The sequence below is a fragment of the Micromonospora andamanensis genome, assembly GCF_016863495.1.
Classification (GTDB): Bacteria; Actinomycetota; Actinomycetes; order Mycobacteriales; family Micromonosporaceae; genus Micromonospora; species Micromonospora andamanensis.
The window spans coordinates 172,512-227,146 of record NZ_BOOZ01000014.1 but is presented as its reverse complement, the minus strand read 5'-3'; the positions used below and the strand labels follow the sequence as shown (position 1 = coordinate 227,146).

57 protein-coding genes and 1 pseudogene (2 of these 58 cut by a window edge) are annotated in these 54,635 nt (G+C 69.8%); 31 read left to right on the top strand and 27 right to left on the bottom strand.

Annotation, left to right across the window (positions count from 1 at the left end):
• Positions 1-779 carry the 3' portion of a serine hydrolase domain-containing protein gene (locus tag Van01_RS14800; RefSeq protein ID WP_204007140.1) on the top strand. It extends 355 nt beyond the left edge of the window, so 779 of the gene's 1,134 nt are visible here — the last part of the coding sequence; the start codon falls outside the window, past its left edge; the stop codon is at positions 777-779.
• A 90-nt stretch (positions 780-869) separates the two neighbouring features.
• Positions 870-1,628, top strand: coding sequence for a class I SAM-dependent methyltransferase (locus Van01_RS14795; RefSeq protein WP_239099086.1), 759 nt, complete (start codon positions 870-872; stop codon positions 1,626-1,628).
• A 178-nt stretch (positions 1,629-1,806) separates the two neighbouring features.
• Here the strand turns inward: Van01_RS14795 and Van01_RS14790 are convergent, their stop codons facing one another.
• From Van01_RS14790 to Van01_RS14780, 3 genes are all read right to left on the bottom strand, one after another.
• Positions 1,807-2,502, bottom strand: a complete 696-nt coding sequence (locus Van01_RS14790; RefSeq protein ID WP_204007139.1) for a proteasome protein — start codon at positions 2,500-2,502, stop codon at positions 1,807-1,809.
• A gap of 82 nt (positions 2,503-2,584) precedes the next feature.
• Positions 2,585-2,980 carry a hypothetical protein gene (locus tag Van01_RS14785; RefSeq protein WP_204007137.1) on the bottom strand — a complete coding sequence of 132 codons (396 nt, stop codon included), beginning with the start codon at positions 2,978-2,980 and terminating at the stop codon, positions 2,585-2,587.
• Between the two features lie 30 nt (positions 2,981-3,010).
• A complete protein-coding gene (locus tag Van01_RS14780) occupies positions 3,011-5,020 on the bottom strand; it encodes a DUF8224 domain-containing phage-derived protein (protein WP_204007235.1) in 2,010 nt (669 codons plus the stop codon).
• A gap of 126 nt (positions 5,021-5,146) precedes the next feature.
• On the opposite strand from Van01_RS14780, the gene Van01_RS14775 reads away from it, so the two are divergent.
• Entirely contained in the window at positions 5,147-5,530 is a 384-nt protein-coding gene (locus tag Van01_RS14775; RefSeq protein WP_204007135.1) for a PadR family transcriptional regulator, read from the top strand.
• Entirely contained in the window at positions 5,527-6,423 is an 897-nt protein-coding gene (locus Van01_RS14770) for a hypothetical protein (RefSeq protein WP_204007133.1), read from the top strand. The genes Van01_RS14775 and Van01_RS14770 overlap by 4 nt, the downstream gene beginning before the upstream one ends.
• Before the next feature lie 120 nt (positions 6,424-6,543).
• Here the strand turns inward: Van01_RS14770 and Van01_RS14765 are convergent, their stop codons facing one another.
• The 4 genes from Van01_RS14765 to Van01_RS14750 all read right to left on the bottom strand — a co-directional run bounded on the left by Van01_RS14765 (position 6,544) and on the right by Van01_RS14750 (position 9,554).
• Positions 6,544-7,170 carry a class I SAM-dependent methyltransferase gene (locus Van01_RS14765; RefSeq protein ID WP_204007131.1) on the bottom strand — a complete coding sequence of 209 codons (627 nt, stop codon included), beginning with the start codon at positions 7,168-7,170 and terminating at the stop codon, positions 6,544-6,546.
• A 44-nt stretch (positions 7,171-7,214) separates the two neighbouring features.
• Positions 7,215-7,742: a hypothetical protein gene (locus Van01_RS14760; protein ID WP_204007129.1), complete on the bottom strand. Its 528-nt coding sequence runs from the start codon at positions 7,740-7,742 to the stop codon at positions 7,215-7,217.
• 397 nt (positions 7,743-8,139) lie between these two features.
• Positions 8,140-8,859 carry a hypothetical protein gene (locus Van01_RS14755; protein ID WP_204007127.1) on the bottom strand — a complete coding sequence of 240 codons (720 nt, stop codon included), beginning with the start codon at positions 8,857-8,859 and terminating at the stop codon, positions 8,140-8,142.
• A gap of 29 nt (positions 8,860-8,888) precedes the next feature.
• Positions 8,889-9,554 carry a TetR/AcrR family transcriptional regulator gene (locus Van01_RS14750; protein ID WP_204007125.1) on the bottom strand — a complete coding sequence of 222 codons (666 nt, stop codon included), beginning with the start codon at positions 9,552-9,554 and terminating at the stop codon, positions 8,889-8,891.
• A gap of 104 nt (positions 9,555-9,658) precedes the next feature.
• Between Van01_RS14750 and Van01_RS14745 the strand changes: the two genes are divergently transcribed.
• Positions 9,659-10,606 (top strand): SDR family NAD(P)-dependent oxidoreductase, encoded by a 948-nt coding sequence (locus Van01_RS14745; RefSeq protein WP_204007123.1) that lies wholly within the window; start codon positions 9,659-9,661, stop codon positions 10,604-10,606.
• A gap of 131 nt (positions 10,607-10,737) precedes the next feature.
• Here the strand turns inward: Van01_RS14745 and Van01_RS14740 are convergent, their stop codons facing one another.
• The 4 genes and pseudogenes from Van01_RS14740 to Van01_RS33050 all read right to left on the bottom strand — a co-directional run.
• The gene (locus tag Van01_RS14740; RefSeq protein WP_204007121.1) at positions 10,738-11,874 is read right to left on the bottom strand and encodes a GDSL-type esterase/lipase family protein; all 1,137 of its coding nucleotides are present in this window, start codon (positions 11,872-11,874) and stop codon (positions 10,738-10,740) included.
• The gene (locus Van01_RS14735) at positions 11,874-12,452 is read right to left on the bottom strand and encodes a TetR/AcrR family transcriptional regulator (protein ID WP_204007119.1); all 579 of its coding nucleotides are present in this window, start codon (positions 12,450-12,452) and stop codon (positions 11,874-11,876) included. The genes Van01_RS14740 and Van01_RS14735 overlap by 1 nt, the downstream gene beginning before the upstream one ends.
• A gap of 39 nt (positions 12,453-12,491) precedes the next feature.
• Complete coding sequence (locus tag Van01_RS33055; RefSeq protein ID WP_239099091.1) at positions 12,492-12,722, bottom strand: type 2 periplasmic-binding domain-containing protein; 231 nt, start codon at positions 12,720-12,722, stop codon at positions 12,492-12,494.
• A 152-nt stretch (positions 12,723-12,874) separates the two neighbouring features.
• Positions 12,875-13,405 (bottom strand): annotated as a pseudogene (locus Van01_RS33050) (LysR family transcriptional regulator); the annotation flags it as partial.
• A gap of 156 nt (positions 13,406-13,561) precedes the next feature.
• Here Van01_RS33050 and Van01_RS14725 point away from each other — a divergent pair.
• Entirely contained in the window at positions 13,562-13,924 is a 363-nt protein-coding gene (locus tag Van01_RS14725; protein WP_204007116.1) for a DUF1801 domain-containing protein, read from the top strand.
• Positions 13,921-14,334 (top strand): VOC family protein, encoded by a 414-nt coding sequence (locus Van01_RS14720; protein WP_239099085.1) that lies wholly within the window; start codon positions 13,921-13,923, stop codon positions 14,332-14,334. Before Van01_RS14725 ends, Van01_RS14720 begins: the two co-directional genes overlap by 4 nt.
• Positions 14,335-14,350: 16 nt before the next feature.
• Here the strand turns inward: Van01_RS14720 and Van01_RS14715 are convergent, their stop codons facing one another.
• Positions 14,351-14,581 carry a hypothetical protein gene (locus tag Van01_RS14715; protein ID WP_204007114.1) on the bottom strand — a complete coding sequence of 77 codons (231 nt, stop codon included), beginning with the start codon at positions 14,579-14,581 and terminating at the stop codon, positions 14,351-14,353.
• A gap of 95 nt (positions 14,582-14,676) precedes the next feature.
• Here Van01_RS14715 and Van01_RS14710 point away from each other — a divergent pair, with 95 nt between their 5' ends.
• Complete coding sequence (locus Van01_RS14710; RefSeq protein WP_204007112.1) at positions 14,677-15,402, top strand: TetR/AcrR family transcriptional regulator; 726 nt, start codon at positions 14,677-14,679, stop codon at positions 15,400-15,402.
• The gene (locus tag Van01_RS14705; RefSeq protein ID WP_204007110.1) at positions 15,399-15,896 is read left to right on the top strand and encodes a GNAT family N-acetyltransferase; all 498 of its coding nucleotides are present in this window, start codon (positions 15,399-15,401) and stop codon (positions 15,894-15,896) included. The genes Van01_RS14710 and Van01_RS14705 overlap by 4 nt, the downstream gene beginning before the upstream one ends.
• Positions 15,897-15,941: 45 nt before the next feature.
• On the opposite strand, the gene Van01_RS14700 is transcribed toward Van01_RS14705, so the two are convergent.
• A complete protein-coding gene (locus Van01_RS14700; protein ID WP_204007108.1) occupies positions 15,942-17,495 on the bottom strand; it encodes a serine hydrolase domain-containing protein in 1,554 nt (517 codons plus the stop codon).
• Between the two features lie 36 nt (positions 17,496-17,531).
• Here Van01_RS14700 and Van01_RS14695 point away from each other — a divergent pair, with 36 nt between their 5' ends.
• Entirely contained in the window at positions 17,532-18,173 is a 642-nt protein-coding gene (locus tag Van01_RS14695) for a TetR/AcrR family transcriptional regulator (RefSeq protein ID WP_204007105.1), read from the top strand.
• A 389-nt stretch (positions 18,174-18,562) separates the two neighbouring features.
• Positions 18,563-20,137, top strand: a complete 1,575-nt coding sequence (locus Van01_RS14690) for an alpha/beta hydrolase (protein WP_204007103.1) — start codon at positions 18,563-18,565, stop codon at positions 20,135-20,137.
• Positions 20,138-20,200: 63 nt separating this feature from the next.
• Here Van01_RS14690 and Van01_RS14685 read toward each other — a convergent pair whose 3' ends face one another.
• The 3 genes from Van01_RS14685 to Van01_RS14675 form a co-directional block, all read right to left on the bottom strand.
• A complete protein-coding gene (locus Van01_RS14685) occupies positions 20,201-21,589 on the bottom strand; it encodes a TolB family protein (RefSeq protein ID WP_204007101.1) in 1,389 nt (462 codons plus the stop codon).
• Positions 21,586-22,095, bottom strand: a complete 510-nt coding sequence (locus Van01_RS14680) for a SigE family RNA polymerase sigma factor (RefSeq protein WP_204007099.1) — start codon at positions 22,093-22,095, stop codon at positions 21,586-21,588. The genes Van01_RS14685 and Van01_RS14680 overlap by 4 nt, the downstream gene beginning before the upstream one ends.
• Before the next feature lie 93 nt (positions 22,096-22,188).
• On the bottom strand, positions 22,189-22,848 hold the full coding sequence (locus tag Van01_RS14675; protein ID WP_239099084.1) for an FMN-dependent NADH-azoreductase: 660 nt from the start codon (positions 22,846-22,848) through the stop codon (positions 22,189-22,191).
• Between the two features lie 108 nt (positions 22,849-22,956).
• Between Van01_RS14675 and Van01_RS14670 the strand changes: the two genes are divergently transcribed.
• Positions 22,957-23,439, top strand: coding sequence for a MarR family winged helix-turn-helix transcriptional regulator (locus Van01_RS14670; RefSeq protein ID WP_204007097.1), 483 nt, complete (start codon positions 22,957-22,959; stop codon positions 23,437-23,439).
• Here Van01_RS14670 and Van01_RS14665 read toward each other — a convergent pair.
• Positions 23,436-25,403, bottom strand: coding sequence for an acyl-CoA dehydrogenase family protein (locus Van01_RS14665; protein WP_204007095.1), 1,968 nt, complete (start codon positions 25,401-25,403; stop codon positions 23,436-23,438). The two genes, Van01_RS14670 and Van01_RS14665, sit on opposite strands and share 4 nt — an antisense overlap.
• Before the next feature lie 73 nt (positions 25,404-25,476).
• Here Van01_RS14665 and Van01_RS14660 point away from each other — a divergent pair, with 73 nt between their 5' ends.
• Positions 25,477-26,076, top strand: a complete 600-nt coding sequence (locus Van01_RS14660; RefSeq protein ID WP_204007093.1) for a TetR/AcrR family transcriptional regulator — start codon at positions 25,477-25,479, stop codon at positions 26,074-26,076.
• On the opposite strand, the gene Van01_RS14655 is transcribed toward Van01_RS14660, so the two are convergent.
• Together Van01_RS14655 and Van01_RS14650 are read right to left on the bottom strand one after the other, a co-directional pair.
• The gene (locus Van01_RS14655) at positions 26,066-28,135 is read right to left on the bottom strand and encodes a HelD family protein (protein ID WP_204007091.1); all 2,070 of its coding nucleotides are present in this window, start codon (positions 28,133-28,135) and stop codon (positions 26,066-26,068) included. The two genes, Van01_RS14660 and Van01_RS14655, sit on opposite strands and share 11 nt — an antisense overlap.
• 134 nt (positions 28,136-28,269) lie before the next feature.
• Entirely contained in the window at positions 28,270-28,479 is a 210-nt protein-coding gene (locus Van01_RS14650; protein ID WP_204007089.1) for a DUF3072 domain-containing protein, read from the bottom strand.
• Positions 28,480-28,653: 174 nt separating this feature from the next.
• On the opposite strand from Van01_RS14650, the gene Van01_RS14645 reads away from it, so the two are divergent.
• Genes Van01_RS14645 through Van01_RS14635 form a run of 4 tightly spaced genes read left to right on the top strand, consistent with a single transcriptional unit; the run spans position 28,654 to position 32,625 of the window.
• Positions 28,654-29,967: a glycosyltransferase 87 family protein gene (locus Van01_RS14645; RefSeq protein WP_204007087.1), complete on the top strand. Its 1,314-nt coding sequence runs from the start codon at positions 28,654-28,656 to the stop codon at positions 29,965-29,967.
• Complete coding sequence (locus tag Van01_RS33045; RefSeq protein ID WP_239099083.1) at positions 29,964-31,001, top strand: glycosyltransferase family 2 protein; 1,038 nt, start codon at positions 29,964-29,966, stop codon at positions 30,999-31,001. Before Van01_RS14645 ends, Van01_RS33045 begins: the two co-directional genes overlap by 4 nt.
• The gene (locus Van01_RS33040; RefSeq protein ID WP_239099082.1) at positions 30,998-31,963 is read left to right on the top strand and encodes a lysylphosphatidylglycerol synthase domain-containing protein; all 966 of its coding nucleotides are present in this window, start codon (positions 30,998-31,000) and stop codon (positions 31,961-31,963) included. Before Van01_RS33045 ends, Van01_RS33040 begins: the two co-directional genes overlap by 4 nt.
• 32 nt (positions 31,964-31,995) lie before the next feature.
• A complete protein-coding gene (locus Van01_RS14635; RefSeq protein ID WP_204007079.1) occupies positions 31,996-32,625 on the top strand; it encodes a class I SAM-dependent methyltransferase in 630 nt (209 codons plus the stop codon).
• A 24-nt stretch (positions 32,626-32,649) separates the two neighbouring features.
• Here the strand turns inward: Van01_RS14635 and Van01_RS14630 are convergent, their stop codons facing one another.
• From Van01_RS14630 to Van01_RS14620, 3 genes are all read right to left on the bottom strand, one after another.
• On the bottom strand, positions 32,650-33,456 hold the full coding sequence (locus Van01_RS14630; RefSeq protein WP_204007077.1) for an AfsR/SARP family transcriptional regulator: 807 nt from the start codon (positions 33,454-33,456) through the stop codon (positions 32,650-32,652).
• An 87-nt stretch (positions 33,457-33,543) separates the two neighbouring features.
• Entirely contained in the window at positions 33,544-34,260 is a 717-nt protein-coding gene (locus Van01_RS14625; protein WP_204007075.1) for a polysaccharide deacetylase family protein, read from the bottom strand.
• A complete protein-coding gene (locus Van01_RS14620; protein WP_204007230.1) occupies positions 34,257-35,267 on the bottom strand; it encodes a glycosyltransferase family 2 protein in 1,011 nt (336 codons plus the stop codon). The genes Van01_RS14625 and Van01_RS14620 overlap by 4 nt, the downstream gene beginning before the upstream one ends.
• Before the next feature lie 265 nt (positions 35,268-35,532).
• Between Van01_RS14620 and Van01_RS14615 the strand changes: the two genes are divergently transcribed.
• The 6 genes from Van01_RS14615 to Van01_RS14590 are packed head-to-tail and all read left to right on the top strand — an operon-like array spanning position 35,533 to position 41,995.
• The gene (locus Van01_RS14615; protein WP_239093034.1) at positions 35,533-36,843 is read left to right on the top strand and encodes an aspartate aminotransferase family protein; all 1,311 of its coding nucleotides are present in this window, start codon (positions 35,533-35,535) and stop codon (positions 36,841-36,843) included.
• Entirely contained in the window at positions 36,837-37,856 is a 1,020-nt protein-coding gene (locus tag Van01_RS14610; RefSeq protein WP_204007071.1) for an NAD-dependent epimerase/dehydratase family protein, read from the top strand. Before Van01_RS14615 ends, Van01_RS14610 begins: the two co-directional genes overlap by 7 nt.
• A gap of 11 nt (positions 37,857-37,867) precedes the next feature.
• Positions 37,868-38,836, top strand: a complete 969-nt coding sequence (locus tag Van01_RS14605) for a UbiA prenyltransferase family protein (protein WP_204007069.1) — start codon at positions 37,868-37,870, stop codon at positions 38,834-38,836.
• Positions 38,836-39,849, top strand: a complete 1,014-nt coding sequence (locus Van01_RS14600; protein ID WP_204007066.1) for a glycosyltransferase family 2 protein — start codon at positions 38,836-38,838, stop codon at positions 39,847-39,849. The genes Van01_RS14605 and Van01_RS14600 overlap by 1 nt, the downstream gene beginning before the upstream one ends.
• Entirely contained in the window at positions 39,846-40,883 is a 1,038-nt protein-coding gene (locus tag Van01_RS14595; protein WP_204007064.1) for a glycosyltransferase family 2 protein, read from the top strand. The genes Van01_RS14600 and Van01_RS14595 overlap by 4 nt, the downstream gene beginning before the upstream one ends.
• Complete coding sequence (locus Van01_RS14590; RefSeq protein ID WP_204007062.1) at positions 40,880-41,995, top strand: endonuclease/exonuclease/phosphatase family protein; 1,116 nt, start codon at positions 40,880-40,882, stop codon at positions 41,993-41,995. Before Van01_RS14595 ends, Van01_RS14590 begins: the two co-directional genes overlap by 4 nt.
• A 56-nt stretch (positions 41,996-42,051) precedes the next feature.
• On the opposite strand, the gene Van01_RS14585 is transcribed toward Van01_RS14590, so the two are convergent.
• The 4 genes from Van01_RS14585 to Van01_RS14570 form a co-directional block, all read right to left on the bottom strand.
• Positions 42,052-42,960, bottom strand: coding sequence for an SMP-30/gluconolactonase/LRE family protein (locus tag Van01_RS14585; protein ID WP_239099080.1), 909 nt, complete (start codon positions 42,958-42,960; stop codon positions 42,052-42,054).
• Positions 42,957-43,391, bottom strand: coding sequence for an SRPBCC family protein (locus tag Van01_RS14580; protein WP_204007060.1), 435 nt, complete (start codon positions 43,389-43,391; stop codon positions 42,957-42,959). The genes Van01_RS14585 and Van01_RS14580 overlap by 4 nt, the downstream gene beginning before the upstream one ends.
• 99 nt (positions 43,392-43,490) lie before the next feature.
• Positions 43,491-44,717, bottom strand: a complete 1,227-nt coding sequence (locus Van01_RS14575; protein ID WP_204007058.1) for a trypsin-like serine peptidase — start codon at positions 44,715-44,717, stop codon at positions 43,491-43,493.
• A 115-nt stretch (positions 44,718-44,832) separates the two neighbouring features.
• On the bottom strand, positions 44,833-45,123 hold the full coding sequence (locus Van01_RS14570) for a DUF1905 domain-containing protein (protein WP_204007056.1): 291 nt from the start codon (positions 45,121-45,123) through the stop codon (positions 44,833-44,835).
• Positions 45,124-45,347: 224 nt separating this feature from the next.
• Between Van01_RS14570 and Van01_RS14565 the strand changes: the two genes are divergently transcribed.
• Together Van01_RS14565 and Van01_RS14560 are read left to right on the top strand one after the other, a co-directional pair.
• The gene (locus Van01_RS14565) at positions 45,348-46,451 is read left to right on the top strand and encodes a glycoside hydrolase family 53 protein (RefSeq protein ID WP_204007055.1); all 1,104 of its coding nucleotides are present in this window, start codon (positions 45,348-45,350) and stop codon (positions 46,449-46,451) included.
• A gap of 361 nt (positions 46,452-46,812) precedes the next feature.
• Positions 46,813-48,210, top strand: coding sequence for an RICIN domain-containing protein (locus Van01_RS14560; protein WP_204007053.1), 1,398 nt, complete (start codon positions 46,813-46,815; stop codon positions 48,208-48,210).
• 85 nt (positions 48,211-48,295) lie between these two features.
• Here the strand turns inward: Van01_RS14560 and Van01_RS14555 are convergent, their stop codons facing one another.
• A complete protein-coding gene (locus Van01_RS14555) occupies positions 48,296-49,066 on the bottom strand; it encodes a FadR/GntR family transcriptional regulator (protein ID WP_204007051.1) in 771 nt (256 codons plus the stop codon).
• A 142-nt stretch (positions 49,067-49,208) separates the two neighbouring features.
• Here Van01_RS14555 and Van01_RS14550 point away from each other — a divergent pair, with 142 nt between their 5' ends.
• The 6 genes from Van01_RS14550 to Van01_RS14525 all read left to right on the top strand — a co-directional run.
• A complete protein-coding gene (locus Van01_RS14550) occupies positions 49,209-50,477 on the top strand; it encodes an ABC transporter substrate-binding protein (protein WP_204007049.1) in 1,269 nt (422 codons plus the stop codon).
• Positions 50,478-50,658: 181 nt separating this feature from the next.
• Positions 50,659-51,462: a carbohydrate ABC transporter permease gene (locus Van01_RS14545; protein WP_239099079.1), complete on the top strand. Its 804-nt coding sequence runs from the start codon at positions 50,659-50,661 to the stop codon at positions 51,460-51,462.
• Positions 51,462-52,289: a carbohydrate ABC transporter permease gene (locus Van01_RS14540; RefSeq protein ID WP_204007045.1), complete on the top strand. Its 828-nt coding sequence runs from the start codon at positions 51,462-51,464 to the stop codon at positions 52,287-52,289. Before Van01_RS14545 ends, Van01_RS14540 begins: the two co-directional genes overlap by 1 nt.
• Before the next feature lies 1 nt (position 52,290).
• Positions 52,291-53,529 carry a mandelate racemase/muconate lactonizing enzyme family protein gene (locus Van01_RS14535; protein WP_204007043.1) on the top strand — a complete coding sequence of 413 codons (1,239 nt, stop codon included), beginning with the start codon at positions 52,291-52,293 and terminating at the stop codon, positions 53,527-53,529.
• Between the two features lie 56 nt (positions 53,530-53,585).
• Positions 53,586-54,611, top strand: a complete 1,026-nt coding sequence (locus Van01_RS14530; protein ID WP_204007041.1) for a zinc-dependent alcohol dehydrogenase — start codon at positions 53,586-53,588, stop codon at positions 54,609-54,611.
• Positions 54,608-54,635, top strand: partial view of an SDR family NAD(P)-dependent oxidoreductase gene (locus Van01_RS14525; protein WP_204007039.1) — the 5' end (the start) only. Its footprint extends 734 nt past the window's final position; only the first 28 of its 762 coding nucleotides appear in the window; its start codon is at positions 54,608-54,610; the stop codon falls past the right edge of the window. The genes Van01_RS14530 and Van01_RS14525 overlap by 4 nt, the downstream gene beginning before the upstream one ends.

Genomic DNA, 54,635 nt, shown 5'->3' with positions numbered 1-54,635 from the left:
CACCTCAGATCACCGTACGCCACCTGGCCAGCCACACCTCGGGGTTGCCGGACTTCTTCGAACGCCGCCGCGGCGGGCCGAGCCTGTACCGGCAGTTGCGTGCCGGGCACGACACGTCCTGGACCTTCGAGAACGTCATCGGCATTACCCGCGAGCAGCAGCACCCCCATTTCGACCCACAAGACCTGACTGCGGGAACGCAACGCGCACGCTACTCCGACACAGGCTTCCAATTGCTGATCCGGATCCTGGAGAACGTCACCTCGACCGCCTTCCCTGACCTTCTCAGCCAACGCATCGCCGTACCGCTCGGTCTCACCCGCACCTGGCACCCCGCCGCCGAGCCCGCCGAGCCGGATCTGCCCGCGCCCCTTCCCCTGTACGCCAGACGACGGCGGGTGGACGTGAATGGAGTCATCGCATCGAGCAACGACCTGTTCAGCACCACCGAGGACCTGCTCGCCTTCGAGCGGGCGCTCACGGCCGGTGAGCCCTTCCGCGACGCGAACACGCGGCACCTGCTTACCGAACGCCGCAACCGGCTACGCAACGCCCCGGTCCTCCGCTACGGACTGGGCACCATGATCTTCAAGGTCAACCGACTCATGTCGCCACTGGGCGGGCCAGTAACCCTGGTCGGGCACTCAGGGTCGACCGGCACCTGGCTGTTCACCTGCCCGGAACTCGACCTGCACCTGGCCGGCACCGTCAACCAGACCGAAGCTCGGGGCCTCCCGTTCCGCATCATGGCCGCGTGCCTGCGAATCTGGGCCCGCTGAGCGAACAGCGGAACCGCAGCCCCAAACAACCCAGACCGTACGCCAACTCGGTTGGGGGCTCGCAGCCAGCGGGATGGCCATGTCGAAGGTGTGGCCGACAGCGTCGATGAGCGACTCGCGGCAGAACAGGACGTTGACGGGCCGGGCCAAGGCCTTCCTGCGGGCATAATCCTCTCGGTGATCTTCTCTCCACCGGATCCGCTCGACTTCCGCGGGGTCCAACGGGCCTACGACACCGTGGCGGAGGACTACGCCGCCTACCTGCCGGACACCCGCTGGGAGGCACCCCTCGACCTCGCCATGGTCGACGCCTTCGCCATGGCGGTGACGGCGGGCAACGACGTGCAGGTCCTTGATGCAGGATGTGGCACTGGCCGGATGAGTCAGTACCTCACCGAACGCGGTTGTGCGGTGGTGGGTGTCGACCTGTCGCCGGGCATGGTCGCCATGGCCCGACGCAACCATCCTGACCTGGTGTTCACTGTGGGCTCGTTGACCGAGCTGCCGTACCCGGACGGCCAGTTCGCCGGCGTGATGCTGTGGTACTCGATCATCCACACGCCTCCCGCCGGCCAAGCGCGCATCTTCGCCGAGGCCGCCCGGGTTCTCCACCCGGGCGGCCATCTGCTCGTAGGATTCCAGTCCGGCAAAGGCACGCGCGACGATTCCAAGGCATACCGTCAATTCGGCCATGAGATCGAGCTCGAGCTCGAGCGCCATCTCTACACGGCAGACGACGTCGGTCTCCAGATCGAGTCTGCCGGCCTACGGGAGGTGTGCCGCCTGGTGCGACGTGCCCAGGGCAAGGAGCGGGACGATCAGGCGATCCTGCTGGCCAGTGCCCAATGAGCGACACGCACATCGGCAGGCCCGCTGCCGGCCCGCCGCTAGCTGTGACTATGCGTAGCGAGCGCCTCGCGGCAGAAGCGGATGTCGTGGCCAGTCTCCGCCGGAAACTCGCCCTCATGTCGCGGTGGGCACCGCCACGGACCGCCACCTGCCAGTCGTCGCCGATCATCCTCCGGCGTCAGTCGAACAGCTTGTCGAGCGCTTCCTGTTCGAGGTCGCGCCAGCGCTGGGCATCCTTGAGCGCCTTGGCTATCTCCTTCTCGTCGAGGTGGTGGGCGCCCTCCTCGCGGATGCACGCGATGCTGAACGGCCCGCCGACCGACGGCGAGGTCCGCTCCAGCGCCTCCAGCACCCGTATCACGCCTACCACGCCGTACTCGACGGTGCGCGTGGTCATCCGGAAGTGGGACAGCAGCGCGCCGGCCTGCTGGGCCATGGGGGCGCCGGAGCCGATGGCGTGGAAGCCCACGTCCTCGTAGCGGCCGATGAGTCCGTTGGGGTTGATTTCCACGATCCACGGACCGCCCTGGCTGTAGCCGGCCGCGAGCAGGTACGCCGACACTCCGCCGCCGTCGCCCTCGCCGGGCACGTCCGGGATGTAGTTCTCGTAGTGCTTCTTGAAGACGGGCAGGATGCGCTCCTGCATCTCGCCGCCGATGTCGGGTGCTTCGAGGATGGCGGTGGCCGAGTCCTGCAGGAGGGGGCGCAGGTCGTTGAGTACTCCCCGCGCCCCGCTGCCACCCCAGGCGGCGCAGGAGCCCAGCGGGTGCAGCTTCTGGGCGGGGAAGCTCAGACCGCGGTCACTCTCGGTGATCTGGGAATCCGCGCCGATCACCACCCCGTCCTTGCAGACAACGGCGAGTACGACGGTCATGGGGTCCTCCTGGGCAGGGGTGAGGGGGTAGGGCGCCAGGTACCCGGCATCCCGGCTGCCTACACCCCGACAGGTGTCGGCCCTACAGGTTGTTGATCCGGGCCAACAGCTCTGCCTCGGTCAGGTTCTCCAGGACCGCATCCTGCTTGCGGCCCAGGACTGCCAGCAGCTTCTCCTTCTCCAGCTTCTTGGCTGCCGCTGCCTTCGCCGCCTGGTCCTCCGCGATACGGATGGCGATGACGTGCTTGACGACCTCCAACTTGGTTTCCAAAGTTGCCTTGGCCGGATTTGTCTCGGTGGCCACGAACGACTCGGTGTCGACGGCCTTGAGCTCGGCGTTGACGGCCTTGGCCACGTCATCGAGGCTGAAGCCGGACTTGGCGGTCAGCGGAAGCTCCCACAGCTGTTCCGTGGTCAGCAGTCCCTTGGTCGACGGGTAGCGGAACTTCTCCCGCGTGGCCTTCTCGAAAATGGTCACGGTGGCCTTCCTCGGATGTCGGGGTACGAATCAGAACTGGATGCTGATGAGGTGGCGCCGTCCGCTGGCCATGGTCACCTTGGCGATCACAGAGCTGCGGATCGTGGAGCTGAAGCCGAGGCCGGACAGCTGATCCGGGGACGGCTCGCACTTGGTGCGGTCGCCGAGAACCTCGAACACCTTGCGGTGGGGTTGCAGGTCGCCGCGGAGGAACTCGTTGTAGATCCCCCGGGTCGGCTGGTCGTTCACGCAACCCTTCAGGATGAAGAAATAGTGACGGTTGCCGACCTCGCTGTCGTCGAAGTAGTTCGGCGAGTACATGATCGTGGACACCGGCACGAACTGTTCGGTGGTGATGCCCCACAGCTCCTTGCTGGCGCTGCCCGGCTGCATGTCCCTACCTGGCCGGAAAGCGGTGATCACCTCGTCGACGACAGTCATCCGGCCCACCTCGACGGTGTCCTTGTGGCCGACCGCGCGCTCGTGGCGGTAGTTCTCGATTCTTCCGTCGCTCTCGGTCTCGATCACGAAGCCGACGTCTGTGCTCTCCCGCTTGTTGAACTGGTTCACCTCGATCCGGTACTCCCCGTCGGGGATGTGTTTGGTCCAGGTGACGTTCTCTACCGGCTCGCGCGAGAACGCCCCGCCAGCGTTCATGTCGACGTCCAGTTTGTTGCGCTTGTCCTGGTACCAGATGTGGTCGCCGTTGGGTTCGAACACGTGCAGGTCGAGGTCGTCGTGGTTGAACCAGGACAGGCTCACCCGCAGCTTGCCGGTGACGTTGCCGCCGGCCCGCTTGACCTTCTCCTTGATCGAGTCGGCGACGTTGCCGCAGTAGGACCAGGCGAAATCGTTGTCCCAGGTGAATAGCCGCGGCGCGGCCGGGTGCTGGCCGGTGGTGAGACTGACGAGGTGCGGTTCGTGGCTGTTGGCGACCCACAGCTCGATGGTCGCGGCACCGGGCAGGATGTCTTTCATGAAGGAGACCACCGGAATCTCCTCAGGCTTCGCGTCACGAAGGCCCGCACCTGACGACCTGGTGGTGGCGGCCTGCATCAGCAGCCCTTCGATGCCGTCCTTCATCCGCGGCTGTGTGTCGTTGTCGACCCACAGCACGTTGGTGACCGACACGTCGGACAGCCGGGCGAACCGTCGCTGCAACGACTCCTCGATGCCCAGCTCGTCGATGGTCTTCATGGCGGCCTTCACCATGGCCGGGGTGATCAACGCCCTGGGGCGCTGGTAGTTCTGCGGTGCCACCTTCGTCTCGAACGACCGGACCGCCTGCTCCAGGTCGACGCCCGCGGAGAGGTCCTGGACGAGGGTGCCGATCACCGTGTTGCGGAACCGGGCCGCCGGGTTCATGGCGTTGGCGAAGACGAAGGCCTGTCCGTCGGTCGCCTGCGTCCACCGGTTCCGCAGCGACCGGAACTCGGTCACCGCCTGACGGTGCTCCGCGCCGCGGTAGAGGGCGTTGTCGTCGATGAGGTCGACGACGGTGTCCAGAGCCTGCTGGGTCAACTCGGCCAGACCACGCTGGAACACCTGCACCGCGGCGTCGAAGCTGCCCCGTGCCGCGCCGATGTCGCTGGTGCGATGCCGCTTGTCCACCCGGCCGTGCAGGTGGTGCCACACGTCGACCTGGCCGTCGCGCAGCGTTCGGGTGATCTTCGTCCCGTACTGCGCCTCGGTGGACCGGAAGATGCTGGACAACGGCAGCGTGCCGACGAATTCGTCCATCGCGGCGGCGACGACGGAGAAGACCGGGTCGGACGCAGCCACCCCGGACCAGACGGTGCGGATCTGTCCGTTGTGGATCTCGACGACGTTGCCGAAGTTCTTGACGAACCCGCGGCAGGTCGAGCAGTCGTACTCGGACCGCTCACGGAACCGGAGGTTGGTGCCGGCGGGGAAGGAGTCGAGGTAGGTGAGCCAGAGCGAGTCCCGGTCGAGACGGTCGCCGACGACGTACAACTCGCCCTTGGACATCGACGACAGACGTACCGTTACATCCGTTACGAACTGCTGGAAATCGTCCACCGTGTCATCTCCCTTGATCATCGGAGATCTTAGGGAGCACACGCAATCGGAGAAACGGCGAGAGGTTTCGACCACAGCGCACGGTCATCTTGGCAGGATACTCGCCTTACTTGTATATTCAGCGGCATGCGATCGACTTCGCGTCCCGCGCTGCGGGAACCGTCGTACTTCGTCCTCGCGGCTCTGCTCGGTGGCCCGCTCCACGGCTATGCCGTGATCAAGCGGGTGAGTGAGCTGTCCGATGAGCGGGTGACGCTCGCTGCCGGCTCGCTGTACTCGGTGATCGACAGGCTGCTCGGCGAAGGACTCATCACCGCCGACGGCGAAGAGATCGTCAACGGGCGGGCCCGTCGCTACTACCGGCTCACCGACGAGGGCTACCGCGTACTCGCCGAGGAAGCCGACCGGCTCGCCCGGGCCGCCCGGGTGGTCATGGATCGCCTGCCGAATCGGGTCCTCCCGCAGGGAAGCACCCGTCAACCGTCTACCGCGAGGATCAGACCAGCATGAGTTCCGATGTTCTGGAGAAGCGCTACCGGATGCTGCTGCGGGCCTATCCGGCGGGTTACCGCCGCGAACGTGCCGACGAACTTGTCGACACGTTGATCGGCGACGAACCGACAGACCGCCGCTGGCCCAGCCTCCGGGAGGCGGCCTCGTTGATCCGGGGCGCCCTACGGGTGCATGGTGGCAGCACTGCGGCCCGGCCCACCGCAGTGCTGCTCTGGCAGGGCATCCACCTGGGTGCCATGGCGGTGCTGGCGCTGGGCGTGCTCATCGGCCTGGACGACCTCGTCGAGGCGTTCCAGTTCGGCGGATTCTCAGATCCCCTCACCGTCCTGCGGAATCAGGGCGTTCACGAGGTCATGGTGATTGCGGCGCTGGCGGCGCTCGTCGCGGGCCGTACCCGCACCGCTGCCGTCCTGGCGGTGGCTGCGGCGGTGGTGCCGACCGTCATCTCCCCGTACCTGTTCCTCAACGGCCTGCCGCAGTGGTGGGCACCGGTTGTCGCCACGCCCTTGATCCTGGTGGGCCTGTGGCGCCCGGCGGACGTGCCGCCGACGCCCCGGGCGAACGCCGTGCTGGTTACCGCAGGCATCCTCGCCCTGCATCTGATCCCTGCGGGAGGCTTCCGTAGGGTCGACATGAGTTCGCAGGTCGTTGCCGCCACCATGGTGATTGTCGGCATCGTCGCCTTCCTGTGGGTGGCGACGGCCGACCAGCGACTGCTGATCGCCGTCGCACCGACCCTCTTGCTCGGCACGCTGCACCAACTGGGCAACGACATGTCGACGGGGGAGCTGCTGCGCCGGCCGGACGCTCTGCCGTCCCTCGCCGTCGCGGTCCTGATCGCAGGCGGTGCGGTCGTCTCGACCCGGCTGCGGCAGCGCACCCGCGCCTGACCAATCGACTGGCGGTCCGGTCACCGCCGGACCGCCCAGGCGAGTGTGGAACGGCTTGCTTACGGCTGCCTCTTCAGGAGCTCGAACAGCCTGGAGAAGCTGTCCGCGCTGTGGCCGTCTTCAGCTGAGTGGTCGCTGCGCCCAGAAGAGGGCGTGTCCGCTGGTACCCTCTGGCACGAAGTCCTCGGAGGTGATGCTGAGTCCCGCCTGTCGCAGCCAGTTCCGATAGGTGGGGGCGTCGGCGTGGCTCCACCACATGGTGGCGGGGCCGTCGAGCCAGTTGTCCTCGGTGCCGGTCCAGGCATTGTGGCCGGTGGTGGCAAGTAGCAAGCCTCCTGGGCGTAGCCAGGAAGCGATTCGGCCGATGAGCCGCGGTTGGTCGGCCAACGGCATGTGGATGAGCGCGTAGAGGCAGACCACGGCGTCGAGCGACATCGGCGGCAGCTCCAGGTGAACAGCGTCAGCGCGGAGGAACGTGCCGGTCGGCACCAGGCGGCGGGCTCGGTCGATCTGCACGTCGCTGATGTCGACCCCGGTGACGTGGTGCCCGGCATCCGCTAGGAAACGCGCGACCGGCACGCCGCAGCCGCAGCCGAGGTCGAGGACCGAGGCCGCAGCCGGTAGACGCCGATCCAGGTCTGCCAACCAGGGTGCGTACTGGCCGGCGACGGCGTCGTCGGCGCGGTAGCGGTAGGACAGGGCGTCGTACCCTCGCCGGACCAGGTCACGCTCGTCACTGTTGCCCATACCGTTCACGTTACGAGTCGCGGCGTCGGTGCTGCGCGTCAGATCTAGCGGAATGCGGTGACCCAGAGCAGGACGGCGGCGAGGGCGAGCAGTTCGCAGGCCCCCACCGCGAGCAGCGGCATCGCTGCCGTCGGCAGCCGGGCCGACGAGGAGTAGCGGGGCCGTTCCCAACTGTGGTGCGCCGGGTCGCCGCTGATCGTGCCGCCCACCACCAGTGCGAGGATCGCCGCGACAGCTCCGACGTGGAGCGGTACGAAGTCGGGGTAGCTGCCGTGGAGCTTGTCGAATCCCGCCCACACCATCGTGAAGCCGACGACACCCAGGCCCGCACACGCCAGCATCGCGTACCGGGCTGTGGCGCTCGGCGTCGAGATCAGAATGATCAGGCCGGCGAGCAGGAACGGCCCGCCCACGATGGCCCAGCCGCTGAAGGCGAGGCCGACCGCCGGGCAGGTTGACTCGGTACACAACAGATCGAGCAACGCGGCCAGCATCTCGCTGCTGCGGAACACACTAACGACGACAGCGGTGATGAGTACCGCCGAGACGACGATGACTCCCGCCGTGCTCATTCGCGAACCCCTGCGCCCGAACACCCGTGGCCTCCCTACTGTCGACACGCCGCCGCGTGGAGTTCAGCTAACGTAGTGCCCGCCGGTAGAGGTTCGGGAGACGAGAGCATGCCTACGCCTACCACGCGACTGGTCAACAGGATCAGAAGGGATTTCCCGACCCCCGGCAGCTCCGACGAGGTGATCGCGCGGCTCACCGAGCTACCGCCTGATGCGTACGGTCGGCAAGACGCGGAACGCGTACAGGCCGCCCTGGTGCTCGCGGCTCGCGGGCAGTGGAGTCGATTCGCCGCTGGGATGGAGCTGCTGCGCGAGGACTGGCGGGACGTTCTCGTCGCGGGTGGTCTCGCCGAGGGTGACTGGCCGGAGCGTCTTGATGCCGAACTCCCGGATCAGGCTACTCCACCGGCTGCGGAACGGGCTGGAACGCTACGTCCGTCACGTCGGCGGCCAGCTCGGTGAAGTCGGTGCCGTACGCGGCCGGCTCGATGATTCGCAGCACCAGCGCGAACGGCCGGTCGGCGCCGAACCTGCGGTGCAGCGCGGCGTGGTGTGTGGCCAGGTAGCGGGCGCCGGCGAGGTTGCTGCCCGCGGTCAGACCGCCGAGGAAGAACACTGGCCGTCCACCGACCGGCCCCCAGAACCGGGCGAGCAGGACGTAGCTTGTCTCCGGGCTGAAGACGTACTCGGTGTCGCCGACTGTGAACGACAGCCGACGTTTCTCCTCGTCGAAGACCTCGTACGTCACGCCACGGAGGATGGCGCGCACGTGCGTTGCGCTGCGGGGGCTCGCGCCGCCCGGACCGCCGACGCAGAATTCGGTGAGCCGGCCGATCTCCCCGGTCGGTTGGTCCTCGCCGACCCGGTCCGCGCGGGCGCCGCATTCCCGGGCGATGGTCGCCAACTCCACGAGCGCGGCGACGTCGCGGCGGTGGACGCTGGATTCGCGGGGCGACGAGGCGTGCCGGGCCGCCACAAGCAGGCAGCTCGCTCCGGCGGTGAGGCCGAAGAAGGCGCGGGCCCGGTTCAGCTTGTGTCGCCGCAGCAGGAACCCCGTGAGCCAGACGGCCGTGCCGGCGATGACACTCGCCAGCAGATTGATCAGTAGGTCGCCCATGTGGTGATGATGTCCGATCCCGTCTCGGGTCAGCCGCGGGGTAGTACGCCCAGCAGGGTCGCGGTCAGGGCCAGCTGCAAGGAGTCCTTCAGCTCCATGCGGAAGCGGGCCAGGGGAGGTTCGGCCTGGTAGGCCGCCTCCAGGCTGGGTGGGGGAGTGGCGTACGCCGACAGCGCGCCGGCCATGACCATTGTTTGCAGGCTGAACAGTTCGGCATTCTCGCCCAGCTCCGGCAGGTGCTGCTGGATCAGGTGGGCCATGGTGGCCAGGTGGCCCAGGGAGGCCCGCTTGTGGCGTATGGCGACCGCCACGGAGACGTTGTGTTCCAGGACGCTGCCCTGTGCGCCGAAGAGGTCGCACAGGACCACCCGGCGGGCGAGTGAGCGGCTGACGATGTCGGCCATCGCTGCCGCTCGCGCGGCCATGGGTAGCTTCGCGTCGATGCCGTCGGCCAACTCGGCGGCCAGTTCGGCCAGCCACTCCTGGAGGAAGTGGTCCAGCAGTTCCAGCAGGACCGCCTCGCGGGACTCGAAGTAGCGCAGCACGTTCGGCTTCGCCAGGCCCACCCGGCGGCTGAGTTCGTTGAGGGTGACCGCGGCCACCGGCATTTCGTCGAGCATCGCCGACGCCGCGTCGAGGATCGTCCGTCGGCGGATCTCCCGCTGCTCCTCGGTTCGCGCCCGCTGGAAAGTCACGATCGCCAGCCTAGCTTAGGTACCGTCGGTACGTTGACAACGTACCGAAAGTACTTTAGCGTTGTGGAGACAAGATACCTTCGGTACTTTAATGGGAGACTGGTATGGGCGAGAAGTGGACGACGGCGAACGTCCCGGACCAGCGCGGGCGGGTGGCGGTGGTGACCGGGGCCAACACCGGACTGGGGTACGAAACCGCCAGGGCGCTCGCCGAGCGTGGGGCGTCCGTGGTGCTCGCCGTACGCAACGTCGAGAAGGGCGAGCGGGCCGCGGCCCGGATGTCCGGCGACGTGAGCGTGCAGGCGCTGGACCTGACCTCGCTCGACTCCGTCCGGACCGCGGCGGCCGCGCTGCGCTCCCGGTTCGGCCGGCTCGATCTGCTGATCAACAACGCCGGCGTGATGTACACCCCGCAGCAGACCACCCGGGACGGCTTCGAGATGCAGTTCGGCACCAACCACCTCGGCCACTTCGCGCTCACCGGGCTGCTGCTGGACCTGATGCTGCCGGTGCCCGGCTCTCGGGTGGTCACGGTCAGCAGTGTCGGTCACCGCATCCGGGCCGCGATCCACTTCGACGACCTGCACTGGGAGCGGTCGTACCGCCGGGTCGCAGCCTACGGTCAGTCCAAGCTGGCAAACCTGATGTTCACCTACGAGTTGCAGCGCCGACTCGCCCCGCACGGCAGCACAGTCGCGGTGGCCGCGCACCCCGGCGTGTCCAGCACTGAACTCGCCCGGAACACCCCGGCGGCCCTCCGGCTTCCGCTCACCTGGCTCGCGCCGCTGATCACCCAGACACCGGCGATGGGTGCGCTGCCGACCCTGCGTGCCGCCACCGACCCCGCCGTGCTCGGCGGCCAGTACTACGGTCCCGGCGGACGCCACGAGGCCATGGGCCATCCTCGGCTGGTCACCTCCAGCCCGGAGTCGTACGAGGTGGCCGTCCAGCAGCGGTTGTGGACCGTCTCCGAAGACCTCACCGGAGTGACGTTCCCCGTCGTCCGGTCCCGGCAGAACCCGTTCGCCTCCGGAGCGGCCACCACGAGGTAGTCCGCGCGGCGGATGCTCACAAGAGGCCGACAGCGGTACCGATGGTGCCGCCAAGATCCGTCATGGTTGGGCAGCCTAGACCCGCCGGCAGCTGAGACGGCCTGTCTGACGAATGCCTCGGCCGGCGACGGCTACGAGAACGGGCCGGTGCCGGTGAAGGCGTATTCGGCGAAACGGGTACCGATCCGCTTGTGGGCCTCGGCGCTCGGGTGCAGGCCGTCCGGTAGCGGAAGCTCGGCGGTGTCGGCCGGGCCGTACAGGGCGGTGCCGTCGAGGTAGTGCAGGTTCTTGTCGGCGGCGCGGCGGTCGGCCAGCGAGCGCAACTCGCGCCTGATGACCTGGAGGGTCAGGCGTCCCAGCGTGACGTCCCCGGGTGTGCCGGTCGCGGTGAAGCGCACCTGGTCGGTGCCGATCGACTCGGGGTCGATCGCGCCCGGGCCGGGGGTGTCCTCGTGGATGCCGCAGAACAGTGGCGAGATCAGCAGCAGGGGGACATCCGGGTGGCCGTCGCGGATCGTGTCGAGGAAGCCGTGGACGGCGGGGACGAAGGCGCGGAGTCGCATCGCGTCGAGGTTCACCACATTGATGCCGAGCTTGACGCTTATGTGGTCGGCTGGGGCGTCGCGGATCACGCGGGCCAGGAACGGGTCGACGATCGCGCTGCCGCCCAGACCGAGGTTGCGCAGCTCGACACCCGCCCGGCGGGCGGCGACCGCGGGCCAGGTCTCGCTGGGGGCGAGGGCGTTCGAGCCGTGACTGATGGAGCTGCCGTGGTGCACCCACAGTGGCAGCACGGCGTCGTCCGGTTCGAGCGGGGCGTCGGCTCGCAGGTCGACCAGGTCGATTGTCTCGTTGTGCGGCAACCAGACCTCGATCCGGTGACGGCCGGCGGCCAGCCCGGAAACGGTGGTCGTGTGGGCCGGTCCGGGTTGGAAGAGGGTCTTGCCGCTGGTGAGGTCGATCTCGATCCGGTCGCCGCCGCCCAGGGTGTCGCGGACGGCGAGCACGCCGTCGACGTAGACGTCGATACGGCCACGCGGTCGCTCGGCGCCCGGGTAGGTGATCCGGGTCGGGTGGGTCACCAGTTCGAGAGTGCTGGCCGTCGTCTGGCACACGATTTGTACGCCGGACGGCTGGCTCTCCATCGTGAGCAGTTGGCCGTCCGGGAACTGCTCCCGTACCCAGAACGGCAGCCGGTGCGGCCGGATGCCGCGCGGGGTGACCTCGACGTCGGCGACGCCACGGAGAAGCTCGGACGGGACGGGCATCAGGGGTTCCCTTCGGTGGGCCAGGAGCGGAACGCGATGTCGAGCGCGCTCAGCGCTCGCTGCCAGGAGATGTCGGCGGTGGGCTCGCGGTGCCCGAAGTTGCCGCTCACCTCAAGTGCCAGGAAGCCGTTGATCGTCGCGCCGAGCAGCCGGGTGGCGTGGACGAGTTCGGTTTCCGGCAACTGGTAGCCGCGGAGCATCGCCAGGGTGAGCGTGACCAGCCGACCAGCCGCGTCCGAGTGGACCGTCGACGCCGCCGCCGGACGTTGCAGGGCGGCCCACCGGCCAGGGAACTGGCGGGCATAGTCGCGGTGCGCGTCGGCGAGGGCGGTGAGCGCGTCGCGCTGGGCGCGGCCACCGATGGCGACTGCTGTCCGGTCGGCCAGCTCGCCGAGGGCCAGTTCGTGCACGCTGTCGAGCAGCGCGGAGCGGTCACGGACATGGGAGTAGAGACTCGCGGTCTGCACCCCGAAGTGGCGGGCCAGCGCCGACAGGGTGATCGCGTCGAATCCTTCCCGGTCGGCCAGCTCGGCCGCTGCGGCGACGACGACCGCCGGAGTCAGGTTGGCTCGTCCCATACCCCCAACCTACACCCTGTAGGGGAAAACCTAATAGCTTTAGGTTGGGGTGGGGTGGGGTCGGTGTGGGCGTGGGGCGTTGGCGTCCGTGGCGGCTCGGACGAACTCCTGCACCCGCGTGGTGGTGTTGGCCTCCAGCCAGATCGGTCCGCGCTCGATCGGTGGCGCGTCGTGGATCGGCACGTACGCGATGTCGGGGCGCGGATGGTAGTGCTCGGTCTGCTCACCCACCGGCAGCACCCCCCGGCCCATTGCGACGAGGGACAGCATCTCGGAGAACGTGTTGCCGTGCGGGCCCTTGGGGATCGGCCGGCCGGTCGGCGTCCGCTCGGGTGTGCGGTCCCGCTGAACGCCACGGACGTGATCGGCGGGTACTGGATGACCTGATGGTCGGCGAGCGCCTCCAGCGAAACCGACTCCGCCCCGGCCAACGGGTGCGTGGCGGCCACGGCCAGCACGCGCCGTTCCACCATGAGCGCGGGACCGCAGGCCATGCCGTCGAACGGGTACGACGCGACGAGCACGTCGATCGACCCGTCCAGCAGGCTGGCGCGCGAGGTGGCGAGCTGCACCTCACGTACGTCCACCGCACAGTCGGGGTGTCGGGCGGTGAACAGCCTGACCGCCTTGAGCAGCACCGGAGCGAGATACTCACCGAGGAACGCCACCCGGAGTTGGCCGCTCACGCCACGGCCGGCCTCGACCGCGCGGCGCAGGGCCGCGTCCATCTGCTCCACGAGCGGGGTCAGGTCGTCTGCCAGCCGCCGGCCGATGGCTGTGATGCGGACGACCCGACTGGTGCGCTCGAACAGCGGCGCGCCGACACGCCGCTCCAATTTCCTGATGACGTGACTGATCCGGCCGGTGGTCACGCCCAGGCGTTCGGCGGTACGGCCGAAGTGCAGCTCGTCGGCGAGCGTCAGGAAGGTCTCGATTTCGTGTCGCTCCAGCATCCCGCCGCGCTTTCGTTGAACTCGGTTCAACGATCGTAGTCCGATCATGGCTTGGTCGGCGTCGCCGTCAAGTGAATCGTTAAGGGCGTCACCGCAGGCGGGGCAGTGTCCGCCCCACCTGCCGAGCGGTTGCCCGGACGATCGAGGAGAAAGATCATGAAAGCGGCAAGCATCAACGACTACCTGGCCGGGCTCGACGGCTCGCTGAGGGAGACGGCCGAGGCGCTGCGCCCGGCCATCGACGGGGCGCTGGCGGACGCCACCGGAGTGATGTGGCACGGACATCCGGTGTGGGGCCTCGGCGAGGCTCCGGGACGGCGGCCGATCTGCCTGCTCAAGGCGTACCCCTCGTACCTCACGTTCGGGCTGTGGCGTGGCCAGGAGATCAGCGACCGGTCCGATCGGCTGATCCCGGGCGCCCGGCAGATGGCCTCGGTGCGGCTTTCCGCCCTCACGGACATAGACGAACCGCTCGTCGTCGACTGGCTGCGTCAGGCGCGTGCCCTGGAGGAGAAGTGAGCATTGTGCAGGTCAGGGCCTTCGATCACCTGGTTCTCAACGTCGAGGACGTCGAGCGATCGCTCGCCTTCTACTCGACAATGTTCGGCCTGGAAACCATCCGCGCCGACGAGTGGCGGGCCGGGCGCGCCGGCTTCCCCTCCGTCCGGATCAGCCCGGACACCATCATCGACCTGGTGCAGCGCCGCCGGGGAGAGTCGAACGTCGACCACATCTGCCTGGTCGTCGAGCCGTTGGACTGGCAGGACGTCATCGCGGCCGGGGTGTTCACAGTCCTCGAAGGGCCGGTGCGTCGCTCCGGTGCCAGGGGTGAGGGCATCTCGCTCTACATCCAGGACCCGGACCGCAACACTGTCGAACTCCGTTGGTACCCGGCGGACGCGGCACCGACGACGCTTCACGCCCGGTGACCGTCCCGGGAGGGCTTCATCCGGCGGCGCCGGAGTAGACCTCGACGTCGTAGAGCAACTGCACGTTACGGCGGCCGTTCGTGATGCCGATGAAGACCGGGTCACCGGCCGGGGTGTGTCCCTGGCGCCACACCTGTGCCCGGGCCGCCTCGCGTGACTCGTGATGGGTCCTGCCCGCCTGGTGCAGTTGGAGAACGCGGCGGGCGGTGGTCCGGTCGCTGTCGAGGTGGATTCGCAGCAGCGGCATGACCCGACCTCCCTACCGACCCCGACTGCCGGTATTCGTACGTTCAATCAATTTACCAATGTTAAGTCGCCTGTCCATCGTATTAGAGTGGGGCCATGACCACCGCGGACCCAGGCGTGCCGGCGGCAGGGCGACGGGACAGCCGCACCCGGTCGCCGGTATGGCTGCGCGCGGAGCCGACCCGGACGCGACGGAAGCCGCCGCTGACCCGTGAGCGGATCGTGGGCGCGGCGGTGGACCTGCTGGACGAGCACGGCACCGAGGGCCTGACGATGCGTAGCCTCGCCCAGCGACTCGACGTGACGGCGACCGCGCTGTACTGGCATGTGAAGACCAAGGAGGACGTCCTGGACCTGGCCGTCGACGAGATCTTCGGCGACGTGCCGGTCCCGGACGTGAGCGACGACTGGCAGGAGGACGTCCGCGTCCTCGTCCGGGCCTGGCGCGGCACCATGCTGCGGCACCCGTGGGCGCCAGGGCTGGTCGGGCGGCCGATGCTCGGGCCCAACGTGCTGGCCCGTACCGAGTTTCTCCAGTCGGCGTTGGTGCGCGGGGGCTGTCACGGGCTCCCGCTCGCGGTGGCCACGCGAATGCTCGCCAACTACGTCATCGGCGCCTCGCTCACCGAAGCCACCTGGCGTCGGACCGCCGACCCTCGGGCGCGAGCCGCGGCCCGCGACCATATTGCCGTGAACGCGACCACCTACCCGACCCTCGACGCCTCGGGGCATCTCGACGACACCCGGTGGGACGACGACGTGCTGTTCGAGAGGGGCCTCGACGGCATTCTCCGCGCGGGGCGGGAAGCGTCGCCGGAATGAGTCCGCCCGACGACGTGCTGGTCCGGGCGGCGCAACGCGTGGACCTGGACAGTCTGGGCGAGCTGGCGGGGTCGAGGGACCGTGCCGAGGTGCGGTTCCGGGCCGCCGGACGGGGCGAGGAGGAGATGCTCGTCGCGGTGGCCGCCGGCCACGTCGTGGGCGTGGTCAGTGTCCTGTGGCGGGACGGCTGCGACACACCCAACCCATGGCTGTACGGGCTGGCGGTGGCCGCCTCGGCCCGCCGCCGAGGGATCGGAAGGGCCCTCGTCGAAGCCGGCGAAGCGGCAGGCGCGGCTCGCGGTGCCGACGCCATGAGCCTCGACGTGGACGTCGATGACGAGCCGGCCGCCTCGTTCTACGCGAGGTTGGGCTACGTGATCGTCCGACCTCATCAGCACCACTGGCGGGCGATCGACCCGCGTACCGGCGCGGTGACCGGCGACGGCACGGTGGCGACGTGGATCATGCGCCGCCAGCTTCGGAGTGCCGACTGAGCTGGCGCGGCCACCCAGCCTCTCCTCCACTCGAACGGTGATCGGCTACCCGGTCGAACCGTGCGGCACGTGCACCGTCGGCCGCGCCTCATCGCCGCTGGTCCTCTCCTTGTGGCGGCCTGAGCCGACCGCACGCGAGCCTGTCGTCCGGCGCCAGGTACGCGCGGTCACGGCTGCGCGGGACAACATCAGCACCGCGACGAGCAGCAGCGCGGCACCGAGCAGCGCGGCCACGTCGGGCGCCCACAGGGCGACCTGCCCCAGCGTCACACCGAAGGACGACGGCAGGGAGAGCAGGCCGGTAGCGAGGAGCAGCAGGACCACCAGCCAGGCGACGAGACCCAGCAGGCGTTGACGGGACCAGGCGGAGACCGGCCGCGCCACCCGCCACAGCGAGCCGGCCACCGCCGTGAGCAGCACCAGGCACAGCAGGCCCAGGCCGGAGAGGAGCGCGACGTAGGACGGCTCGTTCTCGTGGGTCTCGGGAACTGCTCCGGAGAGGAGGGCAGCTAGACCCCACGAGGTGTCGAGGAGTTGGTTCTTCTGGAAGCTGCCGTAGACGTTCTGCAGGACCACGACGGCCCTGTCCTGCTCGGGCAGCAGCACGATCCCGGCCTGGTAGCCGGGTGCGGCACCGGAGTGCCAGACCATCGGCTGGTCGCCACCGAACACCGGCCAGGTGCGCCAGCCGAGCCCGTAGCTCCGGCCGTCACCGGTGATGACCTCCGGCCGGACCAGAGTGGCGCGTTGCGCGGGCGACAGGACGTCGCCGCCGTCGAGGTTCGCCCGAGCGAACGCGACGGCATCCCGAAGTGAGCCACCGAGATACCCGTAGCTGACCCCTGCGGGGTCGAACCGGCTGCGGAACGCTGTCGGCTCCCCGAACACGTACCGGTGGCCCGGCGGGAGCCGGTCCGCCGCATCGTCGGCGGCGGTGACCGCGGTGTCCATCCCCATGGGCCTGAGCAGCCGCTCGCTCAGCACGTCGGCGAAGTCGCGCCCGGTGACCTCCTCGACGACGGCACCGAGCAGCAGGTAGTTGACACTGGAGTAGAGGTGTTTCTCGCCGACACCGGCGGCAAGGTGCATGGTGCCGAGGGCGTCGACCACATCGCCTGGACGACGATCGGCGTCGTAGCGGTCGGTGAGGTCCATCCGCTCCGGTATTCCGCCGGTCTGGCTCAGCAGGTGGCGCAGCGTGATCGTCCGGGCTTCCTCGTCGGCCATGCTGAAGTCCGGCAGGTAGGTCGTCACGCGCGCGTCGAGATCCAGATCCCCGGCCGTCGCCATCGTCACCACCAGGCTCGCGGTCACCGGCTTGGCCACCGATCCCCACAGGAACGGCGTCGCGTCGGTGATCGGCGCGCCGTCGCCGTCCGCGCCGAACGTCGCCTGGTGCTCCACCCCACCGGAGCCCACGATCGCGTACGCCACGCCCGGGATCCCGGCCCGCTCCATCTGTTCGGTGACGAAGGCGTCCAGCCGGCCCGGTTCGACGGCGGTGCTTCCCGCCGGCGCCGCCTCGACCGCGCCGACAGCGACGCCGACGCCGGGCAGCGCGAGCAGCAACACGACAATCCCCCGTTGCAATACGCTCATATGGCAACCGTAACCATATGGCGGTACGGTTATCAAATGCCCCGCGTTGCCGACCACGACGAGCGACGCGCGCTCATCGCCCGGACGTTCCGGCGTCACCTGGTGGAACGCGGTCTCCAGGCCACCACGTTCGCCCGCGTCGCCGCCGCTGCCGGCGTCTCGGTCGGCCTCATCCAGCACTACTTCGGCAGCCGCGACGAACTGCTCCGATTCGTGTACGTCGAGGCGCTCGGCCGCCGGGACGACCGGATCGCGGCACACATCGCCGAGGGCGAGGTCGCCGAACGGCCCATCCGCGAGATCATCACGACCGCTGTGGTCGAACTGCTTCCGCTCGACGAGATCCGGGTCGAGGAGTTCCACGTCACCCAGAATCTGACGACCCAGGCCCTGCACGATCGCGCGATTGCCGAGATGGCGGCGCGCGCCCAGGCCGACCTGCACCTGCGCGCGTCGATCGCGGTACGCAACGGGAAGCGGTGCGGCGAGGTCGACGCCGGCGTTGACGTCGACACGGCGGCCGCCCGCATCCTCGCCACCACCTACGGTCTGGCGGCCAGTCTCATCCTGGTCGGACCCGACGACCCGGCCCGCCGCCGGGAGCACGTCGATGCGGTCATCGAGCCGGTCCTGGCGGGTACGTTCACAGGTCGCTGCCGCCACTACGCCCGGCCGTGATCCGGCCGGCGGCGGCGACGCTGTCGGGCCGGCCCCGGCTGTTGAATACGTGAATCCGGGGTTTCCAATTCGTCACACAATTTGACCGTAGTTTGCGATGGAGTGCCTTCCAGGTTAGCGCCGACGCTGGCGTCACCTGTGACGTCCGCCATGTTGACAATCGACGTGCAGACGTCAATTCGGATGCCGGGTTCCGTGCGGTATTGCCGGTGACCTCGCCATTCGCAGGCGAGGCGTGGGAGCGCTCCCGGTGTTTGTCGATCCGGTCGATCAAGTCGCGTTCCGAACGGTATTGCCAGCGACATTTGTTGGTAACCCCGGACCGTGGCGCATTGGCTACGTTCAGCACCGGCCGGCGGAAAGCCGGGAAACGATCTGGAAGAGGGAGCATGCGCAGAAAACTGATCCGGCGATTGCTCGCCGGGGTCACTGTGGGGGTGGTGCTGGCACCGCTCGCCCCGTCGTCCGCGTCCGCGTCACCGAACGGGGACGTGCAGTGGACGCCGTGCGAGCAGGACGCGAGCGCCCTGTGCGGCACCCTGGAGGTACCCGTCGACTGGGCCGATCCGGATGGCCCGACCATCGAGTTGGCGCTGGCCAAGCGGCTGGCGACGGACCCGGCGGCGCGCCGCGGGTCGCTCATCGTGAATCCGGGTGGGCCGGGCGGCTCCGGCGTCGACTCGGCGCTGTGGGCACGCTACGGCGACGAATTGCGTCGCCATTTTGACATCGTCGGATTCGATCCGCGCGGGGTGGGTCGCAGTTCACCGATCATGTGCACGTTGGACAAGATCAATGAGTTGCCGGTCGAGCCGATCAAAACGTCGAGCGCATTCGCCCGGATGGTGTCCGCGAGCCGGGCGTTGGCCGACGACTGCCGCGCCAACAGCGGACAGGTATTCGATCACGTGGACACGCTCCAGGTGATTCGGGACATCGACGCGATACGCGCGGCGGTAGGTGACACCCAGCTGAACTTCCTCGGTATGTCGTACGGCACGCTGATGGCCCAGCAGTACGCGGAAATGTTCCCGACCCGCGTACGCGCCATCGTGGCCGACAGCGTGATGGATCACAGCCGGGACGCGCGCGGATTCGCCGTCACCCAGGCGGCCACCGGGCAGGACTCGTTCGACGAGTTCGTGGCCGGCTGTTCCCGGTTGCCGCAGTGCGCCCTGTACGGCCGGAACATCCGCCAGTTCTGGCAGCGCCTGCTCGACCGCGCCGCCCGGGGTGAGCTGCCGGACCCGGACGACCACAGCTACAAGATTACCCAGCGGGATCTGGTCAACTTCGTGCTGAACAATCTCAACTACCAGCCGTACTGGCTGGAGATCGCGGCCGAGTTGGACCGGGTCGACGCCGGGCGACCGTGGGGGACGTCGGCGGCGGCGACGCGGCAGTCGGCCGACGAGCCGCCGACGGTCGTGCCCTTCGCGTACCAGGCGGTGCTCTGCCAGGACTGGAACCTGAAGACCCGTGACGTCACCCAGTGGCGGTCCATCCTCGCCGACGCCCAACGTGCCGCGCCGGACCTACCGGACCTGCCCCGGGCGGCGGTAGGCGCGATCTGCCTGGGCTGGCCGACCCCGGCGGACAACCCGCAGCGGCGGATCAACCCGACAAACGAGACGAAGCTGCTGCTCACCAACTCGCTGCACGACCCGGCGACTGGTTACAACTGGGCGCTCGGTGCCGCCGACCAGTTCGGTGACCATGCCGAACTGCTGACCTACGAGGGTTGGGGGCACATCGTGTACGGCCGGGTGAGCTGTGCGGACGACGCTATCGAGGCGTACCTGATCGACCAGGTCGTGCCGGCCGAGGGCACGCGGTGCGCCGCGGCACCGCCGCCGGGCACCACGTCGGCCCGTGCTCGGGCGTCGGGCCAGGACTCCGGCCCCGCCGCGCAACCGCTGGTGCCGCTACGGGGTGACCCGGAGCTGCCGACCTGGCTGTTCTGACCGATCGGGACGGGGTGGCCGGTTCGCCGAGGCGAGCCGGCCACCCCGGTCGGTGCTCCACCGTCACCAGGCCACGCCTGACCGCCGCACCCGGCGGTTCTCCCACCAGAGCGTGAGCTGTTCCCGGCGCCGGTACGCCGCGATCGCGCTCACCGCCAGCACGATCACGGTGGTCCAGATCCAGAACCGGCCGCCGACGCCGCGCGGTGGATCGGCCACGCGGGTGTGACCGGCCCGGATCACCTCCTCGGCGATGTCGATGGAGACCACCTGCCGCGGTGCGGTGAGCAGGGTGGTCGGTGGCTGGCCGTCAGGTGGCAGCGACAGCACCTCGATGCTCCCGATGAGGCCGTACTCCGGGCGGTCGTCGTTCGGGAAGGGGCGGGTGAAGTCCGGTGAGTCGGGCGGATGGGGAAGGTAGGACACCACCCAGGGCACCCCGGTCGCCGTCCAGCCCAGGAGTTGGATGCCGACCACGTCGTCGACGCCGGCTGTTCCCAACGCCCCGAGGTCCCGTCCCGTGGCCGGCTCGATCCGGCGCAGCGTCCACCCGGTTTCGTCGCGCCGGGCCACCGAGAGCCACCGCCCGTCCGGCGTCCAGGCGCCCTTGCCGGCCAGGTCGGTGCCGGGCGCGAGCGGAAACGACGCGATCACGCTGCCGTCCCGGCGGGCGACAGTGACCACGCGCCCGGTCTGCCAGGCGAGACGGTCCCCGTCGGGCGCGAAGGCGACGACCACGCCCGGCACCGTGCCGGACGGTGCCTCGGCCAGCCGGACCGAGCTGCCGTCGTTCAGCCGGACCAGGCTGAGCAGCCGCCGGTGATCGCTGCGGTCCGGGTGGGTCGGCACCGAGTCGCGGACCACGAGCGACTCCCCGTCCGGTGACCAGCCGGCCGGTTCGGTGCCGACAGTTCCGGGGACATCGCTACGCAGCTGACGGGTCGCGCCGGTGACCAGGTCGATGATCTCCACTCGGGGGTCGCCGCGCTGCGGGTCGTGGGCGATCCACCGCCCCTGCGGGGAGAGCACCACGTCCGTGCCGGCGGTCATCTCCCAGCCGCTGCGGACGATCCGGTAGGTGTCGGTGTCACCGTCCACGACTGTGACGAGACTGCACTCGTCGTCGTACGTCAGGCGTCCGGCCTCGCCGGTGAAGATCACCGAGGCCGGACCGGTCCGCGGCCGGTCCGTGGCGTGCAGGCTCCCGAGGGGCGGCAGGCCGATCCGGTCCGGCAACGCCCCCGGTCCGGCCGAACCGGCCGGATCCACAGGCGGTGTGCCCGTCACCGGGAGGACGAACCCACCGAACACCACAAGCACGAGCGCGGCGGCCACCGCCGTGGCCCGCCGCCGCCGCGTGCGACGCGCCGTCGCCAGCGCCCGCTGCTCCACCTGGTACGCCGGAACCTGCGCCGCGGTGTCGTGCAGCATTTCACGCAGTCGTGTGGTCATCGCGCGCTCCTCTGCGGGGCCCGGTCGACCAGCTCCGGAGCCACCGCGCGGAGCCGGACCAGCGCGTCGTGCCCGTGCCGTTTCACCGTCCCCACGGAGCAGCCGAGCGCGGCTGCCACCTGTGCCTCGGTCAGGTCCTCGTAGAAGCGCAGCACCACCACGGCCCGCTGCCTGGGGGTGAGCTGGCGTAACGCGGCGGCCAGGGTCATCCGCAGGGTGGTGGCGTCGCTGGGGTCCGGGTGGCTGGCCCGCCCGGGTGCCGGGTCGGCCTCCAGCCGTTCGGTGAACCGGCGTCGCCGCCACCAGGAAACCTGCTGGTGGTACATGGCCCGGCGTACGTACGCCTCCGGGTCGCCGTCCCGGATCCGCCGCCAGTGCCGGTAGGTGCGCGCGAGTGCGCTCTGGAGAAGATCCTCGGCCAACTGGTGGTCGCCGGTGAGCAGGTAGGCGGTCCGGGACAGCGCCGGCGAACGGTGCACCACGAACTCGTGGAACGTCTGGCTCATCGCCACCCCCTCGGCAGAAGTAAACGTCTCCTGCCGCGCGGATGGTTGAGGGACCGGCGTGGTGCGTACCGCGCCGGTCCCTCTGGCGTCCGCTCAGGCCGGGACCGGCAGGCCGCCGAGCGCGCGGCCGGCCTCCCGGGCAGCCTGGAGGGCCTCGGTGTGCATCTGCGCGGCCTGGTCGGTGAACGGGTCGAGGTCGGGGCTGACGCCGACCAGGGTGAACTCGCGTTCGACGACTGTGAGGTCCGCGCCCCAGCAGTCGGTGAGGATGCGGCGCAGGTAGGGCGTCGCGTGGTCCCAACCCTCCCGGGGCGTGCCACCGCCGTACGCCCCGCCACGAACCGTGGCCAGCACGACCCGCTTGCCCGCCAGGATCGGCTTGCCGAACGCCCGCTGGTTGGTGAGGATCAGGTCGACGTACGCCTTGAAATGCTGCGAGACGCCGTAGTTGTAGAGCGGCACCGCGAACAGGACGGCGTCGGCGGCGAGCAGCTCGTCCACGAGCGTGGCGGCGAGAGCGACGGCCTCGCGCTGCTCGGTGGTGTGCTCCTCCGGTGCGGTCGTCCCGGCGGTGACCGCAGCCGCCCAGGCGGTCGCGGGCAGGGGATCGACGCCGAGGTGGCGACGTTCGATCGTGTCACCGGGGTGCGCGGCGAGCCACTCCGCTTCCACGATGTCCGCGATCTCGCGGCTCGCGGAGCCGTGGGTGCGAATGCTGGCGTCCAGCCGGAACAGGGTCACGACAACTCCCATGGGTAGAGATTCAAGCTTGAAGTGAACGGTAGCGCGCTGAAGTTCAAGCTTGAACTGAATGCGAGATGCCTCACCTTCGCGACGGGGCCGGCGACTAGGCTGAGCGGCATGCCGGAGGAAACCCGGTGGTTGACCGAGTGCGAGCGCGACGCCTGGCTCGCTCTGGCCAGCCTCATCTTCAAGCTGCCCGGCGCGCTCGACGCGCAGCTGTCACGCGACAACAACCTCACGTTGTTCGACTACTTCGTGCTGAGCGCCCTGTCCATGACGCCCGGCCGTACCATGCGGCTCAGCGACCTGGCCGGTCAGGTCAGCAGCTCGCTGTCCCGGTTGTCGAACGTCGTCACCCGTCTTGAGCGGCGGGGCCTGCTGCGCCGCGAGCCCGACCCGGACAATCCCCGCTACAACCGGGCGGCGCTCACCGGGGCCGGGTGGGACCTCGTGGTCGCCGCGGCACCCGGACATGTCGCCGCGGTGCGACGGTTCGTCATCGACGGGCTCACCGAGGAGCAGGTCACCGCGCTGCGGGAGGTCGCCGGTCGGGTGACGCAGCAGGTCGACGAGGCGGGGGAGTCCCGGGGCGGCTGCTAGGCGCGGTCGTGGGCGGTCATGGTGTCCTGCCGGCCGGGTTCCTCACGCAGGATCGCCGCGTGCAGCCAGGTGTCCGGGATGGCGAAGCCGTCCACGAGCGTACGCATTTGCGGACGCAGCTCCTTGAGCAGTCCGTTCACCACTGCGGTGATCGCCTTCGAGCGGGCCGGCGTGAGCCGGCCGTGCTCCAGCAGCCATCCCTTGTGGGACTCGATGACGCTGAGGGCGTACAGGTCGCAGACGCGGGAGAGCAGCGCCCGGACCGCCGGGTCCGGGGTGGCCTCGATGCCGGCGACGAACGCCTCGAGGGTGACCCGGTCGATGTGCGCGGCGGCGGCGGTGAGGACGTGGTCCTGCACGTCGTTGAAGATGTCGAAGGGGCGATCCTGCTTGCTGGCCGCGCCGTTGCGCAGCCGACGGATCGCACCTTCGAGCAGGTGCTTCTCCCGGTCGTCGAAGATCTTGAGCTGCCAGCCCCGGTCGGTGACGGCGACCTCCTCGTCGCGGCCGGGCACGGCGCTTATCAGTTGCTGGATCAGCGAGCGGGCGGCGGTGCGTTCGAGCACCATCTCCCGGACCTGCTCGGCGACGAAGGAGGCGCGTCCCCAGCCGTCCAGCGAGCCGAACTCGTCCCGGTAGCCGGTGAGCAGCCCCTTGGCGACCAGTTGCAGCAGGACGGTGTTGTCGCCCTCGAAGGTGGTGAACACGTCGGTGTCGGCCCGCAGCCCCGGCAACCGGTTCTCGGCCAGGTAGCCGGCACCGCCGCACGCCTCGCGGCACAGCTGGATGGTGCGGCTGGCGTGCCAGGTCTGCGCGGCCTTGAGCCCGGCGGCGCGGGACTCCAGCTCCCGCTGGCGGTGCTCGTCCACCGGGCCGTCGCCGCCCTGCACCTCGTGCACCGCGGCGACCAGCTCGGCCTGGGCGAAGTGGAGCGCGTACGTGGTGGCCAGGGCGGGCAGCAGCTTGCGCTGGTGGGCCAGGTAGTCGTTGAGCAGGACCTCCCGGTCGGCGTCGGGGGTGCTGAACTGACGGCGGGTGTCGCCGTAGCGGACCGCGATGGTCAACGCCGACTTGGCCGCCGCCGACGCGGCGCCGCCCACACTGACCCGGCCACGGACCAGGGTGCCGAGCATGGTGAAGAAGCGCCGGGAGTCGTTCTCGATCGGGCTGGCGTACGTGCCGTCCGCCGCCACCTCGCCGTACCTGTCCAGCAGCATGTCCCGGGGCACCGTCACGTGGTCGAAGCTCAGTCGTCCGTTGTCCACGCCGAGCAGGCCCGCTTTGGGCCCGGAGTCGCCGATTGTCACACCGGGTAGCGGGTTGCCCTGCGCGTCACGGATCGGCACCAGCCACGCGTGGACGCCGTGCCGCCGGCCGCCGGTGACCAGCTGAGCGAAGACCACAGCCATCCGACCGTCCCGGGCGGCGTTGCCGATGTAGTCCTTACGGGCCGCCTGATGCGGGGTGTGCAGGTCGAAGGTCTGCCTTCCGGGGTCGTACGTGCAGGTGGTGCGGAGCTGCTGGACATCGGAGCCGTGCCCCGTCTCGGTCATCGCGAAGCAGCCCAGGAGCCGGCCGGAGATGATGTCCCGAAGGTAGGCGTCGTGGTGACGACGGGTGCCCAGGGCCGCGACCGCGCCGCCGAACAGGCCCCACTGCACACCGGCCTTGACCATCAGCGAGAGGTCCACCTGCGCCAGCATCTCGGTGGCGATGATCGAGCCACCGACATCGGACCCGCCACCGTACTGGGTGGGAAAGGCCGAGGCGATACCGAGCTTGACGGGAAGTTCGCCGATCAGTCGGGTGACCCGCTCCCGCGCCTGGTCGCCGGTCTCGCCGTACACCGGGAGGAAGCGCTCGTCGAGGTGCCGGCGATGCGCGTTGCGGACCTCGGCCCACGGGCCGTCGAGCACTTCCTGCAGGCGGGCGAGGTCGACGGGGCCTGGCACTTGACTGGGCATGGCTACCTCGCATGGACGCTGGTTGGGTACAGCTCGTACCCAAGCAAGGTTACCGAGCCGCTACAGTGATCCGGTGGGTAACGCGGCGGTGAAACGGGACACCATCGCCGCCCGTCGTGCCGGAGGCGTACCGCAGGAGCGGGCCCGGCGACGGCAGGCGATAGTGGAAGCCGCGGTCCGGGTCATCGAGGAACACGGCACGGACACCGCCCTGGGCACGGTGGCCGACCGGGCCGGGCTGCCCAGACCGCACGTCTACCGCCACTTCACCGGCAAGGACGACCTCGACCAGGCGGTCGCCCGGCACGCCGCACGCCTGGTGAGCGACTGGATCCGCCCGTCGCTGTCGGCTGCGGGCAGCCCGCCGGAGGTGGTGCACGGCGTCATCGGCCGGGTGTTGAGCTGGGCGGTGGCCCACCCCAATCTCTACCGCTTCCGAGCCCGCCTCGGCACCGCGCACGCCGTGCCCGAGATCACCGAAGCCGCCGTCGCCAACCTGCGCGCCGCCGGTCACCAGGCGCACCTGCCCGCGTACGTGGTGGCAAGCGTCGTCGGCATGGTCGACGCCGGCATCCTGTGGTGGTTCGACCACCGGGACGAGGTCGGACCGGCCCAGCTCAACGACTGGCTCGCCGCCCAGGTGTGGCGGGTCGTCGCCGAGGTCACCGCCTGAGCGACTCGGGCAGTGGCCTGGTGTGCAGGACGACCAGTTCGGCGACGGCCCTGGTCAGGGCCACGTAGAGGCGGTTCATGCCCCGGGGTTCGGCGGCGACGATGTCCGCCGGCTCCACCAGCACCACCCGGTCGTACTCCAGCCCCTTGACCTGGCTGACCGGGATCGCCCCGAGCTGGTCGGCGAGCGCGTCCGGGGCGATGATCGCGCCGGTCTCCCCGGCGACCGCCGCCCGCAGGTCGTCCACCCGGCGGATCGTGAGGGTTCCGCCGGGCCGGAAGGAGCGGGTCGGTGCGATGCCGGGTGGCAACGCCCGGGCGGCGAAGTCGGCGATGACCTGCGGCACCCGGTAGCCGGTGGGTAGGTCGAGCAGCCTGGCCGCACACTTGCCGAGCTGTCTCACCAACTCCGGCCAGCTCCCGGCGGCCAGCGGGTGGGTCGCCTGACCGAGGTCACCCACGATCGTCATCGAGGCGTGGGCGGCTCGGCGGGCGATCATCCGGCACTCCATCGGCGACAGGTCCTGCGCCTCGTCGACGATGACGTGCAGGTACACGTCCTCGACGGGGTCGGCGACCTCGGCGACCGGCAGCGGCTCGGCCAGTTCCGGCACGTACCCCTCCTCGCCGTACGGGTCGAAGCCGTCGGCCCAACCCACCACCGTGTGGCCCTCGCGCAGGATGATCGCCGCGGCCCAGCGCTGCGCCGGCCAGGCGTTGCCGCTGTCCAGGGACTGGCCGGAGACGGCGATCGGGGTGGCGAGTCCGGGCGCGAAGAGCTGCCAGCCGTCGTTGAGGCTCAGGCTGAGCACAAAGGTCTCGGCCAGGCGCGGGCCACTGCTCAACTCGGGTACCTGCCGCTGCCTCCCGGTCGGCGTCAGGGCGGCCGGCGGGCCCAGGATCTCGGCGAGTTCGTCGAGCAGCGGGACGTCGTCCACCGACCACTGCCCGTGCTGCGCGGGCAGCACGTCCTGCGGGGTGAGCGTCGGCCACCACGCGGTCAGGAAGGCGTCCGGGATCTCCCTGCCGCTCAGCAGCTCCGAGAGCACCTTCGCCGCCTCGGCGCGGGCGCCGTTGGGCCTGATGCCGCGCGCCTCGCACCGGCGACGCACCTCCTGGCGGGCCTTCGCCAGGTCGTCGGCGTCGAGCCTGCCCAACCGTCCCGGTGCGTTCGGCGGAGTGTCCCAGGCCAGTTCGGTGAGCACCCGGACCATCGTCAGGTCGCCCTTGGACCTGGCGACCTCGGCACTGTCCCGCCGGGTCGCCACCACACCGTCGAACAGTTCGCCTATCGCCCGCAGGTGGACGCTGTCCTCACCGAGACCGGGCAGCACCCTGCCGATGTACTCGGTGAACACTGTCGACGGGCCGACCACCAGCACCCGGCCGTCGGCGAACCTGCCCCGGTCGGTGTAGAGCAGGTAGGCGGCACGGTGCAGGGCGACCTGGGTCTTGCCGGTCCCCGGACCGCCGGTGATGACGGTGACCCCGTGGGCCGGCGCGCGGATCGCCTCGTCCTGCTCGCGCTGGATGGTGCTGACGATGTCACGCATGTGCGGGCCGCGTTCCCGGGTGAGTGACGCGAGCAGGGCGCCCTCGCCCACCACACCGTCGACGTCGCCGGCCGACAGCACCTCGTCGTCGACCCCGACGACAGTGGGGCCTTCACAGGTGATGATCCGACGGCGTACCACGCCCAGAGGCGCGCCGGGGGTGGCTCGGTAGAACGGCGCGGCGGCCGGTGCCCGCCAGTCGACGACGAGCGGCTCCCGGTCCTCGTCGCGTACGCCCAGCCGGCCGACGCGGTAGGTGTCGCCGTCGTCGAAGTCCAACCGGCCGAAGACCAGGCCCTCCTCCTGACCGTCCAGGTCGGACAGTCTCGCCGCGGCGCGTAGCACCATCGCGTCGCGCTCGACCAGCCCGGTCAACGGGCCGGCCGAGGCACGTCCGCGACCCTCCGACTCCAGTTCCCTCGCCTGCGTACGCATGACCGCCAGGCGCTCGTACACCCTGTCGACCACCTGCTGCTCGATGGCCAGCTGGCGCGTTGTTTCGGACACTCTGCTCCCTGGTCTGCCGACGGTTGCCGCACGGGGACTGGTCGAGAATATGTACCGGCCAGACCCACAAAATCGGCATCCAGGGTGATTCGCACGACTTGACCCGTAGATAAGATGGAGGTGGCCTCAGGGGATCAGCCCTGATCACCCCGCCCGGTCTGCTGCTGCAACTGGTCGATCAACTTCGCCGCCTCGGCCTTGGTGAGGCCGTCCGGCACGGTCTCGCCCGCCTCGCGGGCCAGGGTCCGCAGGTACGACTCCTGCGCCGCCGTCGTCGGCTCGTCGCCGGTCACCCACTCGTCCGGGTCCTTCACCGCGGCCTGCGGATCGTGCTGCTCGGTCATCTCCACACCCTCACTCGTACAGGTGTGCCATACCCGGGTCGGTGCTCACCCATTCCTCGCGGCGGTCCGTGTTCCGCCGGCGGTGGACCCTCGGTAATCCAGATCGGTTACAGGATCCGTTGATAGATCGATTGCTACCGTTCCTGCGCCGACGCCTGAAGGGGGAGACCGGTGATGGCCCTTTCTCCACCACCAGCCCTCCGACCGGCCGTCCGGCGGTGGCTGGCACCACGCCGAACAGCCCTCGTGCTGCTGCCGCTGCTGCTGGCCGGCGCGGCCGCAGCCGTGCACCGGACCACAGGCATGTTCTGGGGCGACTTCGCGGTCTACCAGGCGGGCGCCGTCGCGGCGGCGCGTGGCGACGGGCAGCTCTACGAGGTCGTCCACCAGGGCACCGACGGCATCGCGCTGGGCTTCACCTACCCACCGTTCGCGGCTCTCCTGCTGCAACCGCTCGCCCCCGTCGACCCCACCGTCGGCGTCGGGCTGTGGCTGCTGGCCTCGGTCGTCGCGCTGTCGGCAGTGGTCGCAGTGGCGCTGCGCGCCGCGGGTGTGGCCGCCTCCGCCGGCGCCGTGCTGACCGGTACCGTCGCGATGCTGCCGGTGTTCCCGGTGGCCGGTCACCTCCAGGTCGGCCAGGTGGGGCTCTTCCTGATGCTGATCGTGCTGGTGGACCTGCTGCACGGCCCCGGTCGACGCTGGCACGGTCTCGGTGTCGGCGTCGCCGCCGGGGTGAAGCTGACCCCGCTCATCTTCGTGGCGTACCTGGTCTGCACAGGTCGGTGGCGGGCCGCAGGTGTGGCGCTGGCCGGGTTCGCCGCCACCATCGGACTCGGCTTCGCCTGGCGGCCGGCCGACTCGGCCCGGTTCTGGGGCGGTGGCCTGCTGGACACCGCCCGGGTCACCGGGGATCCCCGCACCGTGCTGAACCAGTCGTTGCACGGCGCGCTGGCCCGGCTGGCCGACACCGCCGACGTACGGGCCGTCTGGCTGCCGGTGGCGGCGTTGACGGCGGTGGCCGGGCTGGTGATCGCGGCGCGCTGCGCCCGTGCCGGCGAGCCACTGCTCGGTGTGATCGCCTGCGCCACCACGGGTCTGCTCGTGTCGCCGGTCTCCTGGCACCACCACTGGGTGTGGTGCGTGCCCGCGCTTGTGCTGCTCGTGGTGCGCGGACGCCGCACCGGCCACCGGCTCGCGGTGCCGCTCGGCGTGACGCTCTGGGCCGGTTACCTGGCCAGCGCCGGGTGGACAGTCATCGGTCTGCGCGGCACGGACCTGCACTTCCAGGGCTGGGAGTTGCTGCACACGAACATGTACGTGCTGGTCGGGGTGGCCGCGCTGGGCTGGCTGGCCCGCCGGCCGAGCGGAGCGCCGGTCGCCGTGGCGCCGATCCGGCCCCGGCCGGCCGCCACCCCCGCCGCGCATCCGGACGGAAGGGACGGTGCCACAGTGAACCGCGCCGACACCATCGAGGGCGGGATCCGGTGAGGGTTTCGGTGGTCGTACCCAACTTCAACAAGGAACGGACACTGCACGACTGCCTGTCGGCGGTGTACGCGCAGACTCCGCCGCCGGCCGAGGTGATCGTCGTCGATGACGCGAGCACCGACCGGTCGCTGCGGATCGCGGCCGGGTTCCCCTGCACCGTGGTGGCCTTCGCGGCCAACCGGGGCGTGTCGGCGGCCCGGAACGCCGGCGCCGCCCGGGCCACCGGTGACGTGTTGTTCTTCGTCGACTCGGACATCGCGTTGGCCCCCGGCGCGCTGGCCGCCGCGGTACGCGCCCTGGAGACGTACCCCGACTGTGGCGTGGTGCAGGGCATCTACGACCTGCGTCCGCTCTACGACGACGGGCCGGTCGAGGCGTACAAGACGTTGTTCGAGCACTACTGGCGGCGTCGGGCCACAGGGGTGACCACGAGCACCATGTTCGCCCTCACCGCCGTGCCGAAAGCCGTGTTCGACCTGGTGGGCGGCTTCGACGAGCGGCTGCGGGACGCCGAGGACGTGGAGTTCGGCACCCGGCTGCCCCGGCGGTACGAGATCCGGGTCAGCGACCAGATCGTCGGTCGGCACGACGACGTGGACCGGCTGTGGCCGTACCTGTCGGAGCTGTTCCGCCGGGCGGTGACGTACGCCGACGCGGTGGTGGCGGCCCGCTGGCAGCGGCCGGTCGTCGGGACCGACGCCGAGGAGCGGCTGCCGCACCCGGTCGACGTCGGGTCCGTGGTCGGTATGGGGGCGACCGGGCTGGCCGTGGCCGGCCTGCCCCTTGTCGTGGTGTCGCCCTGGCTGGGGTTGCTGCCGGCGGCGCTGCTCACCGCCGCCGTGGTGGCCGACCGCGAGCTGCTGGCGTTCGCCCTGCGCCACCGGGGCCCCGGGTTCCTGCTCTACGCCACCTGGCTGCGGTCGATGACCCACCTGACCGAGTTCGTCGGGATGGGGCTGGGGGTGTGCGCCGCGCTGCTGCGCCGGCTCCGCGCCGACCGGTCCCGCCCGGCGAGCCTGGTGTCACGCCGGTGAACGGCCGCTGGTGGCGGCTGGCCAACCACGTGTTCACCGCCGCGTTCGTGGTGGCCCTGACGGTCGGGCTGGTGCTGTTCGTGCGGGCCCAGGACTGGACGCCGGTGGCCACCCTGGCCGGTCAACTGGACCCGCTGCGGGTGACTGCGGCGCTTGGCGCAGCCCTGCTGATCAATGCGGTCGGGCTGCTGCTGGGGCTCGCCTCCTGGCGGGCGCTCTTCGTCGACCTCGGCGCGGCTGTCGACAAGTGGACCGCGTACCGGCTGTTCTTCGTGGGTTTCCTGGCCAAGTTCGTGCCGGGCCGCTTCGTCGCCCTGCCGGTGCTGCTGCGGATGGGCAAGGAGATCGAGGTGGGACCGGTCCGGCTGGCCGGGGTCTTCCTGCTCAGCTGGGCGGTGGTGGCGATGACCGGGATGACTGTCGCGCTCGCGGCCGGCCCGGCGTTGCTGTCCGGGGCCACCGGGTGGCTGCTTGTCGCCACCGTGCCGCTTGTGGTGCTGGTGGCCCGTCCGGACCTGCTGAACCGGGGACTGGCGGCGGCAGCCCGGCTGCTGCGGCGACCACCACCACAGGTCACCGCGTCACCCACCGGCATCCGGCGGGCGGTCACCGCGCAGTCGCTGTCCTGGCTGGTCTCCGGGCACCACCTGTGGCTGCTCGCGGTGGTCGCCGGAGCGCCACCGGGCCGGTCGTACCTGATCTGTGTCGCCGGGTTCGCCGCGGCGACGGTCGCCGGTCTGTCGGTGATGATCGCACCGGACGGCCTGGGGGTGCGCGAGGCGGTGCTCATGCTCGGGCTGGTCACCGTGCTGCCGGTAGCTGTGGCCACGCCTGTGGTGCTGGTCAGTCGGCTGGTCTGCGCGCTCAGTGAGGTGGCGGTCGGTGGGGGAGGGCTGCTGCTGGCCCAGTACATGCACCGGCGCCGCCGCGATCCGGTCCAGCGGGTCGCGCCCGTCGGCTGACCGCTGTCCCGTTCAACCCGTCGGAGGAGATCATGGGTAAGGCACCACTGCGGACGATGGCCCGACTGGTCGGCGCGCCGGTACGGGCACTGGTGCGGCGCAGTCCCCGGCTGACCGCGGCGCTCTGGGACACCCAGTACGCGCTGGGCTTCTGGGGCTACCTGGACGACACAGGTGGTGGTGAGGTGCCGCTGTCGCTCATCGAGACCTGGGCGCCGAACCCGACGATCCTCGACCTGGGCTGCGGCACCAGCGCCAACCTGCCGCTGGCCGAGGGCCGGCACCGGCACTACCACGGGGTGGACATCAGTCGACGGGCGATCGAGGCGGCCAGGTCACTCGATCGGCCGTACGCGTCGTTCGAGGTGGCCGACATCCGCACGTACGACACCACGCGGCGGTTCGACGCGATCCTGCTGCGGGAGGTCATCTACTACCTGTCCGTGCCGGAGGCGACCCGACTGCTGCGCCGGCTGCCCGGGCTGCTCACCGACCGGGGTCGGATCCTCGTGCAGATCTACGACGTGCAGCGGTCGCGGCAGTTCGTGGAGGTGATCCGCGAGTGTGCGCTCGACGTGGCCACCCGGTTGCCCACGGACTCCGACGGCGGCGCGGCGGGAGCCTTCTTCGTCCTTACCCCCGCCGCCGCGCCGAAGCCCTGACCCCGCCGCCGTGCGGCGCGCCGGTCAGACCGGCACCCGCCGCTCCCACCACGGTCGTACCGTCACCGGTTCGCTGCGCAGCAGCCGGCGGTGCAGATCCTGGAGCCGGTGCCCCGGCTCCACGCCGAGCCGGTCGGCGAGGGTGGCCCGGGCGTCCTGGAAGGCGGTGAGCGCCTCCGCGCGTCGGGAGGTCTGCCCGAGCGCGACGAGCAGCAGCTCCCAGAGTCGTTCCCGCATCGGGTGCTCGACAAGCATCCAGCGCAACTCGGCCACCACGTCCTCCACGTCACCCAGGAGCAGTCGCAGGCCTGTCACCTCTTCCAGCACGTCCTGCCGCAGCTCGGTCAACCGGATCCGTTCGGCCTCGGCCAGCGGGCCGGTCGCCTCGTGCAGGGCCTGGCCGGACCAGTGCGCCAGGCCGCGCTGGAAGAGGTAGAGCGCCTGCGACAGCTCGGCCCGGGAGCGGGCGGCCCGGGCCGCCCGGACGTCGCGTTCGAAGCGGACGATGTCCACCGCGTCCGACGGTACGTCCAGGGTGTACCCGGGACGGGTGGAGCGCAGCACCCGGGCGAGAGCCGGGCGACGGCCCGGCGGTTCCAGCACCCGGCGTAGCCGGCCGATGTAGGTGTGCACCATGTTCTCCACCGAGTCGGGTCGGCGGCCCACCCAGATGGCGTCGACGATCTGGGCCACGGACAGCACCATGCCGCTGCGCATCGCCAGCACCGCCAGGACCTCGCGTTGTCGTGGGGTGCCCAGATACAGGCGGCTCTCCGCCCGCCGGGCCTGGATCGGGCCGAGCAGCAGTATGGACAGGTCATCGTGCGACATCAGAGTTTCTCCCCCACCCAATCGAGCCGGGTGTCATGACCCGGCTCCGGCGCTTTGTGCTGTGTCGACGGCTCGGGCATTCCCCACCTACCGGTCCTCCGCGACGGTGACGAAGCGGAGCCCCCGGCCGATGAGCCTCGGGATGACAGCGGTCAGGGCGGCGAGGGTTTGTGACCGGTCGCCGCCGCCGTCGTGGCAGAGGATGATCTGCCCGGGACGGGTCCGGGACAGGGTCCGGGTGATCCGTTCGACGCCCGGACTGCGCCAGTCGCTGGGGTTCACCGTCCAGTCGACAGGGGTGAGGCCACTGTCGGCTGTGGTCCGGAGGACGGCGGGTGACCAGTTGCCGCCGGGGGCGCGGAACAGCCGGGGGGTGATCCCGGTGGCGTCCTCGATCTCCCGCTGGGTCCTGTCGATCTCCGCCCGCAGCATCGGGCGGGGCAGGGCGGCGAACGGTTGCGGGTGCGTCATGGAGTGGTTGCCGATCAGGTGACCGGCGGCCAGCACCCGCCGGGCCAGCTCGGGGTGTTCGCGTACCCGGTCGCCGATGAGGAAGAACGTGGCACGTACGCCGTGGGCGTCGAGCAGGTCGAGCATCGGCGGGGTCCACGTCGGGTGCGGGCCGTCGTCGATGGTGAGTGTGATGCCGTCGCCGGGGTTGCCGAACGCCGGCCAGCGGTGACTGCCGAGCGTCGGACGCCGGCGCAGCAGTTGGCCGCCCCGGTAGGCGAACAGCAGGTAGTGCAGTGCCTGCGCGCAGAGGTGGGAGGGCAGCCGGGTGACCGGTCCGCGGCCGGCGTTCATCGGGACGTTTTCGCGGCGGTCACCCGGGTCGGCCCGAAGTCGCGGTCGGTGAGGTGACGCAACCCGCCCACCACCGCGCCGGTGACGACAGCCAGTTGGACCATCAGGTGCACCGCGAAGAAGAAGGCGGTGAAGGCGGGCCCTCGCTGGCGCAGGACGAAGCGCAGCAGGCTCGGCTCGGCGACGCTGAACAGCGCGAAACACAGCAGGGTCACCAGCGGCCAACCGCCGGTGAGCGGGGCCAGCAGCACCGAGGCCGGCACCAGGGTAGCGGTGAGCAGGCCGGCCGGGCTGTTCGCCCGGATGCCGGCCGGACCGCGTTCGGCCAGGGCCACCGGGATCAGCAGTTGCGAACGACGGAACTGCTTGCGCAGCAACGCGCCGAGCCGGCTGTCGTCGTCGTGGCGGCAGACGACGGTGTCTGTGAGGACGACGCCGTACCGGTCGCCCATCCGGTCGCCCAGCTCGACGTCCTCGGAGGCGCGCAGATTTTCGTCGAACAGGCCGACGCTTGTGAACACCTCGCGCCGGATGAGGCAGATCGCGAAGAGAGTGGTGCGTACCCGACCGACGTGACGCAGCCGCCAGTGGTGCCCGTGCAACAGCCGGTACGCCTCGACGGGGCCGTCGTCGACGAGGGGTTCGAGCGCGTAGATGCCGTGTACGCAGGCGACGTCCGGCTGCTCGCACAGGATGGCGAGGGCGTTGGCCAGCGCGTCCGGCTCGGGCGCGCAGTCGGAGTCCAGGAAGAACAGCAGCTCGCCGGTGCTGGCCGAGATGCCGCGGTTACGGGCGGCGGCCGGCCCGCCGTTGCGGTCGGTGACAAGTAGCCGGCACGGGAAGCGTCGGGCGATCGCCCGGGTGTCGTCGGTACTGGCGTCATCGACGACGATGACCTCGGTCACCGGATGGCGTTGCCGACGAATCGCCTCGAGACAGGCACCCAGGGTCTTCGAGCTGTTGTGGGTGGGGATGATGACCGAGACCGTCGGCGGCATGTTCAACACCTTCGGGGCGTAGGGCAATGCACTAAGGAAATTGACGAGGAAAATTCTCTGTGCAGCGACCAAGTTATCGACCGGCACGCCCTGCCGCAAGGGTTGCCTTGCGTAGTCAAGGTTGCATCCAGCATCGGTCCAGGAAAGATCTCGGGGCAATGGATAGCGTCCCGACATGCCCAATCTGGTCAGCGTCGAGGAATGCGAACGTCTCACCATTCGGGAGGTACACGACCTCTATCGGCGGTACGTGAACGCAAGCCAGGTCAATCTGATGACGTCGTTCGGGTTCGGCCGAGAATTGGTCGACCGGGCCGAGGGCGCCTACCTGACATTACGTGACGGTCGCCGGATCCTCGATCTGACCGGCGGGGTGGGGGTGCTCAACCACGGCCACAACCATCCACGGATCATCGAGGCCCGCCGCCGGTTCGCCGAGCGGCAGCGGATGGAGGTCCACAAGACGTACTTTTCGCCCTATCTCGCGGCGCTCGGCCACAACCTCGCGCAGCTGCTGCCCGGCGACCTCTCCATGTCCTTCCTGCCCAACTCGGGGGCGGAGGCGGTGGAGGGTGCGGTGAAGCTCGCCTACAAGTACCACGGTGGCCGGCGCGGGACCATCCTGCGAGCGGACTGCGGTTTCCACGGAAAGCTGCTCGCTTCGGGTGGACTCACCGGACAACCGCACTTCAACTTTCCGACGATTCCGGGAATCGTCCCTTTCGCCTACGGCGATCTAAATTCCGTCCGGTCGGCCATTGACGACAATCCGGACGATGTCTATGCGCTCATCGTCGAGCCGTTCAGCGCCTCTACGATTCAGTGGTGTGACGAATCTTTCCTGCGCGGGGTGCGAGAACTGTGTGACCAGCACGACATCGTGTTGATCTTCGATGAGATCTACACCGGTTGGGGCAAGACGGGCAGCCTCTTCTACTTCATGCGCTACCCGGGCCTGATACCGGACGTGCTGACCACGAGTAAATCCTTCGGTGGCGGCAAGTCGTCCATTTCGGCATTCGTCGCCCGGAAGCCGGTGTTTCGCAGGGCGTACGACAATCTGACCGACGCCCTGCTCCAGAGCACCAGCACCACGTACTACGGCATGGGGGAGGAGTGCGTCACCGCCATCGAGGCGATGAACGTGGTGGTGGAGGACGACTACCCGGCGCGCGCCCGCGAGTTGGAACGCGTCCTCGAACCGGCGCTCAACCGGCTGGCGAAGGAGTACCCGGACGCCGTCGGCCGGGTGGCCGGCGCCGGGGCGCTCTGGGGGGTCCAGATCGAGGGCGGCCCGAAGGTGCTGGACCTGGTGTCCCGACTGGCCCCGGGCGGGGTGGCCCGGGATCCCCGGTTCAAGGCCAAGCTGGTGACCTCCGCCGTGGTCAACGCCCTCTACCGCGACCACGACATCTTCACCTACTACGCCCTCAACGGCCGCAACCCGCTGATCATCGGACCGTCCCTGGTCACCGAGCCAGCCGACGCGCAACGCGGCGTCGATGCCCTCGCCGAGGTGCTCGACCAGGGGCTGACCCGGCTGGTCTCCCGTTTTGTCGCGCAGAAGGTGGGCTCGCTGTGGTGATCACGGTTACCGGCGCCGCCGGCATGCTCGGGTCCCGCCTGGTCGAGCGGCTCACCGCCGACGGCCACCAGGTACGCGGCGTCGACATACGGGACGACGCCACAGTCACCGACGTCTGTGACATCCGCGACGCGCGGCTGTTGGACCGCGCGTTCGCCGACAGCCACGTGGTCATCCACTGTGCGGCGGCGCTGCCCAGCTACCCGCCCGACCAGATCCGGTCGGTGATCGTCGACGGGACGCGCAGCATGTTCTCCGCCGCGCGGCGGGCCCGCGTCGCGCGGGTGCTGCACGTGTCGTCCACGGCCGTGTACGGGCTGCCCAAGCAGGTGCCCACCCCCGAGGAACACCCACGCACCCCGGTGGACACCTACAGCGCGGCCAAGGCGGCGGCGGAGGAGATCGCCGAGGAACACCGTGCCGGTGGGCTGCCGGTGGCGGTGCTGCGGCCCAAGACCTTCCTCGGCCCGGGCCGGATGGGTCTGTTCGCGATGCTCTTCGAATGGGCCGAGGAGGGGCGCAACTTCCCGGTGCTGGGCCGCGGCGACGTCCGGATCCAGATGTTCGCCGTCGACGACCTGGTCGACGCGGTGGTCACCGTCCTCAACGCGCCCGACGAGGTCGCCAACGACACCTACAACCTCGGTGCCGACCGCTTCGGCACCCTCCGCGAGGACTTCCAGGCGGTCCTGGACGCCGCCGGTCACGGCCGACGGGTGGTCTCGCTGCCCGCCCGGCCCGCGCTGGCCGCCCTCAGCCTGCTCGAACGCAGCAGACTGTCCCCGGTCTACGGCCGGCTGCTGCACAAGCTGATGGCCGACTCGTACGTGAGCACGGAGAAGGCCCGACGTCGACTGGGCTTCCAACCCAAGCTGTCCAACCAGGACGCCATCCTGCGCACGTACGAGTGGTGGCGCGCCGAACGGCACCGGGCCCGTCCAGCCCGCCAGGGGCGGACGAGCCGCGATCCCTGGCGGCAGGGCGCCCTGTCCGCCGCCAAGATCTTCTTCTGACAGGGGCTCCGATGACGTCCGTCGAAACCGTGGTGGAGCCGGTCGCCCCGGTGGTCACCCGGCGCACCACCCGCCTGCCCGCGCCACTGCGACATCTGGTGGCCCTGGCCCGGCCCGGGCATGCCTTGAAGAACCTGCTCGCGGTGCCGCTCGCGCTGGCCGACACCCCGGTGTGGACGCTCGCGACGCTGTGGCGAAGCCTCTGGGCGGTCATGGCGTTCACCGTGGCGTCCTCGGTGATCTACGTGGTAAACGACATCGCCGACCGGCACCGGGACCGGGACCACCCGGTCAAGCGGAACCGCCCGATCGCTGCCGGCCACGTCCCGGTCCCGGTGGCCTGGGCGTACGCGGGCGTGCTGGGTGCCGTCCTGGTCGGGATGACCGCCAGCGGCCCGGTCATGAGGTGGTGGCCGCTGCTCACCTACCTGGCGTTGAGCATCGCCTACAGCAGGTGGCTCAAACACGTGCCGCTGCTGGACGTCTGCGTGGTCTCCGCCGGCTTCGTGCTGCGGGTGTTGCAGGGGTACGCGGCGACCGGCGCGGAGGTCTCCAGCCTGCTGCTGACCGCCGTGTTCACCGGGTGCCTGGTGCTCATCCTCGGCAAGCGGCGGCACGAACTCGCCGCCCTGGGGACACCGCACCGGCCGGCGCTCGACGGATACAACCTGCTGCTCGCCGACCACCTGCTCGGCCTCACCGCCTCGCTCGCCGGCACCACCTTCCTGCTGTACCTGCACCTCGACGCGCCTGTCGACGCCTACCCGCCGGTCGCGCTGGCCATCGTCGTACCGCTGGGCCTGCTCGCCGCGTTCCGCTATCTCCAGGCGGTCCTGGTGCTGCGCGGCGGTGGCGACCCGATCCGGATCCTGCTGCGGGACCGGACCATCGTCGGGTGCGCCGCGCTGGCCGGCGCCACGCTCGCCCTGGCCCAGATCATCGCCCGTTACCCCAACCTGCTGACCTGGACGGACAGTTGATGAAGCAACCCCTGGTGTCGGTAATCGTGCCGAACTACAACTACGCCCGCGCGCTGCACCTCTGCCTGGACTCGCTGCGCGCGCAGACCTATCCCCACCTGGAGATCATCGTGGTGGACGACTGCAGCACCGACGATTCGGTGGCGGTCGCCGAGGCGCACGGGGCGCGGGTGACGCGTACCCCGTACAACGGGGGGCCGGCGGCGGCGCGCAACCTCGGCGCGGCGGTCGCGACGGGAGAGATCCTGTTCTTCATCGACTCGGACGTGGCCGCCCGGCCCGACGCGGTGGCCAACGCTGTCGAACTGCTCAGCGCCGACCCGACAACCGGGGCGGTCTGCGGCAACTACGACCCGGTGCCGTTGATCCGGGACAGCCTGCTGGAGGAGTACCGCTGCCTGCAACAGTCGTACTGGTTGATCGCCGACGAGGGCCAGATCATGACGCTGTACACCGCGCTGCTGGCCATTCCGGCACGGGTCTTCGCCGAGGTCGGCCCGTTCAACCCGGGGCTGCGGGAGACCGAGAACGCGGACTACGGGATGCGGCTCGCCCAGCGCTACCGGATCCTGCTCTCGCCACGGGTACGCGGCGTGCACGACCATGACCACGAACTCGGCGTGCTGGTGCGCAAGGTGTTCACCCGCACCGCGCTGCACATCCCGCTGTACGCCCGCAAACCGGAGTTTCCCGGCGGCCTGCGCAGCGGTCCCCGCGCCTGGGTGAGCATCGCCGCCCCACTGGCGGTGCTCACCGCCGTCCTGCCGCTGCTGTTCGGTCCGGCACTGCTGCTGGTGCCGGTCGCCGCGCTCGTCGCGTTCGTCGCCGGTGACCTACCGATGTACCGGTTCGTGCGGGCCGAACGTGGGGCCCTGTTTCTGGTCTACTTCATCGCGATGCACTTCTTCCTGAACCTGGTCATCGCCGTCGCCGCGGCGTGCGGCGTGGCCGCCTGGTTGACCTCGGCCCGGTTCCGCCGGCTCTACGACCGTCCGGAGGTCGCCACCCGATGAACGAGCGTCCGCTGGTCTCGATAATCGTGCCGAACTACAACTACGCCGAGTCGCTGGACCTGTGCCTGCGGTCCATCCTCGACCAGACGTACCCGAACATCGAACTGCTGATGGTCGACGACTGCAGCACCGACCAGTCCGTCGCGGTGGCCGCCGCCCTCGGGGTCAACGTGGTCAGCACCGGCGTCAATGGTGGCTGCGGTACCGCCCGCAACGTGGGCGCCGCACACACCCGGGGCGACCTGATCTGCTACGTCGACTCCGACCTGGCCCTGGCGCCGGACGCGGTGGCCACCGCGGTGCGGATCCTCACCGAGGACCCGACGATCGGCGCGGTCTGCGGCATCCAGGACGCGGAGCCGTTGCTCCACGACACCGTGGTCTCGCGCTACCGGGGACTGCAGTACCACTACTGGTCGGTCAGCTCCGAAGGTGACGTGTCCTTCCTCTTCCCCGCGATGTGCGTCATCCGCCGCAGCGTCTACGACGAGGTCGGGCCGTTCAACCCGGCCCTGCGGCAGACCGAGGAGGTCGACTACGGCTACCGGTTGACCCGCCGACACCGGATGCTGCTCACCTCCGACGTACACGGCCGGCACGATCACGACCACGAACTGGTCGGGCTGCTCCGCAAGCTGTTCCACCGGGGTCGGCTGCGGATCCCGCTGTACGCCCGGGCCCGACGGTTCGGCAAGGGCTTCGAGACCGCCTCCCGGGCCTGGGGCAGCCTCGCCGCCTTCGCCTCGCTGCCCGCGCTGGCCCTACCGCTGGTGCTGGGCCCCTGGGGCGCCGTGGTCCCGGCCGCCCTGCTCGTCACGTCGCTGGCCTGTGACGCCGGGATGTACCGTTTCGTGCTGCGCCGTCGCGGGCTGCCCGCCCTGCTCGGTTTCGCCGTGCTGCACTTCCTGGTCAACGTCACGATCACCGCCGGAGTGGCGAGCGGCGCGGCGCAGTGGTTGCTGTCGCGGCCCTTCCGGCAGCTGTACGACGCCTCGTTCCCGATGGACAGCACCCCCCGGTGGGAGTCGGCGTGACGACCGCCACGCCGGTGGCCGCGACCGGCACCGAACCGGACGCGCCCACCGGCGCGGCGCCCCGGCGGCTGCCGGCGGCACTGCTGGTCACCGCGGCGGCACTCTGGCTCGCGTTCACCGCCGCGCATCTGGCGATCAGCGGACGGTGGTGGCTGTGGCTCGCGGTGGATGCCGTGCCACCGCTGGCCTTCGCCGTCGTCCCGCTGACCCTCGGCGTCGGCGCGGTGGTGCTGCGCCGGCGGTGGCGCACGGTGGCGCTGCTCGCCGCCGCCGCGCTGCTGCTCGGCGCGGGTCAGTCCGGTGTCAACATCCATCGCTGGCACGGCGGCGACGGTGTCGCACCCGCCGACGCGGTACGCGTCTTCGTGTGGAACACCGACTACTGGGACGAGGGCGGGCAGACCGAGGCGCTGTACCGGGTGCTCCGGGACGCCGACGCAGACGTCTACCTGTTGCAGGAGTACTGGTACGCGCGCACCGCCGGGCCGACTGAGGTGGCGCTGGACCGGCTGCGGGCCGAGTTCCCGGGCTTTCACGTGGTGGCCGTCGGTGAACTGGTCACCGTCTCGCGTCTACCGGTGCTCCGGCAGACGCCGCTGGCGGCGGACGGCCTGCCACCGGCGGTCGCCGAGGCCGGTGACCAGTGGCGGTACAAGACCCTGCGTACCGATCTGGACGTCGGCGGTGGTCGGGTGCTGTCGATGTACAACATGCATCTGCCGGTGCAGCTCTCACCCGACCATGGGCCGTTCGACAGGGACTTCTACCGGGTGCTGCGGGAGCAGCACGCGCAGCGCGAACCGCAGTGGCGGGCCCTGGCCGCGGACGTCAGCGCCAACCCGCACCCGGTGCTGCTCGCCGGTGACCTGAACACCAGCCCCGCCATGGGGGATCGGCGCAAGCTGCCCGAGGGCCTGCGCGACGCCAGCTACGCGATGCCGTCGCTGTACCCGGCGAGCTGGGCCGACAGTCCCGGCTGGCCGCAGTGGTGGCGGCTGGACTGGGCGTTCGTCTCACCTGACGTGCGGGTGCACTCCTACCGGTTCGACACCGGGCACGGCGTGTCCGACCACCGTCCGCAGGAACTTGTGGTGTCCCTGCCCGGCCGCTGACCGGCCGGGCAGGCAGCGGCACCGCCGACACCGGCCGCATCGCCGCGCCGGCCTGGCTATCCGGCCGTCGGGCCCGCGCCCGTGACGTTCAGCGCCAGCGAGTAGACCGAGGTCGTGGCGGTCACGAACAGCACGTTGCGCTTGCGGCCACCGAAGGTCAGGTTCGAGCAGATCTCCGGCAGCCGGAGCTTGCCGAGCAGCGTGCCCGCCTGGTCGAAGCAGTGGATGCCGTCGTGGGCGGCGACCCACAGCCGGCCCTCCCGGTCGAGTCGGATCCCGTCGAACGACCCGGCGTCGCAGTCGGCGAGCACGCCACGGTCACGCAGCGCCCAGTCCGGACCGACGTCGAAGTGCCGGAGATGACGACGACGAGTGTCGACGATGAACAGCCGGCGCTCGTCCGCGGAGAAGGCGAGGCCGTTGGGCCGCAGGAAGTCGTCGGCGACCCGTTCCACCCGGCCGTCCGGCGAGCAGCGGTAGACGTGGCAGCCGTCCAGTTCCGGATCCGCCCGGTGCCCCTCGTAGTCACTGTCGATGCCGTAGCTCGGGTCGGTGAACCACACCGAGCCGTCGCTGGTCTCGACCACGTCGTTCGGACTGTTGAACCGCTTGCCCTGCCAACGGTCCGCCAGCACGGTCAGCGACCCGTCGGGCTCGGTTCGGGTGACCCGACGATTGCCGTGCTCGCACGTCACGACGCGGCCGAGGCGGTCCATGGTGCGGCCGTTCGGGTAACCGGCGGGTGTCTGGAAGACGTCGCACCGGCCGGTGACCTCGTCCCACCGCACCACCCGGTCGTTCGGGATGTCGCTGAACAGCAGGCAACGCCACGCGGCGGAGTACGCCGGCCCCTCCAACCAGCGCCCGCCGTCGAACAGTCGCTGCACCACATGGTCGCCGCTGACCGCCTGGAACCGCTCGTCCAGCACGTCCCACCGGGTGGGTACCCGCTCCGCAGCCGTCACCGGTCCCCCTCGTCGCGCGCGGCGAGCCTCGCGAAGGCCGCGGCCTCCTGGTCGAGGAGCCGCCGGGTCCGCTTGCCGTACAGCAGCCGGACCAGTCGGGCCCCGGGGCCGTCCCAGTCGATGCTCAGCCGCAGCCGGGTGGCGGAGCCGTCCGGTCGCACCTCGTGGCGCGCCGTGGTGCGGACACCAGCCGTACGGGCCACCCAGGTGAAGCCGGCCCCGGGTCGCCAGTCGGTGACCTCGTAGGTCGCGGCTGCCAGCCCCGGCTGACGGATCCGGAAGCGGCTACCGACCGCGACCGGACCGGCGTCGTCGATTCGTCTGATCTCTTCGATGGTGGGCAGTAGCTCGGCCCAGCTGTCGACGTCGCTCACCGTGCGCCACACGGCTGCGGGTTCGGCGTCCACGTGCTGTTCGACGGCAATCGTCATGTACCGGATGGTACGGCGGGGTCCGGCGCGGCACCCGCCAGGGTCGTGGCGACGGTGGCGACCCGGGGATGTGCGCCGCCCGGGTCACCACAGTCGTGGTCAGCCGTTGTCGATGAGGCTCGCGATCTCGTTGTAGATGAGGTGCGCCTTCGCGCCCTGGTTGGACGGACATCCGCCGAGGTGGTGCAGGGCGATCACCCGGTGGCTGCTGTTCAGCACCGGCGAGCCGGAGTTCCCGCCGGAGGTGTCGCAGCTGTAGCTGATGTTCCAGGTGTTGTAGTTGGCGTTCCGTACGGTGCAGCGCGCGCCGTTCTGGGTGTTCTCGAAGATCGACAAACGCTTCGGGCTGCCGTCACCGTGTCCCGGGATGTACATCTGCGTCCCGGTGGTGGTGGCGGACGTCGCCAGGTAGAGCGTGCCGAATCCCTGGATGGCGGCGAAGTTGTTCACCGAGAACAGGGCGTAGTCGAGCTGGCTGGAGCCGCCACTGCTCACCCGGTAGAGCGTGGCGCCACTCACCTTGGTGCCGGCCCCGGGGTTCGCCCCGCCGCAGGTGGCGCACTGGTAGTTGAACTGCATCTCGCTGCCGCTGACCGCGGCCTGCGTCGAGAAACAGTGCTTGTTCGTCAACATGCGGTTGGTGTTGCCGACCCGCCAGGTGGTGCACATGCCGCCGCCGCTGATCAGCAGCCGCGCCACGGCGTTGCCGCGGGCGTACTCGGTGGGGTGGCTGCTCTGGTAGCAGACCACGTCGCGGCGGGCGTCGGTGCTGCAGACCGACTGCGTGGAGAAGTTGTACTGGGTGATCTCCGTGCGGTCGTAACCGCGCCAGAACCTGTCGATGGTCGCCGCGCTGCCCCGGGAGGAGCGGTTGCTGTGCAGCGTCACCACTGCCGTGTCGCCCTCCACCGACATCGCCCAGAAGCCGGGCCGCCCGTCGGTGGTGTAGTCCGCGCCGGTCGCCCGGTTCAGGTGACGGTCGTACCGGTAGCTCTCCCGGCCGTCCGGGCTGGACACGGTGACGTACTCGCCGGGGGCCAGCCGCAGCGTGCTGAAGTGCACCTTGACGTACGTGGCGCCGGGGTGCCGGATGATCTGGGTCCGGCCGTCGCGGGCGTACGACAACGAGCCGTCGACGGTGCGCAGCTCACCGACGGTCGTCACACCCTCGGCCGAGAACTGGTCCGACTCGGGTGCCCGGTCGGAGAGTGGCGCGATCGGCTGCACCGGGTAGGCCTCGGCGGGTGCCGACAGCAGGTTCAGCCCGAGTGCGCAGGCAGCGAATGTGACGGTCACCGTGCGTAGGCGGCGCAGGGCATGTTTCATCGTCGCTCCTCCCAGGAAGCGGAACCTGAACGATTCCTAAGCCTTCTTACCGAAGCGCATCGAAGCATGCAAGATAATCAATGAGTTATACCGCTTGTCGGCCGGCCAGCGGTCGTTACCTCGCGTCGACGATCAGCAGAATCGTGACGACGTCGCCGACCTCGATGCCCTCGGCCCGGCGGACCTTGTCCTTGACCGGCACGACGTAGCCGCCGTCCCTGGGGAACAGTGAGGTGGTCCACCGGGTGCCACCGATCCGCGCGGCCACCGGGATCATTCCCCAGCCGTAGCTGACCTGACCGGCCACCTCCGCCAGTTGGCCGCAGTGCTGGTCGGGCACTGTGACGAAGTGGAACGGGGACGGGCCGCGCCAGAACCACACCTCACCGGCGAACTCCAGCTCCATGCGGGCAACCTACCGTCGCCGGCCCCGGCCGGGCGCACGACGTCGGGTCCGGCGCGCGGCACCGTGGGGGGTGGTGCGGAGGTGCCGGCATGGGTCACTCTGACTGTCACGCTTGAGCCATCGATCCCCATCACCACCTCACCTGGTGCCGAGACCGTCCGGCAGTCCCGCCGGACGTGCCCGAACCCGTCGGGCACCCGCATCCCTGGATGTGAAGGAGCGCCATGAAACCGTCCCTCCGGGTCCTCGTGGGGGTGGCAGTCCTCGCCGCCCCGCTGGCCCTGATCGCACCCGCGCAGGCGGCAAACACCCTCACCATGCGCGGCGCGGACGTCTCCTCGCTGCAACGCAGCCTCGACCTCGGTGCCCGCTACTACAACGCCTCCGGCGCGCCGGCCGACCCCTACGACATCCTCGCCGCGAAGGGCGTCAACTATCTGCGGCTGCGCATCTGGAACAACCCGGCCAGCGGCTACAACAACAAGGCCAAGGTGCTTCAGCAGGCCAGGGTGATCAAGGCCAAGGGCTTCAAGCTGCTCGTCGACTTCCACTACTCGGACACCTGGGCCGATCCGGGCAAGCAGTACCCGCCGGCGGCCTGGGCCAGCCACTCGCTGAGCCAGTTGCAGGCCGACGTCTTCAACTACACGTACGATGTCTGCACGGCGCTGAAGGCGCAGGGCACCACGCCGGACGCGGTACAGATCGGCAACGAGATCAACGTGGGCATGCTGTGGCCCGCCGGGCAGGTGGTCAACAACGATTTCGCCCCGTTGGCGAGCCTGCTCAAGCAGGGATACCGGGCCACAAAGGCGTGCCACGGCGGTACCCAGGTGTGGATCCACACGGCCAACGCGGACAGCAACGCCAACGCCCGCTGGTTCTACGACGGGATCAGGGCGCAGGGCGTCACCTGGGACGTGACCGCGTTGTCCTATTACTGCATGTGGCACGGGACGCTCGCCAACCTCTACAACGTGGTCGCCGACGTGCGGTCCCGCTACGGCCGGCCGGTGGTTATCGCCGAGACGGCGTACCCGTTCACCACCGCCGACGCCGACCACCAGCCGAACGTGATCTCCGGTACCGCGCGCTGCGACAACATCCCGGCCACCTGGGCCGGGCAGGCGCAGCAGTTCAGCTGGGTGCAGAACACCGCCCGCAACGCCGGGGCGGTGGGCGTCTTCTACTGGGAACCGACCTGGCACGCCGTACGCGGCAACGGCTGGGATCCGGCGGACATCAACGGGACCGGTAACGGCTGGGACAACATGGCCGTCTTCGACTGGTCCGGGCGGGTCAATCCGCACCTGTACTGGACTCCGTGACCGAGTTCCGGGCCCGGGAGTCGCCACCGGGCCCGGTGGGTGGGTCTTCCGTGGCCCCGGCCGGGCCCGGACCGGGCTCCGAAGCATGGCCGACAAATAGACCTCAGTCGTTTGACGTATGACGTCGTTAACGCTAACTTCGCTGTCACGAGCGGGTCTTGTGGCTGCCGGGAGCCCAATTCACCGCCGTGGTCCCGCGCCGGCCAGTCTCGACCGTGGGCTCGTCGACAGGCTGTCCGGCGGCTCCGGTGACCGGATCTCTCCGCACCACACCACAGTGTCGACGCCACCACCTGACGCCGGCACATACGCAGGGCATCCACGCGCTGCGCGTGGGTGACCCCGATCGAAGGAGTGGACCATGAAGTCCATCGGTGAGGTTCGTCCCGCCTCTCCACCGAGACGCGGCTGGCGGTCGGGGCTGGCTGCGGCGGCTGCCGCGGTGCTGGCGGCGAGCGCGCTCGTGGTGGTGAACGCGGCACCCGCGGCGGCGGCGACAGTGGACACCAACGCCTGGTACGTGCTGGTCAACCGGAACAGTGGTAAGGCGCTTGACGTGTATGGCCTGGCCACCAGCGATGGTGCGCGGATCAGTCAGTGGACGCGCAACAACGGCGCGAATCAGCAGTGGCAGTTCGTGGACTCTGGTGGCGGCTATTACCGGTTGAAGTCCCGGCATTCCGGCAAGGTCCTGGATGTGTCGAACGCGTCGACTGCCGACGGTGCGGGGGTCGTGCAGTGGTCGGATCACAACGGCAGCAACCAGCAGTTCCGGTTGGCCGACTCGGACGGCGGTCACGTGCGGTTGATCAGCCGGCACAGCAGTAAGGTCGTCGAGGTACAGGGCGCTTCCACTGCTGACGGCGCGAACATCGTGCAGTACGCCGACTGGAACGGCACAAACCAGCAGTGGCAGCTCGCCCGGGTCGACGGCGGCGGTGACCCCACGTCGCCACCACCGACCGGTGGCAGCGGGTGCGGCAAGGCCCCGACGCTCAACAGCGGTACGCACACCATCCAGAGCAACGGCAAGAGCCGCCAGTTCATCCTGCGGATGCCGGCGAACTACAACAACAACAATCCCTACCGGCTGATCTTCGCGTTCCACTGGCGCGGCGGCACCATGCAGGAGATCTCCTCCGGCGGCACCAGCGGGAGCGCCTGGTCCTACTACGGCCAGCAGGAGCAGTCGAACAACAGCGCCATCCTGGTCGCGCCGCAGGGGCTCGGCAACGGCTGGGGCAATTCCGGCGGTGAGGACGTCACGTTCGTCGACGACATGATCCGCCGGATCGAGAGCGATCTGTGCGTCAACCCGAGGCAGCGCTTCGCCCTCGGCTTCAGCTGGGGCGGCGGCATGAGCTACGCCCTCGCGTGCGCCCGGGCCACTGTCTTCCGGGCCGTCGCCGTGATCGCGGGCGCGCAGATCAGCGGTTGCAGCGGCGGTACGCAGCCGATCGCGTACTTCGGGTTGCACGGCATCTCGGACAACGTCCTCAGCATCGGCCAGGGTCGAGGGCTGCGTGACACCTTCGTCCGGAACAACGGCTGCAACGCGCAGAACCCGCCCGAGCCCGGTGCGGGCAGCCGTACGCACATCACCACTGCCTACTCCGGTTGCCGGGCCGGATACCCGGTGCAGTGGGCGGCCTTCGACAACGGGCACATGCCGGGCCCGGTGGACGGGACGTACGCCGAGAGTGGCATCACCACCTGGACCAAGGGTGAGATCTGGCGATTCTTCGCCCAGTTCTCCTGACCGGGCCGAGCGCGACGGCGGGTCTCGGCCTCCTGGCGGCAGTGGGAGCCAGGAGGCCGGGCCCGCCGGCCCGTCGTGTCCCGGGTCAGCGTTGCAGGCGGTCCGGCTTGCCCGGGCCGCTGCGCCGCACCAGCCAGGCCTCGGTGATGTGGGTGAACATCGCCGCCGCGGCCCCCTCCGGGTCGTGGGCGGCGATCATCTCGTAGACACGTCGGTGTCCCCGGTTGGAGGCGACGCAGAGCGACCGCTCGGTGCGGCCGGTGTACCGCGCCGTATTCACGACCTGACTCTCCAGCCCCCGCACGACGCCACGAGCGATGCGGTTCCCGGACGCCTGCATGACGGTGTCGTGGAAGGCCCGGTCGAGTTCGTGGTAGGCGACGGTGTCGCCGACGAGCTCGTCCATCCGGTCGACCAGGGCGCGCAGGCGGTCCACGGTCTCCTCATCGGCGATCCGGGCGGCGACGTGTGCCATGTCGGACTCCAGCAGCCGCCGGGTCACCACCACGTCGTCGAGGATGGAAAGGCTGTCGTCCTCGGCGATGGTGGCCCCGAGGACGAGTTCGTCGAGCATGTCCCACATCGACTGCGGGGTGACCATGGTGCCGGCACCCTGACGGACCTGCACCAGCCCCTTCTCCTGAAGGATCTTGACCGCCTCCCGGACCACTGTCCGGCTGACGGAGAAGGTCTCGCACAGCACCGGCTCGGGGGGCAGCGCCGTGCCGGACGGGTGCACCCCCCGGACGATGCGTTCCACCAACTCGGCGGTGACGGCCGTGGCGAGGTTTGTGGGGCGGCGCGGCCAGGCCGGGGCGGCCAGCTTTTCCAGGGCCGTCTCCTGCGATGGCGTCATGTCCCCCTCCGATTGGCTCGTCGTGCCACGACGTACAGGTCAGTGTACGACCGAGTGTTGACGTCATACGTCATACGAGTTACGTTCTTGATCACGTTGGCTGCGGCAGGCCGTCAGCCACTCCCCTCAGAGGTGAACAACTATGAAACAACGAGCATTGTGGTCAGCCGTCCTCGTTGTGGGCCTGGCGACGGCAGGCTGTGGAAGTGCCAGCGACACCGGCTCCTCTTCCTCCGGTGGCTCGACCGACAAGCTGGTGGTGTGGGACTGGAAGTCCGGTGAACCTTCCGCCGGACCATACATCGAGAAGGCCAAGGCCGACTTCGCCAAGAAGCACCCGGACGTGACGCTGGAGTTCGTCGCGCAGCCGTTCGACCAGTACTACACCCTGCTCGGCGCGGCCATCCAGTCCGGCAAGGGCCCGGACGTGATGCTGTTCAACGGCGGCGGCCAGATCCGCGACCGGGTCGACGCGCTGGTGCCGCTCGACGAGTACGTGGCCGAGGACAAGCAGCGGCTCGCCGGTTGGGACGCCTTCGCCAAGGACGGCAAGACCTACGCCGGCCCGGTGACGTTGCAGGGCCACCCCATCTACTACAACAAGGCACTGTACGAGAAGGCCGGACTCGATCCGGCAAGCCCTGCCACGACCTGGGACAAGTTCCTCGCCGACTGCGCCGCCATCGCCAAGGCGGGGGCCAAGTGCTTCGCCCTCGGTAACAAGGAAGGCGCCGGAATCCAGTTCTGGATGTCGGCCCTGGGCTCCGCCATTCTCACCGCCCAGGAGTACGACGACTGGATCGCGGGCAAGCGCGACTGGAACTCGCCGAACGTGAAGCGGATCTTCCAGCTCTGGAAGGAGGCCGGCGACGCCGGTCTGAACAACGAGGGCGCCAACTCGACAGCGATGTTCAACGACGCCTTCGCGCTCTTCCAGTCCGCCAAGGCCGCGCACGTCATCGGCCTGATGTCGGACGTGGGGCACTGGAAGGACTTCAACGAGTTCCTCACGCCCGACAAGCTCGGTGTGATGAGCGCTCCGGTCGTCACCGCCGGCACCACGCCGAGCCTGGCCTACGACGGCGGCATCGGCTACGCGGTGGCCAAGTGGACAAAGGATCCCAAGGTCGCCGCTGATCTGGTGCGATCGCTCACCTCGACCGACGCGCTCAACGCCTTCTACGCCGACGCCGGCGCGATCGCGTCGGACACCACTATCGACGTGTCACAGGCCGGCCCGGCCGCCGCCACGATCGTCTCCCAGCTCAAGAACGGCAAGCCCGCGCTGCACGTGGCGCTCTCCTCGAAGACCTTGGATCTGATGGGACGGATCGCCCAGCAGCTGCTCAGCGGCTCGATAAGCGTCGACGAGGCGGTGAAGCAGCTGGGCGCTTCCGACCAGGCGGGCTGATTTCGTGCCGATCGGAAACGCACAGCCGTCGGTCCGTCCGGTTCCCGCCGGACGGACCGACGGGGCGCCGGCCGGATCTGCGGGCCGTCGCCGTGGTGCCGGGCCACGGCCCGTCCGCCGCGGCTCACGCGCCGAGCGCTTCGCCCCCTACGTTCTGGTCGCACCCGCGATCCTGATCATCGTGGTGCTGCGGCTGTACCCGTTGCTGCTCGGCGTCAACTTCTCCTTCACCGGGGACGGAGAGCGCAACGGTACGACTGTCGGTCTCGACAACTACCTCGAACTCCTCGACGACCCGCTGTTCCGGACCGCACTGAGCAACGTCGGGCTGCTGGTGCTGCTGCTTCCGGTCGCGGTGGCGATTCCCGGGCTGCTCGCGACCTTCATCTACCTGCGGGTGCCCGGACACCGCTTCTACCGCAGCGTCTACTTCTTCCCGGCAGTGCTCTCACCTGTCATCGTCGGGGCGATCTTCAATCTGCTGCTCGCCTTTGACGGCCCCGTGAACGCCGGGCTGGAGGCGGCCGGCATCAGCCCGGTTGACTGGCTCGGGAAACCCGGCGTCGCGATGTTCGTGGTGGTCGGCGTACATATCTGGGCGACCTTCGGCATGGCGCTCGTGGTGTTCCTGGCCGGATTCGCCACCCTGGACGCGGCACTGCTGGACGCGGCCCGGGTGGACGGCGCCTCACTGCCCCAGGTCATCCGGCACGTGATCATTCCGGGCCTGTCCCGCACCATCGCCTTCGTCGCCGTGACCACCATGGTCGGGATGCTCACCTCGATGTTCGGCCTGCTCTACGTGATGACAAGCGGCGGACCCGAGGGGTCCACCTACCTTCCGGAGTACTACATCTGGATCCAGCAGGGCCAGATGAACAGGCCCGCCCTCGCCTCGGCCGCGTCGACGGTGCTCTTCGTGATCATGCTCGTCGTGGGGCTGCTGCAGGTGAAGCTGCTCCGGCGGGCGGGAGGGGAGGACTGATGTCCCGCGTACGGCTGAGCCGGTGGCTGCTGGCCATCCCGATGTCGCTGCTCGCGCTGGCGACGATCTACCCGCTGCTGTTCATCGCCAACGTGGCGATGAAGACCCGTCGCGACTACATCCTCGACCGGTTCTCCCTGACCGACGCCCTGCGCTGGGACAACATCAGCACGGCCTGGAACAGCGTGGGCATGGACCGGTACTTCGTCAACTCCCTGATCGTGGTGACGTCGTCGGTCGTCCTGCTGCTGTTGTTCGGGTCGATGGCCGGCTTCGCCCTGAGCCAGCTGCGCTTCCGTGGTTCCTCGGCGCTCTTCCTGGGCTGCCTCGCCGGACTCTTCGTACCGTTCCAGGTGATCATGGTTCCGCTCGCCCGGATCATGGCCGACACCGCCCTCATCGACACGTACCCCGGTCTGATCCTGGTCTTCGTGGCCCAGTTCCTGCCCTTCACCGTCTTCCTGATGACGAGCTACTACAAGACCATCCCGCGGGAGGTCATCGACGCGGCCCGGATCGACGGCAACAGCGTGTACGGCGTGTACCGCCGGATCATGCTGCCCCTGGGCACCCCGGCCCTGTTGTCGGTAGGCATCCTCAACGCGCTGTTCTGCTGGAACGACGTGCTGATGTCGCTGGTGATGATGCCGTCGGCGGACCATCGCACGCTCATGGTCGGCGTGACCTCGCTGCGCGGGCAGTACTCCGACGACATCCCGACCTTCGCCTCAGGGGTGCTGATCGCCGCAATACCGGTCCTGGTGGTCTACCTCTTCCTCCAGCGCCAGATCGCCGACGGCGTCGCCGCCGGCTCCACGAAGGGCTGAAATGCGCATCACCGGATATCGGACGCTCACCACGATCCAGGAATGGGGGCGCCCAGTCGGCGACGCCAACGGCGTCATCGCCAACGGCAACGTCCCGGTGCCGATCGTCGTCGTGGAGACCGACGAGGGGCTCTCGGGCGTCGGCATCGGCCCGCAGGTCGAGATCGAGCGGATCTTCGCGGCCATCGACGGGGAGGACCCCCGCGCGGTGACCACGCTCTACGACCGCATGTTGCGGCACACCTTCAAGGCCGGTCACGCGGGCCCGGTGTTCGGCACCATCGGCGCGCTCGACACCGCACTCTGGGACATCAAGGCGCAGGCCGCCGGACAGCCGCTGTGGCGGTTGCTGGGCGGACGTGACCGACGGGTTCCGGCGTACGCCTCCGGCCTTGACATCGGCCTCACCGACGACGAACTCGTCGCGGCGTACACCCGCTATGCCGCGCACGGGCTGCGGGCGGCGAAGCTCAAGGGCGGCCTCGACATCGAGCAGGACCGACACCGGCTGCACCTGGTCCGGGAGGTTCTGGCCGAGGCCGGTCACGGACTCCGGCCCGGCCTGATGCTTGACGTCAACGAGGCGTGGACCCGCAAGCAGGCCGTGCGGCACGTGTGCGAACTCGAACGCACCCTCGACCTCATCTGGATCGAGGAGCCGGTTCGGCGCTGGGACGCCGAAGGGCTCGCCGCCGTCGGCCGGGGCGTGCGCGCCTCCGTCGCCACCGGGGAGAACCTCACAGGTCTTGAGCAGTTCCGTCCGCTGATCGGTGCCGGCGCGGTGGACGTCGTCCAGACGTCCGCGGTGTGGGGAGTCACCCACTTCCTCCGGGTGTCCGCCCTGGCGCACGCCTACGACCTGCCGGTCAGCCCGATCGGCAACAGCCCGCTCGGGCTGCTGCACGCGGCCACCTCGGTGCCGAACCACCTGACCAGCGAGTTGCAGAACCTCTGGTCACCTGTCGGTGTCTCCGTCGACCTGCACGTCGAGGACGGTGCCTTCGTCCTGGGCGACTCGCCCGGACTCGGCCTGACCCTCGACGAACAGCGGATCGGGACGGTGGAAGGGCACTCGGAGGCACCGGCGGTCGACGGACCGAACGTCCGGCCGGAGCAGGCCGGGCGGCGGCTGCTGGCCGCGACGGACGACGTGGTACCCACCGCCGCCGGCTTCCCGCTGGCGCGGGTTGCCACACCGGCACACAACAGCAACCAGGTGTCGCCGAGCGGACGTCACTGAACAAACCGACGGCTGGTCGCGGCAGGGCGGCTGACGGTTGTTGATACGGAGGATCGATGAAGGCAGTGGTCTACCGGGGTGCACGACACCTCGGAGTCGAGGAACGTGTGCCTGCGGCACCCGGGCGCGGCGAGGTGCGGATCTCGGTGGCCTACACCGGGATCTGCGGCACCGACCTGCACATCTACCACGGGGACATGGACTCCCGGGTAGGTGCTGACGCGATCATCGGGCACGAGATGTCCGGGCGGATCGCGGCGCTGGGCGAGGACGTCACGGGCTGGTCCGTCGGCCAGCCGGTGACGGTGCTGCCGACCAGATGGTGCGGCAGGTGTGCCGCCTGTCAGCGCGGCCACTCGCACATCTGCCACGCCATGAACTTCCTCGGCATCGACTCGCCGGGTGCGATGCAGTCGTCCTGGAACGTGCCGGCGGAACTGGTCCTGCCGCTGCCCGAGGAGTTGCCGCTCGACCAGGGAGCACTCGTCGAGCCGGTGGCCGTCGCCGTGCACGACGTGCGTCGCGGGCAGGTGGCCTCCGGCGATCACGTGGTCGTGGTCGGTGGCGGGCCGATCGGGGTGCTCATCGGCACCGTCGCCCAGGGCCGTGGCGCACGGGTCCTGCTCGTCGAGCCGGACCCGGCGCGGCGAGCCGTGGCCGGCGAGGTCGGCATCGAGGCCGTCGACCCGGGCGCGGTCGACGTGGCGGCGTTCGTGGCCGACCGTACCGACGGTGCGGGCGCGGACGTGGCCTTCGAGGTCTCCGGCGCCGCGGCGGGTGTCGGCACGGCGGTCGAGGTGCTGGCCGCCAGGGGACGACTGGTGATGGTGGCGATCCATCCCCGGCCGCGAGAGGTCAACCTGCACCGGTTCTTCTGGCGCGAGTTGGAACTGCTCGGCGCCCGCCTCTACCAGCGGGACGACATGGTGGAGGCGATCCGGCTGGTCGCCTCCGGCGCGATCCCGGTCCGGCAGCTGATCTCCCGGATCGAGCCGCCCGAGGCGGCGACCGAGGCGTTCACCGCACTGGAGGGTGGCGGTGTGATGAAGGTGCTGCTCGACTGGCGGGAGGGCGACAGGTGACGAAGCTGTTCGACCTGTCCGGAC

Excerpts from the sequence above, each read along its gene's own strand:
- Van01_RS14790 (WP_204007139.1), bottom strand. The coding sequence starts at position 2,502 with ATGACCGTCGTACTCGCCGTTGTCTGCAAGGACGGGGTGGTGATCGGC.
- Van01_RS14775 (WP_204007135.1), top strand. The coding sequence starts at position 5,147 with ATGCGATCGACTTCGCGTCCCGCGCTGCGGGAACCGTCGTACTTCGTC.
- Van01_RS14770 (WP_204007133.1), top strand. The coding sequence starts at position 5,527 with ATGAGTTCCGATGTTCTGGAGAAGCGCTACCGGATGCTGCTGCGGGCC.
- Van01_RS14765 (WP_204007131.1), bottom strand. The coding sequence starts at position 7,170 with ATGGGCAACAGTGACGAGCGTGACCTGGTCCGGCGAGGGTACGACGCC.
- Van01_RS14760 (WP_204007129.1), bottom strand. The coding sequence starts at position 7,742 with ATGAGCACGGCGGGAGTCATCGTCGTCTCGGCGGTACTCATCACCGCT.
- Van01_RS14755 (WP_204007127.1), bottom strand. The coding sequence starts at position 8,859 with ATGGGCGACCTACTGATCAATCTGCTGGCGAGTGTCATCGCCGGCACG.
- Van01_RS14745 (WP_204007123.1), top strand. The coding sequence starts at position 9,659 with ATGGGCGAGAAGTGGACGACGGCGAACGTCCCGGACCAGCGCGGGCGG.
- Van01_RS14740 (WP_204007121.1), bottom strand. The coding sequence starts at position 11,874 with ATGCCCGTCCCGTCCGAGCTTCTCCGTGGCGTCGCCGACGTCGAGGTC.
- Van01_RS14735 (WP_204007119.1), bottom strand. The coding sequence starts at position 12,452 with ATGGGACGAGCCAACCTGACTCCGGCGGTCGTCGTCGCCGCAGCGGCC.
- Van01_RS33055 (WP_239099091.1), bottom strand. The coding sequence starts at position 12,722 with ATGCTGTCCCTCGTCGCAATGGGCCGGGGGGTGCTGCCGGTGGGTGAG.
- Van01_RS14725 (WP_204007116.1), top strand. The coding sequence starts at position 13,562 with ATGAAAGCGGCAAGCATCAACGACTACCTGGCCGGGCTCGACGGCTCG.
- Van01_RS14715 (WP_204007114.1), bottom strand. The coding sequence starts at position 14,581 with ATGCCGCTGCTGCGAATCCACCTCGACAGCGACCGGACCACCGCCCGC.
- Van01_RS14710 (WP_204007112.1), top strand. The coding sequence starts at position 14,677 with ATGACCACCGCGGACCCAGGCGTGCCGGCGGCAGGGCGACGGGACAGC.
- Van01_RS14705 (WP_204007110.1), top strand. The coding sequence starts at position 15,399 with ATGAGTCCGCCCGACGACGTGCTGGTCCGGGCGGCGCAACGCGTGGAC.
- Van01_RS14700 (WP_204007108.1), bottom strand. The coding sequence starts at position 17,495 with ATGAGCGTATTGCAACGGGGGATTGTCGTGTTGCTGCTCGCGCTGCCC.
- Van01_RS14695 (WP_204007105.1), top strand. The coding sequence starts at position 17,532 with ATGCCCCGCGTTGCCGACCACGACGAGCGACGCGCGCTCATCGCCCGG.
- Van01_RS14690 (WP_204007103.1), top strand. The coding sequence starts at position 18,563 with ATGCGCAGAAAACTGATCCGGCGATTGCTCGCCGGGGTCACTGTGGGG.
- Van01_RS14685 (WP_204007101.1), bottom strand. The coding sequence starts at position 21,589 with ATGACCACACGACTGCGTGAAATGCTGCACGACACCGCGGCGCAGGTT.
- Van01_RS14680 (WP_204007099.1), bottom strand. The coding sequence starts at position 22,095 with ATGAGCCAGACGTTCCACGAGTTCGTGGTGCACCGTTCGCCGGCGCTG.
- Van01_RS14675 (WP_239099084.1), bottom strand. The coding sequence starts at position 22,848 with ATGGGAGTTGTCGTGACCCTGTTCCGGCTGGACGCCAGCATTCGCACC.
- Van01_RS14670 (WP_204007097.1), top strand. The coding sequence starts at position 22,957 with ATGCCGGAGGAAACCCGGTGGTTGACCGAGTGCGAGCGCGACGCCTGG.
- Van01_RS14665 (WP_204007095.1), bottom strand. The coding sequence starts at position 25,403 with ATGCCCAGTCAAGTGCCAGGCCCCGTCGACCTCGCCCGCCTGCAGGAA.
- Van01_RS14650 (WP_204007089.1), bottom strand. The coding sequence starts at position 28,479 with ATGACCGAGCAGCACGATCCGCAGGCCGCGGTGAAGGACCCGGACGAG.
- Van01_RS14645 (WP_204007087.1), top strand. The coding sequence starts at position 28,654 with ATGGCCCTTTCTCCACCACCAGCCCTCCGACCGGCCGTCCGGCGGTGG.
- Van01_RS14635 (WP_204007079.1), top strand. The coding sequence starts at position 31,996 with ATGGGTAAGGCACCACTGCGGACGATGGCCCGACTGGTCGGCGCGCCG.
- Van01_RS14630 (WP_204007077.1), bottom strand. The coding sequence starts at position 33,456 with ATGTCGCACGATGACCTGTCCATACTGCTGCTCGGCCCGATCCAGGCC.
- Van01_RS14625 (WP_204007075.1), bottom strand. The coding sequence starts at position 34,260 with ATGAACGCCGGCCGCGGACCGGTCACCCGGCTGCCCTCCCACCTCTGC.
- Van01_RS14615 (WP_239093034.1), top strand. The coding sequence starts at position 35,533 with ATGACGTCGTTCGGGTTCGGCCGAGAATTGGTCGACCGGGCCGAGGGC.
- Van01_RS14605 (WP_204007069.1), top strand. The coding sequence starts at position 37,868 with ATGACGTCCGTCGAAACCGTGGTGGAGCCGGTCGCCCCGGTGGTCACC.
- Van01_RS14600 (WP_204007066.1), top strand. The coding sequence starts at position 38,836 with ATGAAGCAACCCCTGGTGTCGGTAATCGTGCCGAACTACAACTACGCC.
- Van01_RS14595 (WP_204007064.1), top strand. The coding sequence starts at position 39,846 with ATGAACGAGCGTCCGCTGGTCTCGATAATCGTGCCGAACTACAACTAC.
- Van01_RS14580 (WP_204007060.1), bottom strand. The coding sequence starts at position 43,391 with ATGACGATTGCCGTCGAACAGCACGTGGACGCCGAACCCGCAGCCGTG.
- Van01_RS14575 (WP_204007058.1), bottom strand. The coding sequence starts at position 44,717 with ATGAAACATGCCCTGCGCCGCCTACGCACGGTGACCGTCACATTCGCT.
- Van01_RS14570 (WP_204007056.1), bottom strand. The coding sequence starts at position 45,123 with ATGGAGCTGGAGTTCGCCGGTGAGGTGTGGTTCTGGCGCGGCCCGTCC.
- Van01_RS14565 (WP_204007055.1), top strand. The coding sequence starts at position 45,348 with ATGAAACCGTCCCTCCGGGTCCTCGTGGGGGTGGCAGTCCTCGCCGCC.
- Van01_RS14560 (WP_204007053.1), top strand. The coding sequence starts at position 46,813 with ATGAAGTCCATCGGTGAGGTTCGTCCCGCCTCTCCACCGAGACGCGGC.
- Van01_RS14555 (WP_204007051.1), bottom strand. The coding sequence starts at position 49,066 with ATGACGCCATCGCAGGAGACGGCCCTGGAAAAGCTGGCCGCCCCGGCC.
- Van01_RS14550 (WP_204007049.1), top strand. The coding sequence starts at position 49,209 with ATGAAACAACGAGCATTGTGGTCAGCCGTCCTCGTTGTGGGCCTGGCG.
- Van01_RS14540 (WP_204007045.1), top strand. The coding sequence starts at position 51,462 with ATGTCCCGCGTACGGCTGAGCCGGTGGCTGCTGGCCATCCCGATGTCG.
- Van01_RS14535 (WP_204007043.1), top strand. The coding sequence starts at position 52,291 with ATGCGCATCACCGGATATCGGACGCTCACCACGATCCAGGAATGGGGG.
- Van01_RS14530 (WP_204007041.1), top strand. The coding sequence starts at position 53,586 with ATGAAGGCAGTGGTCTACCGGGGTGCACGACACCTCGGAGTCGAGGAA.